Source organism: Marinimicrobium hydrolyticum (assembly GCF_030848505.1).
Lineage (GTDB): Bacteria > Pseudomonadota > Gammaproteobacteria > Pseudomonadales > Cellvibrionaceae > JAVDDU01.
In genome coordinates this window covers 115,344-173,014 of the sequence record NZ_JAVDDU010000002.1, presented here as the reverse complement: position 1 = coordinate 173,014, position 57,671 = coordinate 115,344, and the positions used below count along the sequence as shown (strand labels likewise).

The window sequence follows — 57,671 nt, the reverse complement described above, 5'->3', positions numbered from 1 at the left end:
AACGCTCAGGGGCTCAGAGTGCTCACCACTTTGGAGTACTACCAGTACGAAGAGGGCATGCGCCTGACCTACGCCACTTTGGCGGCCGCCATCAAATACCCCTGGTGTTCTACGCCAAGCATTCAAGGGCAGCGCCCTAAGAACAACAAATACGGTGTGTTTCAAACCGAATTGCCGTACTTCCACGAAATTGCTCGTCACAACGGTTTATTGCCTCAGGGTGATAACTGGTACTGCCGTCATCCGTTGGTGTATTTGATGGAGGCGGCGGATGACTTCTGTTATTGCATTCTGGATTTGGAAGACGGCCTGGAAATGGGCATTCTCAATTGGCCGGAAATCTACGACATACTGCGTGCGGTTATTGACCCAGCGCAGATTCGTGACCTGGAAAAAAGCCTGGCGCGCGTTGACGACGGGCGCAAGCCGGCCATTTTACGTGGCAAGGTCATTGACGCTTTGATTGATGCTGGAACCCAGGCCTTTGTTGATCATCAAAAACAATTCCTGGCCGGAGAAGTGCCGGGGGATTTGATTTCTCTGTGCGACCCGCCGGTGATGGAAGCGGTGCAAGCGGCCAAGGATTTGGCGCGAGAGAAGATATTCAACCACGCCAAGCGCGTGGAGCTGGAGATCGGCGCTTACAATACCATAGGCACTTTATTGGGCACTCTGTGCGGCGCTGTGGATGCTTTGTTGGGCAATCCCGGTGAAGCGACTTACAAAGATCACCGAGTGCTGGCGCTGATCGGTGATAACAATTTTCACCCCTCAGTGTTCGAGAAGCGCGGCAGCTACAAGTACCAGGCGTTGATGGCCGTTATTGATTACATCAGCGGCATGACCGATAACTACGCCACCAATTTGGCGAAGCAATTTAATGGTATGGGAAACAGCAGCTAGCAGACCGTTGAAAATCTGCCTTAGCGCTGGCTTCCCGCTTCGCGGGTGCGCCTATCTCCCGCCTTCGGGTGGTCGTGTGTTGCCAACGTTTTTTACTAGAGCGCCTACTTGGGCGAACTACGGAACCTTTATGAAGACGTTATTCTACGTGAACAGGTTGTACCGTCACGCTTTATTGGTGTTGCCGATGCTGTGCTTGAGCCCTCTGGCGTCGGCCGACTTCTGGGACCCTTTCGCGTCTCCTGACCAGCGCCGTTATGTACAGGCGGAATTGGGTAGCGTGCCGGTGGAGCCGGTACACCCAACCGGTACGGAACCAGCCGCTACCGCATCCGCATCGGTCCGCACTTTTGGTTTGGTGCTGCAACGTGCGGAACAGTCGGGACAGTTCCAGTATGGCCTGGAAGGTGGAATTCGTGCGGGTTACGGCAGTAATCGCGAAATGTTTGTGCGTCTGGCCGGAACCGGAAGCAGTGTTAAAGTCAGGAGCGATTTGTGGATGGGTGATCTCACGTTTGGCGGATTTTTTAGTATCCGCGCGGCGGAGCGTTTGCGTTTCTATGTTTCTTCTGGTCCTGCACTCTATTGGGGACGAGCGAGCGGTGGTGACCGGGATACCTCGGTGGCACAGGCCAACGGACCCGCCGTAGTTATCGATCTTACCGAGAACGGTGATGACCTGGGTGTGGCCTGGTACGCCCGAGCGGGGGTAGAGTGGATGTTTTCCCCGCGCACTCATATTGGCGTTAGTGTGCGAAAAATGGATGCGCGCATGGACTTTGGCAGCCGCGGTCGCGTGCATATGGACGAGCCTTCCTATCTTGTGACGCTGGGGTACGTGTATTGATGCAACCCCAGGAGAATTCCAATGCCGGGCAGTCATGGTGGGCCTGGCTGTGGTACCAGCGCCGCGTGTGGTTACTTCTGCCCTTACTGGTGGCGTTTCCATTATTTTTTATCGGTGGCCCCGAGTGGGTAGCGCCACGCTTTTATCGTGAACTGTGGAGTCAGGGGCACATGGTGTTTTTTGCCGTGTTGTCGCTTTGGCTGGCCAGCGTGGTGTCAATGCATAGCCCACGTCGCTGGTTGATATTAAGTGTGGCGGTTCTGGTTGTCGGTGTCATTATTGAAGGGATTCAATCGCAAATCGGTCGTACCGCCAGCTGGGAAGATGTGGTGCGCAACCTGATCGGCACCTGGTTGGGCCTCTTTTGGAGTTTACCGGCCGACCGGCGTGTTTGGGTTGGCCGTTTGCTGGCGAGCGTGCTTCTGTTGTGGCAACTGTCGGGATTGGCCTCCCATGCTGTGACTCATTACCATCGCATCCAACAATTTCCGGTTCTTTCCAACTTTGAAAGTGGGCACGACGTGAAAGCGTGGAGTGGGCAAGTTGAACGAGTGACAGACCCGGTGCGGGAGGGCAGCTACAGCTTGGCGGTGCATTTGAGCACCAAACGTTTTTCCGGCATTGGGAGTTATACGTTGCACCGTGACTGGCGTGGCTATGATGAATTGGTGTTCGATCTCTACAACCCAGGTGACGAGACACTGCCAATCAACTTGCGCATCAATGACCGTCAGCACGAAAAGGACCGACCCCGTTACGCGGATCGATACAACCGCCGCTTGGACGTACAGCCTGGCTGGAATGAGTATCGCATTTCTCTTGAGGACGTGCGGAGCGCGCCGGAAAGCCGAGACATGAATATGGCGGAAATTCAGCAGTTTCAGCTCTTTGTTCACAATCTGGAGCAGCCGCGCACCGTGTATCTGGACCATCTCCGTCTGGAGTAAAAATAATTGTTGGTCCCGAAGTCGAAAAGGCACCTGAATTGTGACCCATGATCAGATAACCATTCTCGCCATCCTGGCCGCGACGCTGGGGATGTTTCTATGGGGCCGCTGGCGCCACGATATGGTAGCTCTAGCAGCCCTGCTGGCGTGCGTTGTGGCGGGACTGATCCCCGATGAGCAAGCCTTTGAAGGTTTTGGTCACGGCGCCGTCATCACCGTTGCCAGTGTGTTGGTGATTAGTCGAGGCCTACAAATGACCGGCGCCATTGATGTTATGGCCCAGCGCCTGATACCTCAAAACTCAGGGTTGGGCTTGAGCATTGTCGCTTTAACAGGTCTCGGCGCAGCGTTGTCCGCGTTCATGAATAATGTGGGCGCGCTTGCACTGTTGATGCCCATCGCTATTCAGTTGTCTGGCAAACAGGGGGTACCGGCGGGTCGCCTATTAATGCCTTTGGCCTTCGGCACAATTTTGGGAGGTATGACTACCCTTATCGGTACGCCTCCGAACCTGATCGTGTCCGGGTTCCGTGCCGAGCAAGGGGCGGGCGCCTTCAATATGTTTGACTTCACGCCTGTGGGTGGCCTGGTGGCCCTAGTGGGTGTGGTGTTTATTGCTCTGCTGGGGTGGCGCTTAGTACCTAAGCGAGTAGCGGCCAGTGTCGAGAGTTTTGAAACCGCCACTTACGTTACTGAAGTGCGCGTGACCGAAAAAAACAAAGTGGTCGGTAAAACGCTTGGCGAAGTGGAGCAACTGCTCGACGAAGGTGATGCCCAAATCATCGGGATGGTGCGCCATGAAATGCGAGTCTTGGCCCCACGCTCGGGCCGACTTGTACAGGCCGGGGATATTCTGGTTCTGGAAGCGGAACCCGAGTCTTTGTCTTCGGTTTTATCCAGCCTCGGTTTAAGCTTGGAAGAAGCGGTTGAAGGCCCGCAAGACAATGCCACCGAAAGGGCGCAGCAGACTGAGCGGGACAACAGCGAAGACAGAAAAGACAGTACAGACGGCAACAAAGAAGACACTGAGCGATCTTCACTGGAAGACAGCGACATCGCCATACAGGAATTGGTCACGAAAACCGATTCAACGCTCATTGGCCGCAGTGCCAGCGACATTAACCTGCGTGCGCGTTACGGCGTGAACCTTTTGGCTTTGTCTCGCCAAGGGCGCCGCTCCGTTAAACGCTTGCGAACCACCCCAATCGAAGCCGGGGATGTGTTGCTGATGCAAGGCCCGGCGGACTCTCTCGGCGCCTTTGCTCGCGAGTACGGTTGTATACCCTTGGCCGCGCGCTCCGTCGACATTCCCAATAAGAGCAAGGCAATCATCGCCGTGGGCATTTTGATGGCGGCCGTGCTGCTGGCAACGTTGGGCTGGCTTACGGCCGCGGTGGCGTTCGCCGGTGCGATGCTGGCTTACATGGCGTTGCGTATCATCCCTTTGCGCTCAGTGTATGAATCCGTCGACTGGCCGGTTATCGTTCTGTTGGCGGCCATGATGCCGGTGGCGGGTGTGATGGCCAACACCGGTGCGGCGGACCTGGTGGCTGTCTGGTTGCTGGAGCTGTTTTCGTTTGGCGGCGCTGTTATGGCTCTGGTGATTATTATGGTGGTCACCATTGTGCTTTCCAGTTTCATGAACAACGCGGCCACTGCGGCGGTTATGTGCCAGATCGCGATCAGCAGTGCAGATCAGTTGCAGGTAAATGCCGACACGTTTCTCATGGCGGTCGCCATTGGAGCCTCTTGTGCTTTCCTGACGCCTATTGCTCACCAGAATAACACTCTGATTTTGGGTCCCGGCGGTTTTCGGTTTGGCGACTACTGGCGTCTGGGGTTGCCCATGGAGATCATCGTAGTCGCTCTGGGCACCCCGCTGCTGCTCTGGATCTGGCCCCTGCATTGAAAATGTTACCATTTGTGCTTGGAATGACTTCCTAATAACTTATTACATTTGTCACAAGCATTTAATGATAGGGTCCACTTGGCGGCACCCTTAATGTTCCCTATTCTGAATGACAATAAACGTCACTTTTTTAATGCGCCCATACGTACTTTGCTATACGTCTGAAACGGTGCTTCAATAGCCAGCGGCAGTATGGTGCGCGGACAAATTAACCAGGAAGTCCCCATGAAGAATAAGACCGAACTCATGTCCCAACTGCGTATTGATCGGGACGACGAACCGCAATCCCCGCACAAGTGGCCAGGCATCCTCGCCGCCACCCTGGCTGTGTTTTCAGTGATCGGTTTGATTTGGCTGTTTTCCTCTCCCGAAACCCACGCCGTAAAAACTCAAACGGCACGTGTGGCCAGCAGCAATGCTGCGGGCTCCAGCGTGCTGGACGCCACCGGTTATGTCACTCCCCGCCGCTACGCCACGGTCTCCTCGAAAGTCACGGCTAAGGTGCTGGAAGTTCTTGTAGAAGAAGGCATGACGGTGGAGGAAGGCCAAGTGGTCGCCCGCCTGGACGATTCAAATCATCGCCGCTATCTGGCGGTGGAAGAAGCCGGTTTGGCGCTGGCGCATGCGCAGCTCGAGGAGACCCGGGCGCGCCTCAGTGAGGCTGAACGTGCTCACGAACGTGTTTCTGTCATGTTCCAGCGTCAACTGGTGAGCGAATCGGATCTGGATGCCGCCAGCAGCAACGCGGAGTCCCAGCGCGCCCAATTGTCGGCCCGTCAGGCGCAAGTACTCAGTGCGCAACGCCGGGTGGAACTGCAGCAGCAGGAGCTGGACGATCTGGTGCTGCGCGCGCCATTTCGTGGTGTCGTGATTTCCAAAGATGCCCAGCCCGGTGAAATGATTTCCCCGGTATCCGCTGGTGGCGGCTTCACCCGTACCGGCATTTGCAGCATCGTGGATATGGATTCGCTGGAAATTGAAGTGGATGTTAACGAGAGCTACATCCACAGAGTGAAAGCGGGTCAGCCTGTCACCGCGACTTTGGAAGCCTACCCCAATTGGCAAATTCCCGCCCGAGTGATCGCCATTGTGCCCACGGCCGACCGGCAAAAGGCCACCGTGCGTGTGCGTGTGGGCTTTGAAGAACTGGACCCAAGAATTTTGCCGCAAATGGGCGTGCGCGTCGCCTTTTTGGAGCGCGATGCCGAGCAAGAGGTCGAGGCGCGCACGGATATCATCGTGCCAGCGAATGCGCTTTTGGATCTTAGCGGTACTCCCCACGTGTACGTTGTGGCCGATGGCCAAGCGCACCGGCGGGACGTCACTGTGGAGCGGCGCAATGAGCGCGAGTTTTGGGTCAACGCCGGCCTGTCGCCGGGTGAGTCTTACATCATCACGCCGCCTTCGAGTCTAACCGACGGAGCCTTGGTGACCGTTCAATAACAGCACTATAGATTTTTCTTCTACTTCGATCGAAATAACAACAGGGGAGTACACTTTATGTCACAGGCAACTTCAGCGGCAGCGCCGCAGCCGGCTCCGGATCAAGATGAGATCTTGGTGGAGCTTAAAGACATCAGTAAGAGCTATCGCAAAGGCAAGGAAGAAGTCCCAGTCTTGACCGGCTTGAACCTGGATATTCGTCTGGGTGATTTTCTCGCCTTGATGGGGCCATCAGGCTCGGGCAAAACGACCTTGTTGAATTTACTGGGCGGCCTCGATAGCCCCACCGGCGGAATGCTTAAAATTGCCGGGGAGCGCATCGATCAGTTCAGCGCCGGGCAACTGACCCGCTGGCGTGCTCGACACGTGGGCTTCATCTTTCAGTTTTATAACCTGATGCCCGTACTCACCGCTGAACGCAATGTCGAGTTGCCCTTGCTGCTCACCAAATTGTCCGCCAAACAGCGCAAGAAGCACGTCGCGGCGGCATTGGAGTTGGTGGGTTTAAAGGATCGCGCCAAACACACGCCCAGTGAGCTGTCTGGTGGGCAGGAGCAGCGCGTGGCCATCGCCCGGGCGATCGTGTCCGATCCCGATTTGCTGCTGTGTGACGAACCCACGGGTGATTTGGATCGAACCACAGCCGATGAAATTCTTCAGTTGTTGCAGAGCCTCAACCGCGAGCAAGGTAAAACCATTGTTATGGTAACTCACGACCCTCGCGCCGCTGAGCACGCGCAGAGGACCCTGCATATGGACAAGGGCGCGCTGATTACGGGGCAATAAACATGAAATATCTCTATTTCATTTGGAAAAACCTCGTGCGCAAAAAATTGCGTACGACACTTACTGTGCTGTCCATCGTAGTCGCCTTTGTATTGTTCGGTGCCTTGGGCTCCATCAATGCCGCCTTTACCCAAGGCGCGGAAATTGCCGGCGCCGACCGGCTGATTACGATTCATCGCGTTTCATTGATTCAGAGTTTGCCGTACAGCTATGTACAACGTGTACGCGGCGTGGACGGTGTAGCCAGAGTCAGTCACGCCAACTGGTTCGGCGGCTATTACCAGGAACCGCGCAATCAGTTCGCTCAGCTTGCGGTGGATGCGGAGAGCTACTTCGATATTTATTCAGATGTAATCAGTCTTCCGGAAGAGCAGATGCAAGCTTGGCGGCGAAACCGCATGGGGGCTGTTATTGGCACCAGTTTGGCGGAGCGCTTCGGCTGGGAGGTGGGCGACCGGGTACCCCTAATGTCCATGTTCACTCGTGAAGGAGGGCAGCGGAACTGGGAGTTTGTCATTGAAGGGATTTTTACCGCGGAATCGTCCGGGGCGGACAGCGGAAGTATGTTGTTTCACTATCAGTACTTCGATGAAGCGCGGGAGTGGGATAAGGGCACCGTTGGTTGGCTGATGATCGAGGTGGAAGATCCCGACCAAGCGGCGCGCGTGGCCGAAGAAGTTGATGCTCTGTTTGCCAATTCACCCGCTGAAACTCGCACCAGTACTGAGAAGGCGTTTGTGGAGGCTTTTCTGAGGCAGTTTGGCGATATTGGCACGATTACCACCCTTATTCTTGGGGCGGTATTTTTTACCATGTTGTTGGTGGCCGCCAATACCATGTCCCAGGCGGTGCGTGAGCGAATCCCGGAAATGGCCATACTCAAGACATTGGGGTTCACCAATCACTCGGTGTTGCTGATGATTCTGGCCGAGTCGCTGCTCATGGTATTGATTGGTGGGGGCCTAGGTTTGTTGCTGGCGGGCGTGTTGGTGCAGGGCGCGGCGGGCGAAATGGCCGCCTTTCTGCCGGGCTTTCATATGCCCAGCTCGGTCTGGCGGGACGGTCTGATCGCCATGGCCATCATGGGGCTACTGGCTGGTATGGCACCGGCCGTGAAGGGCATGCGCCTGAACATTGTCACCGCCTTGGGGAGACGTTAAACATGAACGGACTGACGCAAATTATAACCGTGTGCGCCATGAACATTCGCAACCTACCGGCGCGCTTAGGTTCATCGGCAGTGGCGGTGTTTGGTGTTGCCTGTGTGGTGGGGGTGTTTGTGGGTGTTTTATCCATGGCCTCTGGATTTCAGCGCACCATGACCCTAGCCGGTTCTGACGATGTGGCCATTATCATGCGCTCCGGCGCAACTTCTGAGATGAGCAGCGGCCTGGGGTATGACGAAGTTCAGTTGCTTGAAAACGTGCCGGGCGTGTTGCGCCAGGATGGCCGACCGGTGACCTCGGCGGAGTTGTACGTGGTGGTCGATATGCCCATGCGCGCCACGAATACCAGCGCCAATGTACCTTTGCGCGGCGTTCAGCAGGGTGCTTTCGAGGTGCGTGACAACATCGAGTTCATAGAGGGCCGAAACTTTGAAACGGGTCGCAATGAACTGATCGCCGGCCGTGGTGCGCATCACCAGTTCGCCAATTTGAACTTGGGTTCGACGGTTCGACTGGGACAAAGCGAGTGGACTGTGGTGGGCATCTTCGCCGCCGGTAACGGAGCAGCGGAATCCGAGCTTTGGGCCGATGCCAGTACAGTTCAGTCCGCCTATAGGCGTGGGAACAGTTTTCAGAGTATGCGCCTAAAGTTGGATTCGGAGCAGGCGTTTGAAAGTCTAGTGGCCGCTGTGGCCAGCGACCCGCGTTTAGACGTGGATGTGCAGCGGGAGTCGACTTATATGGCAGATCAGGCCGAACCCTTGAGTGTGTTTATTCGCGGTGTCGGTTATCCCCTGGCGATACTCATGTCACTAGGCGCCATCTTTGGCGCGATCAACACCATGTACGCGTCGGTGTCGGCGCGGACCCGGGAAATCGCCACCTTGCGTGCGCTTGGGTTCGGCGCCTTCCCGGTAGCGTTTTCCACGCTGGTTGAGTCGATCCTTTTGGCATTGGTAGGCGGCGTTATCGGCGCTTTGGTGGTGTTTCTGGTCTTCAACGGTTACACAGTCTCCACCATTAACGGTGCCAGCTTTAGCCAGGTGGTGTTTGATTTTGCCGTAACGGGTGACCTTTTGTACCAAGGGATGGTGGCCGCTGTGGTGATTGGTTTCATCGGCGGCCTGTTTCCCGCCCTGCGCGCCGCTCGTCTGCCTGTGGCTACCGCACTGCGTGAGACCTGATGCATCCCGCTTGACCCGGCGAGTGGCCGGGTCAAGCCTTCGGTGCTGTAAATTTCAAACTCACTGATCCCTTTCCCATTCCATTGAATTCTTGCCGTCGTTCGTAAACAAATATTCGTACACCCCTCGTTTCATGCCTGGCTGCAGAATATATGTCTTGGCCAAACGAAATTCTCCCAGAGCTTTTAGTAGACTCGCCGTCGTAAATGGAAATTCGGTGACCGACGCTTTCTTGTTGGCGGTAATCGACACGCGTTGGTTATCGACGATGCGAAATTGCTGTGGGCTATGCGGCCTATCAGCGCCCGAGTAAGTGATGGCGAACAGAAGGCTATTGGGTTTCAGGTGCGGCCGAAGGCGTTCGCGGATGGTGAGAATTTGCTGTTGGCTGCAAAAATTGAAAATGTCCCAGGCCAGGATGACATCAAACTTCAAGTCTGCCTCGAACTTTAATGCGTGGTTCATGAGGCCAGCAGAGTCCTCGCCAGTATCGGGTAGGAGCGACGGCACCAAATCGTCTCGGTAAACCCGCTCCGCGTACTGAAGTAAAAAGTCCCCGTTGCGGCCGCTTTTTCCTCCCAAGTCCAACACCGTGGAGTTTGGGTTTTGGCGGAGTACCTGGCAAATGTGCGCCAAGCCATGGGAGTGATGTAAGGCTCCGCCCTGGCTTGCAGTGTAAGGCGCCGCACTTAACTCGGCACAAGCCAATTGGCGATTTCCGGCACGCTGGGTGGGCCGGTAGCGAAGTACGTGTTCGCTCACACCGAGCGCCATGCCATGGTGGTTGACGTAGGACCCGTCCAGGGAATGGTCTGGCATGCAGCGCAGCGTGTCGGTGGTGTTCAAAGGCTGATACTTGCGCGGCCCGACAGGTCGGTCAGAGTGCAAGGCGACGCGATACTGATCGATAATTTGGCAGTGCCTCGGCTTGGCGGGAATGCGCTGGCTAGTGTAGCGCAAGAAATGCACCAACGTGTTGGCGTGGCAGTGCTGACTCAAGCGTTTCATAAGCCAGGCGATGGTGTCCGTATCCAGATAGTTAAACAGATCCCAGGCCAATATAACGTCGAAGTGTTTTTCTGGATCGAGTCGGGATAGCTCGGGCTCCAGTTGTTGCTGACAGGTGGCGGACTCGCCAGCCGATTCGGTGAGAAGCAGATCAATGCCCTCAAAGTGGATGCTGCAACCGAGCTGGGAGAAAAATTTGAAGCTGCCAGCCGAAGGTGATCCGAGGTCCAGGATACGGTTTCGCAAGGAAGTTTTAAGTTCGTTGTAGACGGCCGTAAGGCCAGGTGAGCGGTGCAGCTGAACCTGGCAGGCTGTGGGTGGGCTTTGTGCGCAAGTGGGATCCGGGACTGAGTTCATGGCACTCGCGTGAATCGCCTCAGTAACGGGGCGCCTTCAGTGGCACCACCGGGTGGGTGATTTCGGATTAGCGACAGCGTCGCCAATCCGATCCTGGCTACGATTGTTTTTCAGCTTGCGGCGGTAGCGCCTCGGCCTTGTCCTGCTTCGGAACGGCCAAAGACGTTTTGGGTTTTTCCGCCACAGGCTCCGGTTCCATATCCATATCAATGGAACCGCGGAACTTGGCTCCATCTTCCAGGGTCACGCGCTCAGCTTTCACGTTGCCGCGCACATTGCTTGAGGTTTTGATGGCAATGCGTTCCTGAGCAAAAATGTCCCCTTCAATGGTACCTTCGATGGTAATCGTCTTGGCGGTAACGTTGGCTTTAATGGATCCTTGGGGGCCGATGGTCAAGTGGTTGCCCTTGAGGTCAATGGTGCCCTCGACTCGACCCTGAATCAGTAAATCCTCCTCGCCCATAAGCTCACCCTTAAAGGTGATCTTCGAGCCAATGACGGCCGCGGGTGACGATGCCGGCGCCTCAGCTCGCTCGGCGTTGCGCGCGGCGGACGCGCTTCCGGAGTTTACATTTCTCGCATAGCCGATGACCGGCTCGTTGGCAAAGTCATCCTGGTCTACTTCTGAATCATTTTTGTTTAGACGCATCGGGTTACTCCTGTCGTTTTCTTGAGAGGCGTTGTCGCTAGGGGAACGGTTCGGTCCGTTCCGGGCAAAGGGGAGGCGGGAAAATATGCCATCCATCCGGTCACACCTTATTGAGAAGGGTTAAGGGGTCGCGCATTCATTGAGCTGGGGCTGAGCTCACAGCAAAGCACCAAGTTTGACTGGCGTTATGGCTGAGCCCATTAGTAATTCATAGCTGCTGGAAGAGGGGTTCGCTGCCAAAAAGTACCGTTTTTTCACAAAGTGATAACTGGTCAGCAAATTTGAATGAAGGGCAGGGCGGTAGGCACGGGAAGTGCAGCACTTACAAGGCAATCCCTTGCCTTGGGACCAGCATCGTATGGCTAGACTTCCTGGTCAGACCATACGGCGTACTCATTGCCACTGGGATCGCTGAAGTGAAATCGCCGCCCGCCGGGAAAGGCAAAGATAGGTTTAACAATGGACCCGCCGGCGTTGTCAACCGCACTCAGACAAGCATCCAGATCCTTGCTATAGACTACGACCAAGGCACTACCGTTGTTGGTGTTCATCACCAGGTTGGAGCGAAAAAAACCACCGTCCAAGCCTGCGCCTGACAGCGCCGTATAATCCGGCCCGTAATCAACAAATGACCAGCCAAAGGCCTTGGTGAAAAACGCTTTGGTAGCCTCAATGTCCCGGCAAGGCATTTCCACGTAATCAATATTTCCCTTTGTGCTCATGATCTCTCACCTGATTGTGTTAACGGTCAATGGATTGGAAGCGCTAGGGATTGCTGGGGGTAACCCGTAGCACTTTTCCTTGCTCACTGTCAGTGAGCAAATAGATCGCGCCCTCGGGGCCGGTGCGTACATCCCGAATACGGGCCTCCAGCTCAGCAAATAACGGCTCGTGTTCTTCAGCTGTTTGATCACCGAGTGTTACCCGGTGCACTTGTCTTGACGCCAGACCGCCAATGAGAAAACTGTTCTGCCACTGGGGAAATAAATCCCCGTCATACAGTGTCATTCCGGATGGCGCCACGGCCGGCGTCCAGTGCAGCAGCGGTGAAACCATGCCCACTCGTTCGGTAAACGGCGTAACGCGTGCGCCCGTATAATCCAATCCGTGGGTCACCACTGGCCAACCGTAGTTTTTTCCCGCTTCAATAATATTAATTTCATCTCCACCTCTGGGGCCATGCTCGTGGCTGATCAGGCGTTCGTTTTCTGCGTCGTAAACGAGTCCTTGAACGTTGCGATGGCCATAACTATAAATCTCTGGTCGCGCGTTCACCAATTCCAGAAAAGGGTTGTCCTCCGGCGCGGAGCCATCCGGGTTTAAACGCACAATGCTGCCTAAATGATTGTTGATGTACTGCGCCTGCTCTCGGTAATCAAAGCCGTCGCCTAGAGTTAAAACCAGGGTGTTGTCTGGCAGCCACACCATGCGGCCACCATAGTGAGCATTGCCCATTTTCGGTGGGTGGGCGCGAAAAATTTCTTCCGCATCCTCCAGCCCATTGTCCGTCAAGCGAACTCTGGAGACGCAGGTATGATTGGCTTTGCGCGTGCCGCAGGCATAGCTGAGGTATAAGAGCTGACTGTGTTCAAAGTCGGGAGCCAGAAGAATATCTTTTAAGCCTGCCTGCGCGGAAGCGAATACTGCCGGCACACCGGGAAGCGGTTCGCGCTGGAGGCTGCCATCGGCATTTAATACGCGCACCCTCCCCACGCGTTCGGTGACCAGGGCGCGACCATCTGGAAGAAAGGCAATGGACCAGGGGTGCTCCAGGTTTTCAGCCAGTACCTCAATTTGGTAATCCACCGGCTCATTGCCAGTAGCCCAGGCGGGGCTATCGGGAATAAACCCTACACACGCAATCAGTAGCGCCAAAACTGGTGTGTAATGGCGTGCTTCCCGGTCAAACACCAATTTGTTCGTCAAGTATCCGAACAAGGCGCCAGCCAAAGCCGCACTGGCCAAAAGCGTCAAGGTGCCGGTTGTGCCTCGGGTGGCCGCAATCAATGTGGGCATGGGTGCCACGGCGTCCAAGCCGCGGATGGCCGCCCAAAGGCCAAAGGCGGCGGCCAAGGCGCATAATGGCGTGCGCCAGAAACGACCCGCCCATTGCCCCAGAAATAGCGCAGCGGGTAGGGAAACAACAAAACTGGCGCCGAGGATAAGCGCGTAGGTTGGCCCAAAATTCACCAGGTCCTGGAGGCTGGTGCGCAGACGCACCTCGGCGCTAATGCCTACTCCAAGCGACTGCAAGGCCGCCAGATTAAATTGCGTTTGAATCAGGCTGCCGAGAAGCGTGCCTACGAAAAGCACGATGACATAACACAGCAACAACTTTGGCCAGGGTTTGCTCATGTGGGTTCAGGTTCCTTTAGGTGGAGCGCATGGTGCGTAGAATACACCATACTATTGTTCCGTCGGTTTTGTAATGTTTGCTCAGGCGGCGCGGTTCGCTCTTTTGGGTCGGCTTGGATACACTGGCTGCCAATGCAGAGGAAATGAAATTATGTGGCTCAGTAAGCGTTCGCTGTTGATTTATGTGGCCCTCTTTCTGGTGGCGGTGGTGGCCGCCAACGTCATTCTGTTTAATGCCTTGCCAAAACCCCCTCGCGTCGAGCAGCCACTATCGCTTGCTTACACAACAGCGGATCCGCCGTTCGAGCGGTCCTTGAATGCCTTGCTCATGCAGCCGGTTGTGGGTGGAAATCAATTGGAATTTCTCCGCGACGGCGAGGAAATTTACCCCGCCATGATTGATGCGATTAATTCAGCGCAACACTCAATAACCTTCGAAACCTACGAATTTTGGGGGGAGAACTCCGCTCGCCCGCTGGTTGAAGCACTTGCCCGGGCTGCGGAGCGCGGAGTGCAAGTGCATGCGGTGATGGATTACATCGGTTCCACCCAGGCCGATCAGGAAAAGTTTGAGCGCATGGATGAAGCCGGTGTCGATTGGGTGCGTTGGCGTGAGCCCCGTTGGTACCTCTTGGCCCGCTTTAATCATAGAACCCATCGAAAACTTTTGGTTGTAGACGGTCAGATTGGTTTTATTGGTGGCGCCAACATCGCCGATGCCTGGTTGCCCGTGGACGGACGCACGGCTTATCGAGATTACCATTTTCGCGTTGAAGGGCCGGTAGTGGCGCAACTGCAAGCGGCGTTTGCAGAGACTTGGCTAGACGCGGTTGGCGTTTATTTGGAAGGCGACGCCTATTTTCCCGAGTTGCCCGCGGTCGGTGAAACGTCTGCGCAAGTGGTCAACAGTGCCCCGAGAGAAGGCCGGCACCGCATTCGAAAACTATTCTTGTACGCACTGGCGGCCGCCGAGGAGCAGGTGACCGCCAGTACGGCCTACTTCTATCCGGATGCGGATTTTCTGGACGCCATCACGGCCGCTGCGGAGCGGGGCGTAAAAGTGAGAATACTGGTGCCTGGTGAGAGCATTGACCAGGGCTATTTACGGCATGCGTCTGTTAACCGTTGGGGCCCAATGTTGGAGGCCGGTGTCGAAATATACGAGTATCAACCGTCCATGTTTCACGCCAAGCTAATTAGTATTGATGATCGCTGGGCCAGCATCGGTTCCGCTAATCTCGACAACCGGTCGTTTCGCATTAACGATGAAGCCAACCTGAATGTGTACGATAGCGACTTCGCTATAGAGCTTAGGATGGTGATTGAGGAGGAGTTGGAACAGGCGAAACTTTATGATGTTGAACGCTGGGAAAATCGGTCCTGGTACCGAAAAGTGTACGGATGGGTGGGAATGATTATTGGGGCGTATTTGTAAGCGCTTTTGGCGTGCAACACGTCTGGTGAGATTTTCCAAAGCGGTGGTACCATTAGCGTGTAGCTCAGACAATTCGTACACAGTTTGTACGCGACAAGAGGAGACAAAACCACCCACGGTACAAATGGTATTTGTGCGTTTCAGTTTTAGCCAAGCGCAGGTATAGCAGGGTTTCCATAACCCCGTTCAGCGCTTTAGCCGGAAGGAGAAATGCCATGACTAGCGACCGCATAATGACCTTAGCCGCCACCGCTCTAGGTAGCGCGGCACTCATCCTGGGTTTTCAGTTTTCTTTTGCTCAAGGTGCCGTTCCGCACGAAGGCGATCAGCCTCCGATGGCACATCAAGATATCGGCACGGTGGACTTTCAGGTTTCCTGTGACCCGGAGGTAGTCGAAGACTTTGACTACGCCCTGGGAATGATGCACCACATGATGTACGAGCAGGCACGCTCGGAGTTCGAAAAAATTGCCCGTGCGGACGAGTCGTGTGCCATGGCCTACTGGGGCATTGCCACGACCATGTTTCAACCCTTGTGGGACACTCGGCCCAGTGCCGTCGATCTGGAACGGGGTTGGCGAATGATACAAACCGCCGAGCGATTGGGGCCGCCTACCGAAAGGGAGCAGTCACTGGTGGACGCCACTGGCGCTTTCTTCTGGGAGCCCGGAGAGGCGGAATACCGGCAGCGCCTTGAGCGCTGGGCCAACGGTATGGCAGCGGCCTATCGGGCCCATCCAGACGACTTGGACATTGCCGCACTGTACAGTTTATCCCGGTTGGCTTTGGGGCAAATCGCCGAAGATCGAGACCCCTTGCACGATGAAGCGGAAAAAATTCTGCGCAACGTATGGGAACAGGAGCCCGAACACCCCGGCGCTTTACATTATTCCCTGCACGCCACTGATGTAGATGGTCGCGCTGATAACGCCCTCGATATGGTGGAAGCCTATGGCGAGCTGGCGCCGGAAGTACCCCATGCCCTGCACATGCCTTCGCACATTTATGTGCGTAAAGGTGACTGGCCTGAAGTAATCGAATGGAATCGGCGCTCCGCCAATGTTGCTTTAGGTCATCACGTTAACCAACGTCTATCCCATCATTACATTCACGCCCTGGACTACATCGTTTACGCTCATTTGCAGCAGGGCAACGACGAACAGGCGCACGAGGTGTACCAGGAATCAACCGCCGGTGACCGCCATCAGGATACCTTTGTGGGCAGCTTTCACTCGGCCGCTATGCCCGCTCGCCTGGCTGTGGAAAGCCGGAATTGGGAGGCCGCACGGCAGTTGGAGCCGAGGAGTCCAGACTATTTCTCCTGGGATGACCATCCATGGTCCGAAGGCATCGGCTGGTTCGCCTTAGGCTTGGGAGCCGTGAAAAGCCTGGACCTGCCCACCGCACGCAAGTCTGTGGAGCAACTGGCGGCGCTGCAAGCGCTCGCGCTTGAGCGAGGCGACGAGCATATCGCGACCTTTATCGACGTCGACCGGCACATACTCGCAGGTTGGGTCGCCTATGCCGAAAGTGATGGAGATGAAGCCATTCGCTTGATGCGCGCGGCCGCCGAGCTGGAGGAGAGCGTGGAGAAGCACCCTGTGACACCCGGAGCGCTCATGCCGCCCTATGAGGCCCTAGGTGAGTTGCTTATGGAGCTGGGCGCGCCAGAGGACGCTTTGGAGGCCTTCCAGAGAGCCGACGATATTTGGCCCAATCGGTACCATACGTTGCTTGGCGCCGCTCGTGCCGCGCGAGAAGCTGAGGACGAGGAAGTGGCCGGCGAGTTTTACCAAAAACTTTTGGATATGGTCGAGAATTCCCAGCGCGAAGGCGTGCAGGAAGCTTCAGAGTTCCTTAACGACTGACAAGGGCTGGCGCGGGCTGTGGACGGCTTTCACCGCTCGCGCCATGCCGTACCTGGAAGTCGAGAGCGTCGAGAGTGGGATAAAACGCTGGTTATTTGTTACCATGAAGCATTCCAGGAGTCGAAGGCGCGAGTGATTCTGCGCCTTGCAAACACATTTATGGCTCGTTTTTATGCAGGATGCGGCTCTTGGGAGGGCGTAAACACCGACACCATCGACCCGTCGGATACTGTCGCGAGCCGTCAGTAGAGCGCATCATTCTCAAAACACCTGGCAACAGGATATTCGACACTGGCAGCTGTGCTGCCGCCTCTGGTTACCCAAATGGGTGACTTTTTTCTAAGCGGGCCGAGCACCTTCGGCCGACGCTGTCGCTGTTGCCAACCACAGGAGACGCAAGTGTGAGCAATCAGGAATTACAGGCTTTAAAAGAGCGCTATGTCGCGGCTGGCGCCGCCAGCCCCAACGAACAATTTGCAGACCACGCGGAAAACGCCGAGATTTGGGATGCCGATGGTAAGCGCATGATCGACTTCGCCGGCGGTATCGGTGTGCTGAACATCGGCCACCGTCATCCCAAAGTGGTGGCGGCGATCAAGGCGCAACTCGATAAGCTCATGCACACTTGCCAAACGGTCATGCCCTACGAAGGGTACGTAAAAGTTGCGCAAAAGCTGGCAGAGATTACCCCAGTACGTGGTAACGCCAAAGTGATGTTGGCCAACTCCGGTGCGGAAGCGTTGGAAAACGCCGTTAAGATTGCTCGTGCTGCAACAGGCCGGACTAACGTTATCTGCTTTGACGGCGGCTACCACGGGCGCACCTTTATGACCATGGCCATGAACGGTAAAGTCTATCCTTACCAGGGTGACTTTGGCCCCATGCCCGGTATGGTGTTTCGCGCTCCCTTTCCTGTCCCTTATCACGGCGTGAGTGAAGAGGAAGCCCTGCGCGGACTGCGCATGACGCTGAAAACCGACTCCGGTCCTCAGCACACAGCAGCGATTGTGATTGAGCCCATTATTGGTGAAGGTGGCTTCTATGAAGCGCCGCCCACGTTCCTCAAAGCCATTCGCGAACTGTGTGATGAGCACGGAATTTTAATGGTTGTCGATGAAGTGCAGAGCGGTTTTGGGCGGACCGGTAAAATGTTCGCCATTGAACACAGTGGTGTTGAGCCAGACATCATGACCGTGGCCAAAAGTATGGCCGACGGCATGCCCATCTCCGGCATCGTGGGCACGGATACAATCATGGACAGCTCTGGTCCCAACTCCCTCGGTGGCACCTACACGGGCAACCCCCTGGCGTGCGCCGCTGCGCTCGCGGTAATGGAAGTGTTCGAAGAAGAGGACATCTTGGGGCGGGGCCAGCGTTTGGGCGAGAAACTGGCACAGCGCATGGAGCGTTGGCAGGAACAGTTTCCCAACGTGGACAATGCCCGGCATTTGGGGCCCATGGCGGCGTTCGAGCTGGTGGATAGCAAGCAAAGCCGTAAATCCCGCCCGGACCTGGCGGCTGCGGTGACCAAAAAAGCTAAGGAAAAAGGTTTGATTTTGTTGAGCTGCGGCATGTACGGCAACTCGATTCGCTTCCTGATGCCGGTCACGATTGAGGACGAGGTATTGGAAGAGGGTTTGAACATCGTCGAAGAAGTGCTCAAAGAGCTGACCTGATAGCGTCGTGCCCGCCGCCTTGCGCGGCGGGCATTGCTAGCTCACTTCCCGCCTATAACTTCTTCGACCACACCTCATACAAGCTGCCAAAAGCATCTGGGTGCTTGAGCTCAAACTTGTGCCAGGAAATCAGGCTCCCCCAGTGTTCGGGATCCGGGTAGCGGGTCCAGTATTGGGAGGACAAAATCCCGGGCTTTTCCAAACCTCTGAATTCCAAATTCAGCTCGCTGAGCATTTCACCAATTTGGGGTATCGTGAAGCGATGTTCCAGTGGATGGAAGAGTAAGTCCTTACAACGATTCAAATCAAAAAAATCCCAACGTAAGGACAAACGCTCGTCGATGGCTTTTGGGTCTTTAAGCATCATGTGGTGTCGGTAGGAGCGGATCTCGTCATTGGTCACGTTGGGGTTGAGGTTATACTCCTTGCGAAACTTGACGATTTGTCGACGCGCCAGCTCGCTGTACAGGGAGATATGTACTATGCCGCCGGGGCGAACACGACTGGCAATTGCTCGGCCGCCTTCGGTGGGGTCTTGCAGATGATGTAAAACGCCAGTGCATTCCACAACATCGAAGGTTTCATTCAGTTGGTCCAGATCCAACAAATCCATTTGTATGAATTCAATGTTCGTGACGTGGTATTTGCGGGCCATTCGAATTGCATAGGCTAAACTGGCGGTGCTGAGATCGATGGCGACTATTCGGGCATCCTTCCCGTAGCTGAGAGCGTACTCTATGGCTTTGCTGCCGGTTCCGCATCCTGCCACCAGCACGGCGGGCGCATCATCGAGAAACGCCAGTTCTGCCTCGTTAAAAAATTGCGACATGCGTGCGCGGCGTGGGGCCGGTTTTGGGTTATCCAGGTACAGCCAGCGGGGGTATGGGTATTCTTCGTAATTTTTCGCAATGAGCTTAGAGGTGCCGTCCTCAATACTGCCCAAACGGCGGATGGAGCGCCGAATAATTTGCTCTTCTTCATAGTCCGACAAATAGCTACGCAGCATGCTTTCCAGCCAAGCGGGCATGGCTTCAATAGAAGCCAATAACGTTGCCATATTTTTGCCGGGCCCGCATAACACATTGGGGCGCAGGTAGAGAATGGTTAGGGCGGCGATCGTCCAGTCAACCGGTTCGTCAGCGTGGGCTTGATGCAGAGTCTGTTTCAGGTCCGCTACGCGTTCTTGCTCAACGGGCGAAACAAACCAGACATACTCATTGTTAATGGCCTGCCAAATCAGGCTGGCCAGCGCTTCCTGAACGTAGCTGTCTTTGAGCTTGTCCGGATCGGTAAAAAGCAGGCGTCTGCGCAGGGCTGTGAGCAGCAACTCTGTGTCGATGTCGACATTGATGGAGCGACGAAGTTGACGGTGCAAATCGGGATTGGCGAGGGTATCGCGTGCTTCGAACGACAGCAGCCAGCGTGCGCCTTCTTCCCAGCCGGCCTTTCGCCCGCGCTCCAGCGCAGGAGTGAGAGGGGTGCGCCTAAACAGTTTTCTCAACGCGGGCGCCAGTGGCGAGCGGCGCACCGCTAATTTGACAAAATTATTGACCTGACTCTGAATCATGGGGTGCTCCTTCGCGGGGAAATCCGTATTTGATGTTTGCGAGGAATCCGATGATTGCCGGGTGATGCTGGGAAACGGCAAGCGAAACGCGGCCTAGCAAAGGCGTAGCGTTGAAGGCCGAGTATAGATGTGCGGCGTCTTTAGTCGCAAGGGATTGGTGGCACTAATTGGCGTCGGTTTTCTTGACACTGGTGCCCCCAATTAATGGGGAGAGTTATTCTGGCAGGAAACGGATGGTCCCGTACCAGCCTTCAATTTGGGTGTCTTGGTCATCGCAGTCGGTCATCAGAGCGATGCCGTCAATAGTTTCAGGCCGGGTGCCGTGAGTGGCTTCGAAATCGTCCGCCAGATTGCGGCGCTCGGTGACCCATTCGCCCGCCTGCTCCTCTCCGGAACGGACGGCAATCATTTTGGCTTGCCGCGCATAGGCGTTGTCCCAGGTTTCGCCTTCGCTCATAGCGCTGGCCCAGACGTAGTTAACCACTTCTGTGCGCCACCGACGCCAGCCCCCGTCAATCACAGCGTAGACACGCACGGCGTAATCATCCCCGGATTTTTGTCGCTCGTCGATAGTGGGTTCAAAAGTTTCATTGATGCGCCATTGCCATTCGATCACAGGCGTTTCTTCAAGGTTGATTTCGCGCTCCAGATAGAGCGCGGAGGCGCTGCGATCGCAGCGCGCGTGCAACGCTTCCCGACCATCGACTTCGGTCAGTCGATAGTGGGTTTCGCCTTCGAATTCACGCGTGTCCCATTCGATCATTTCGGCGGGCGTAAATGTCAACTCTTCCGCGTTGGCAACCAGAGCGGGGGTTAGGCCGAAAGTTAGGCCGAAAGTCAGGGCACCGGCCATACGGTTGAAATTGTTCATTCGTCGCTCTCCTTTCGATTTTTCCTTTGCTCTAGCGAGCGCCAATTTCCTCCAAACGGTCTTGAATCTCCCGCTCTGAGAACCATTGACCGCGAACCATGACTCCAGCTCGTTGGCGCACTAAGCCAATGTCATCCAGCGGGTTGGCCTCCAACAAAATCAGGTCTGCCCGATAGCCCGGTTCCACGCGGCCAAATTCGCCTTCGGCATCGAAGTAATGAGCCACGTTTCGGGTGCCGGTGACCAGCACCTCATAGGGGGTCATTCCGGCAGCTACCATCATGGCCATTTCATGGTGAATGGAAAAACCGGGGACATTGAAAAACTGTGGTGCGTCCGAGCCCAGTGCAATGGGCGCGCCCCCGTCGTGGAGCGCCATGAGAATGTCCTGGCGAATCTGTACTAAACGCCGAGCGGCTTCGGGTTGAAAATACTCGCGCTCCTGGAAGTTGCGCTTCGCTTCAACCCAGTTGTCGATTACGTCACGGGGCAAGTACCGCATTTCTGGCCACTCGGCCATGCTCTCGGCAGGCTCCTCTGAAGCCAAGTGCTCCACTAAACTCAGTGTTGGCACATTCCAGGTGCCCGCTTCTACGGTGAGTTCTACCGCTTCCTGCAGTCGATCCATATCGACATGGTCAACCAGCGCGCTGCCGAAGAATCCGGTTTCCGTTTCGGTCAAATCGACGTTTTCCGCCGCGAGAAACTCGACGTAGCGGTCCAGGTGATCAATGGAGGCCTGGCCGGCATCCAGGGCTTGCTCTAAAGGCACTCGAGAGGGGATGTGGCCGCCAAAGGGAATACCGACGCGCTGGGCTTCCTCCACCATCGGAGGGTATTGCTCTGCGGGCAGGTTGCCTACTTTCAGAAGATCAAAGCCTATTTGATGATGTTCGCGTACGGTGTTTCGTACTTGCTCCTCAGAGCCGGCGTTGTGCGGGCCGAGCCAGGGGCCAGCCGCGTACAGTGTGGGCCCGTCCAGCTCGCCGGAGGCCAGTTTCTCCCGTAGCTCAACATGGTAGGGGTTGCCGGCCATACCGCGGACAAGGGTCACGCCATTGGAGATGTACAGAAACAGAACGTCTTCTGTGTATTGGGGGTTTTCGTCGCCGGGTACATGACCGTGCATTTCCGCTAATCCCGGCATCAGATAGCGGTTGCTTCCTTCAATGACGGTGGCCCCTTCGGGGTGATCTAATCCGACGGGCTGTATGGTTTGGATGCGCCCGTCGCGCACGATAACCGATTGATTGCGTAACACTCGCTCCCGGTCCATCGGGATAACATTCACGTTTTCAAAGACGTAAAGCCCCGGCTCAACTCTTTGGGCCGAGTTACAAGCGATGAGCAGCAAGCTGCTGACAGCAACAGCGAGTATTTTTATGAGCTTGAATGATTGGATTTTGGGCATAAAGCGCACCTCTGGAAAGGGGGCATAACCAGGCGATACATCTGCCGACGTAACGCAAAGCTTACACCCCTAAACGGTACGCCCTCAAGCGTCGGCTTAAGTGTTGTCTCCAGTGCAAACGGTATTTCGGCCTGCATCCTTGGCTTTGTAAAGTGCCTGGTCTGTTCTATTGAACAGAGCTTCCAGAGTTTCACCAGGTTGGATTTGAGCCACCCCAAAGCTTACTGTGATGTCCAAGCCGTCGGCAAAAGTGCTTTCCGAAATAATCCGGCGCAGCTTTTCCGCCATATCTGTCGCCTGAGTGAGCTCGGTATCGCCGCAGACGATGATGAATTCTTCACCTCCCCAGCGGGCAAAACGATCGGTGCCGCGAATATTGCTGAGTATGACCGAAGTCAGTTCGCGAAGTACGCGATCACCCACGGTGTGGCCATGGGTATCATTGACGGCCTTGAAGTGGTCGACATCAAATAGCAGCAGTGACAGCGGCTTATTTTTATAACGCCAGTTCTTGAACGACTCGGCCAGGGACTCCTCAATGCCGGCGCGGTTGTAGGCGCCTGTGAGTGGGTCGAGTTTACTGCGCCGTTCGAGGATTCGGCGACGCTGCTCCAATAATTGGTTGATCTCTCTCAGCTCGGCTTGCTTTTCATTGCCGGATTTTACCGCCAAAGAGAGGAGTCGAATGCGAGACGTCAGGTAGATTAAGATGGCGAAAATCCAGGCGACGATGATCCCCAGGTAGAGAGTTTCGGTTTTGATCCGCACGCCGACCAGCTCCAGCTCATGAAGTTGGAACTGGTGTGATCCACCGGTGAGACCGGTACCGGTCTGAATCTCGATCAAACCGACGTTGGAAAACTCCAGCTGCGTTTGGCGCACGCTCAGGTCGTACAGTTGAATCCACCAATCCGCGACCCGGAAATAGGAAAGCCGTATGTCTTCGTAAAAAGGTCCCTTGCGTGTATCGAGTTCGACCGCGTTGAACTTGGTGGATCGAATTTCGTCGGGGCGCGTGTACTCAGGGTTGCTGTTGCGCAAAAATATACGCACGCTCTGGGCAGACCCTGCATAATCCAAATGAAAGTTCATGTGGGTGTATCGGGTCAGGTCAATGCCGTCCAGGTAGCTGTCTGAGAAGTACACCTGCATCCCGCAGAAAGGGTGTGGCCAGGCTTGGCCCAGCTGGCACCGCCAGCGCAGTTCATCTTTCTCGATCCACTCGACGACTGTATCGCCGCCATCCTGTACGTCTGAGTCCAGCTCAAAGCGAAAAGTGTCGTCCCCAGGGGTAATGACAAGCCGCGTTTCCAGCAGGGGGCCGTGAAACAACAGAACGCCGATGGTTAGAACCACCAGCAAGAGCAGGAATTGTTCAGGAGCAAAGCGTTTAGCTCTCAAAATAGGGGATACTCGCATCCGGACTGTAGTTCATTGAGGATAGCCCATAAAACGCGAAAGTACGAGGATTTTGGCGCCATGAAGCGAGGCGGGAGCCGGGTCTCCGTGGTAGCGCTATCAAGTGTGATAAAAGCAAGAATGGGGCGGCGCAGTGTTGTCACTGCACCGCCGCCGGTTAGAAGTGGAAGTTAACGCCAACGGTAAAGTTATGGTTGTCCAGCGATTGGTCGAGGGGACCAATGTCGGCTTCGGTGTACAGCCATTCTCCGGTTAGGCTCCATTGAGGGCCCAACAAGAACTCAACGCCCAGGCCAGCGTGAAGACCTTCCCCGCTGGTATCAGCATCGTCCCTGGCTTCCAGTCGGGCTGCGCCGAGTTTGCCATAATACATCGCCGGACCGGCAACAAAGCCCAGTTTGCCGCTCAAGCCATAGGCGTGGGTGCCCACCCTGAAGTCGTCACCATTGATAGCGTCGTCGATAAAATCCGGGGTGTGGTCCTCTGACGCGTTGTAGTCATAGAAAACGTTCGCCCCGACGATCCAGCCGTGCATGAAGGCCCAGTTGTGGCCAAGTTCCAAGCCGACAGTCCAGGAGTCGGTGCTGTCGGCGTCGTCAATGGAAGTCCGGCTCAAGCCAGTTTTGGCGCCGGCGTACCAGCCTTCAAAATCTTGCACGGTTATGGGTTGCTGTTGTTGCGCGCTAACAGCACCCGATAGCGCCAGCAAGCTGGCTGCAGTGGTGCCTAAAAGAAAGTTTTTCATGAGTCACCTCCTACAAAAGTAGTCCAGATTAATCCGCCCTTTCAGGCCCGTCCGTAGTGATTCTTTCTCGCCTTTTGAGCCGTCGGTAGACGGCCAGAAAACGAGAATCAAACTCATACGATGGACGTTAGTGGAGGTGCTTGTGGCCCGTCAACGGGTACGCCATGGGAAGTGCAACGCTTCCTCACAAAAGCTGAAATGCGCACACTTTATCCCAAAAAAAGATGGCCAAGAGTCCGGTGGGTTGCGGAGAACTGACGTTAGATTACACAGTGGAGACGCATTAGGGCGAAAGAGCTTTAATGCTTTACGATATCCCGATAATGAGAACAAATCAGCGAGCAGTAGTAACACCAGTACTCGTGCTGCGCGATGCGCCAATGACCTTGGCCGGGGCTGCCAGTTATGTCGCGCGTAACCTCTTGGCGCAGAGCTTCAGATTCGGCCTCCAGGCGCGCCAGCACTTCCTCCAGCGCGCTTAAAAGCGTTCCGCCATCCAAGTTCAAACTGTCGATCCAGCTAATGCAGTCGGCGAGCGGTGAGTCAGTTCCCAGTTGAAACTGTTGGCAAATTCGTGACGTCAGTATTTCTATGAGGGACATGGTGACGCTCCGCTACTGTAAAGCCCACGACTTTTGATGAGAGATGTTGTTGGACAGAGGTGTGTGAGCTTTTCTAAACGTGCCATGGTTTGAACCCGGTAAATGTAAGAATTCAATGTATTCTAAGTAAACGTTGCGTGTGCGCGAAAAAGTGTTCATTGTGAGGCATTTGCGTGCGCCTATTTTGCACGTAAGGGCCAAAAGTAGGACTTCATGAAGAAAGAGGCTGTAGTGACCGTAAGATTGGACCAGGACACTGATCGCCTGATTCGCGGGTTAGCTGCCAAGGACGATAGAACGGTTGGCTGGATCGTCCGAAAACTTATCGAAGAGGCCTTGGATCATCGGAAGAAGCTTAAGCTTAAAAGCCAGAGCTGAGATGGCAGCCGCTCTTCAGGTGACGGCGCCCGCATCTCTACTATTGGCGCCAATCCCGCCCGTTAATCTCCTTTGTATCTCACTCATATATCTGTGCGCGCAGCCTACGCTATACCGGTTCGAAGAAAAAGGGTATACGCGTCAGCCTGTCGGCATCACTGCCCGGCGAAAACACCCTCAGCAGCCCTTGCCAATTTCTTCATGCCCGGCTCATTGATTCGAATGTGGCGCAGTTCCTCGAACACGCGCGCGCCTAACACGTGGCGGAGCACTTTTTCATTTTCAATTTCTATGGGTACGGTGCTGTCGACTCGGGTGCAGCCTGTTTCAATGGCGACCTTGCAGAGCGCCCCAGCAAGTGCCTTACCAATACCCTGTTCGCGATAGTCAGGATAAACGTATAGGTCATCCACCCAAATACCACGTCTACCAAGAAATGTGGAATAGCTAAAATAATAGGTAACCAAGCCTACGATCTCCCCGCCCAAATCGGCAAGTAAAGCGTAGGCTGCCGGCGTTTCGGAAAAAAACGCCGCTTTGATGTCTGAGCTCCTTGACTGCAAGGCATCCGCACAAGCGTCAAGCCGTGCTTTTGCCTGAATTAGAGAGAGCATGGCGTTGAGGTCAGCTTCTCTGGCTTTTCGAATGATAAAAATCGTCGTTCTCCTGCTTTTAACGCCCAGCGGTGAAGATTAATCTCGGAGGGGTTGTTCCCGCGGCGGCTAGCACTGTCGTTACAGGGGCTCGTCAAAATCCCGGCATTGAATAAGAGGTGGTCGGCGATGGGCTCTCCCGTGGGTCGATGGAGCCACTAAAGACTACGGGGTTTGCGCTCATGGGACATTCGACGGATCACGGCCAGTCGGCCAGCGCACTCGGGGTGTTTAAGGAGCGTTCGGTAATAGGCTCGAATCTGCTCGCAGTAAAAGCACCAGTACTCCTGTTGCACCAGATGCAAAACGCTTTTGGATTGCCCGTGGCGCCTCAGCGCTTCCGCTTCCAGATCCAGAATCGTTTGTAGCTCATCCAATCTCTTTAGTAGCTCTGATTTATCCAGCTCCTGCTCATTGGCCCAGTCGACAAAATCACCCAGGGGGTAGTTGGGGCTCATTCGAAACTGACAAATACGGGCTCTAAGTGTATGCCGTAGAGGCATAATGCCTACTCCTTAGCTGGGGGCTTACGGCCCCGAATCCTGAATCTTCGTTTGGTCCCTAATTCTGCCCAATACTAGGCAACCGTGACGCCAAGTCAAGCGGCGCCGAGTATCCTAAACGCGGCTGATTTATGGCCCGAGTCCGCACTCGTCGTACAACGCCCTGTAGGAATTACCGAATTGGCAGGGATTGTCGTGCATCTTCGCGAATTGCCCTTTTTTAGGGCAGATTGGTGCTTCCCTTTCGGCCGTCAACCAATAGTTGAAAGTGTGATGTGAGTCACAGGGAGGCAACCTTAACTTAACGTTTTTGCTCTGACAACATGAAGCCCATCCTTCCTGCGCCTTCAATGCACTTGAGGGGCTGCAGTCCCACAATCCTGATGCCCATATACCCGCAATGTTAAGCAATAAACGAACCAGAACAGTAAGTCTTCACAAATCAATCCCTTAGTCGATTCATGTGCCTCAAACGCTGAAGAGGCGTAAAAAAATTCGACGCTCTTGAAGTTCGAAAACGGTCCCGACGTCGAATTTGTAAAATTTGCAACGCATCTGCGTGAATCTTACAAGTCGCGATTTCATCGATGTGCGCATGAGTTGAACGATGTGTCGCACACATTGAAAGACGCGCCCAAAGTGGCGTGAATCGTCACGCTTGAACGGCCATGGCGTCGGCTTACTCACAGTTCAAGGCTTTTTTTGCGCGGCAGGGTTCTTGCAGCTTCAATATCAGTTCCCGATTTTTCTACACCGTGCTGTCCTTTAAGGGACGGCATTCATGCCAATAGATGTAACGCCTTACAAGCTCAGGAAGACGGGAAGGCTGTCCGACTATTGGGCGGAGGTAATCCTCGACGATGGCGATCTTCACTGAGTGCGTCACGCTTCTTGTACGTTCGATGAGGAAGCGAGTGGGCGTTGCGCATGAGGAGGCTCCACTATGCCAGGCTCGTACACTGAAGATTCCTTGGGTCGAAAAAAGCAGGGCAATGGCTCACACGCGCCCCCTGTGAAAAAATCAAAAACGGCCACAAAGAAGAAAGTTGGCGCTAAAGCGACGCGAGCACCCGCGCAGGAGAGCGGTACAAGTGCGAGCGCGACGCTTAGCGTCGAAGAGGCAATTGCGCAGCCTAGGGTGCTGATTGACCGGATTACGCCCAGCGTGGATGAAGGCCGTTATCCTGCTAAAGGTGTAGTAGGGCAGACCTTAATTGTTAACGCGAGAATATTCACTGACGGGCACAACCGCCTCGCGGCTCGGGTGTTGTGGAAAGAAACTGAGGCTAATCAGTGGCACAGCCGCCCCATGTCGCTGCTGGGTAATGACCATTGGTCGTCCCAATTCACTCCCGCCAAAACCGGCCTCCACGAATTTGTGATCGAAGCGTGGTTGGATCGATGGCAAAACTATCACCATGAACTGCATCAAAAGTTTTACGCCGGCATTCCTGTAAGCCTGGAAGTGGAGGAAGGCCAGATTCTTCTGAATGACATCCGCGATTATGCAAAAGCGCAGGACAAGCTGCCGGAAAGTAAGCGAGAAGAGCCGCCGGGCCGAATAATCTCGCACAGAGTCATGTCTCGTGAGCATGCTGAACTTTATCTGCGCGATTGCTTAGAGCAGTTGGAACAGGAAGAGCGCACCGAACAAAAAGCCCAGCTTTTGCTGGACCCCTCGCTGGCTGAAGCGGTGGAAGTTTTGGAGCCGCACCACTTTGCCTCTCGCTCCCGTCCGTTGTTGGTGGATGTGGAGCGCACCGCCGCGGGTTACAGCGCTTGGTACGAGCTATTCCCGCGCTCCATCACCGATTCGGTGAACAATCACGGTACCTTTGACGACGTTATTTCGCGCCTGCCCGCCATTCAAGCCATGGGTTTTGATGTGCTGTATTTTCCGCCCATCCACCCGATTGGAGAGCGCAACCGCAAGGGCCGCAACAATACCCTAGAGGCCAAAACGGGCGACCCAGGCAGCCCTTATGCCATTGGCAGTCCGGAGGGTGGGCATGATGCGGTCTATTCCGAGCTCGGTGGTATTGAAAGTTTTCGTCGGCTACGTGATGCAGCGCGTGAGTACGGATTAGAGCTGGCACTGGATTTTGCCATTCAATGCGCGCCGGACCACCCGTGGTTGAAAGAGCACCCGGAATGGTTTTCATGGCGACCGGACGGATCCATTCGCTATGCGGAGAATCCGCCCAAAAAATACCAGGATATTGTGAACGTAGATTTTTACGCGGAGAAGGCCAAGCCTGACATGTGGCTGGCTTGGCGCGATATCGTGCTCTATTGGATCTCTGAGGGCGTGAAGATCTTTCGCGTCGATAACCCTCACACCAAGCCGCTGGCCTTTTGGGAGTGGCTGATTGCCGATGTGCGCAGCCGACACCCTGAGGCCATTTTTCTGTCGGAGGCGTTCACTCGGCCAGCGATGATGTACAGCCTCGCCAAAATTGGTTTTTCCCAAAGTTATACCTATTTTATCTGGCGTAACTCCAAAAAGGAGCTGACCGAATACTTGACGGAACTCAGTACCACGGAGGTGAAAGACTACTACCGGCCTAACTTCTTCGTGAATACCCCGGATATCAATCCCTTCTTCCTACAGACGGCCGGGCGTCCGGGATTTTTGATACGGGCCGCCCTGGCGTCCACCCTGTCGGGCTTGTGGGGTGTTTACAGCGGCTTCGAATATTGCGAATCCGCACCATTGCCGGGCAAGGAGGAGTATCTGAACTCCGAAAAATACGAGATACGCCCCAGAGATTTCGACGCTCCCGGCAACATCGTGCAGGAGATCAGCCGCCTTAATGCCATTCGCAAGGAGAATCCGGCACTGCACTCGCACCTGCATGTGCAATTTTACGAAAGCTCGAACGATCAGGTTTTGTACTTTGGCAAATCAACTCCCGATCGACGCAATTTTATACTGGTGGCTATCAGTCTAGACCCCCATCACGGACAGGAAGTCGATCTTGAGCTGCCCGTGGAGCAATTTGATCTGCATGGGGATATTCGTTTCGACGTGACTGAGCTAATGCGGGATCAGCATTTTCAGTGGCACGGTCACCGGCAGCATTGGTACTTCAATCCCCAGGAAATTCCTTTTGCCATTTGGAGACTTCAGCCTCGGAGGGCGTAACTTGTGCTGAACACAGAGCGGACCACAGAAACTCGAGGATCAAACGTCAACTTTGCTTCCCAAGCCGTGCTATCGCAGGAGGCGACTTGGTACAAGGACGCTATCATCTATCAGTTGCACGTTAAGTCCTTTTTCGACTCCAACAATGACGGTATTGGCGACTTTCCCGGCGTCATTGAGAAGCTCGACTACATTGCGTCATTGGGCGTGAACACGATTTGGCTGCTGCCTTTTTACCCGAGCCCTTTGCGCGACGATGGCTACGATATTGCGGACTACTACGGCGTGCACCCGGACTACGGCACGATTGATGATGTTAAGCGCTTTATTGATGAGGCGCACCAGCGTGGGTTGCGTATTATTACTGAGTTGGTGATCAACCATACCTCCGATCAGCACCCGTGGTTTCAGCGCGCGCGCAAGGCACCGCCGGGTTCTCCCGAGCGGGATTTCTATGTCTGGTCAGACGATGATGATAAGTATGAGGGCACGCGCATCATTTTTCTGGATACAGAGAACTCCAACTGGACCTGGGACCCAGAGGCAAAAGCGTACTTTTGGCATCGATTCTATTCGCATCAGCCGGATTTGAATTTTGACAACCCGGAAGTTCTTAAGGCGGTCATTGATGCGATGAATTATTGGCTCGATATGGGGGTGGATGGCTTACGCCTGGACGCCGTTCCCTATTTGGTGGAGCGAGAAGGTACTAACAATGAAAACTTGCCGGAAACCCACGACATATTAAAAATCATTCGCGCCGAGGTGGACGAGAAGTTCCCGGGCCGGCTGCTGTTGGCAGAGGCCAATCAATGGCCGGAGGACACGCAGGAATACTTTGGCGAAGGCGACGAATGTCACATGGCGTTTCACTTCCCCTTGATGCCACGAATGTATATGGCACTGGCTCAGGAAGACCGATTTCCAATCACCGATATTCTTCGTCAAACACCGGTGATACCAGAGAACTGCCAGTGGGCGATTTTTTTACGCAATCACGATGAGCTGACACTGGAGATGGTCACCGACCGGGAGCGGGACTATTTGTGGGACCAGTATGCCTCCGAAGGTCGTGCACGCCTGAACCTGGGTATCCGGCGCAGGCTGGCTCCTTTGATGCAGCGCGATCGTCGGCGCATCGAACTGCTGAATTCCTTGTTGTTTTCCATGCCCGGTACGCCGGTGATTTATTACGGCGATGAGTTGAGCATGGGTGACAATATCTATCTGGGGGATCGCGACGGCGTGCGTACACCGATGCAATGGTCTCCGGATCGTAACGGAGGCTTTTCCAAGGCCGATCCCTCTCGCTTAATGCTGCCGGCGGTCATGGACCCGTTATACGGTTATAGCGCCGTCAACGTGGAGGCTCAAGCGAGAGATTCCCACTCCATTCTAAATTGGATGCGCTTGATGCTGGATGTGCGTAAGCAGCACCCGTCGTTTGGGCGCGGCAGTTTCAAAATGCTCTACCCAGCCAACCGACGCATACTGGCGTACATCCGCGAGTATCAGCATCCGGACGGTGGGGAGACGGAAACAATTTTGTGTCTCGCCAATATGTCCCGTACAGCCCAGGCGGTAGAGCTGGACTTATCGGCTTACGCTGGACTGGTGCCGTTGGAAATGACCGGTGGCAGTACTTTTCCGCCCATCGGTGAGCTGAATTACCTGCTGACCTTGGCGCCCTACGGTTTTTACTGGTTTTTGTTGGCCCATGAAACCAAATACCCCGAATGGTACACGCCGCCCCCGGAGCCCTTGCCGGACTACCTCACACTGGTACTGCGCTCGGGCGTGATGGATGTACTGGAACCACCGCTGAAAGACAGTCTTGAGCAGGATATTCTCCCCGCATACTTGGCCAAGCGACGTTGGTTTGGGGCCAAGGGTGAAGTCATTAAGGGGGATCGCTTAATACATCAGGCCTCGCTGCCGCACTCCGCAAACAATGGTAGCGGCGCAGAGTTAGAGAATATATTGTTAACGGAAATCGAAGTCGATGTGGGGCAGCATAAACAGTCCTATCAAATTCCAATGGCGATTTTTTTTGAAGATGGGCACGTGTCGGCGCTCGCTCATCAACTAACGCTGGCGCGAGTGCGGCGTAGACAGCGAGTCGGTGTATTGACCGATGCCGTGGTGTCGGATGAACTGACCAAGAGCATTGTAGAGTTGCTCTACAAAGGTTTGGATAAACCGAACGGCATCAGGCTTTCGGACGTGGCGCGCGTTCCGAAAGGTCATGACGACTTGATATTTCGGCCCACCGACGAGCTGAGAAAACTCGAACTGAATGCCCCGGGGCTGGAAATACGCACTCTGTCTGTAGAGCAGTCCAATAGCTCAGTCATTGTTGGCGAGCAAGCGGTATTGAAACTGTTGCGGCGCACCTTCCCCGGTGCCCATCCGGAAGTGGATATGAGCGGTGCGCTTACCGAGGGCGGCTTCGCCAATACCGCACCCTTGCTGGGGTATGTCTGCCGCAACGATGAACAAGGTGAGCCCACGGTGCTGGCCGTTTTACAAGGCTACATACCCAACCAGGGTAACGGCTGGGAGTGGATGCTTGAGCACTTGGATCGGCTCAATGAAGATCGAGCGTCCATTAAGTCCCCAGAGTTATCTGAGGAAGTGATCGACGCCGAGATCAGTTCTCGGGAACAGGAAGCCCTGGCGGAACTGGAGCGCTTGGCCAGTGCGATAGGGAAACGCCTCGGGGAAATGCATTGCGTATTGGCTAAGGCAGGCCCCTCGCCTGCTTTCAGTGCGGAAAAGACCGACCAGTCTATGTGCGACCAATGGGTCACCACGGTTCAAAGCCAGATTGATTTGGCTTTTTCCTCTTTGCAGCGTTTGGACCCTGGTGTACTGGGGCGCCAGGACGTGGAGCTGGTTGAATCCTTACTAAAACATCGAGATGAACTGCGCCTAGTGGTACGCAATCTAGCAGAGATGGGTAAAGGTTCACTTCTGTTCCGTATTCACGGTGACCTGCATTTGGGGCAGATTTTGGTGGCTCAGGACGATGCTTTCTTTATCGACTTTGAAGGCGAACCCACGCGTCCGGTAATCGAACGGGTCGGTAAGTCTAGTCCCTTCCGGGATGTGGCAGGGGTGTTGCGCTCCCTGGATTATGCCGCAGCAACGGCGTCCGAGCACACCAGTGTGGTGGACAATGAAATGGCCTTTGAAAAGCACCAGGAATTTCTGAAGCGGTTCCGGGAATGTACTATGGCTGCATTCGTGGGTGCATACCAAGAGGCTGCGAATGAGGTTTCGCATGCTTGGGATAGCACGGCGGGTCGACAGGCGCTCATTAGTCTGTTCACTCTGGAAAAAGCCGCCTACGAAATCGACTACGAGGTGACGAACCGTCCAGACTGGGTTCATATTCCATTGCGTGGTCTCGCCGAGATCGCGCGGCGCATGGATGTTCGGATTGATCAAACGACCACACATTGATATTCGCCTCGCCTTGAAAAGGCGAGCCAACTGAAGGGACAAAGTTATGGTTGAATCCGCAATGGGACAAGAAGCACATGTACCGGAGTGGGGAGCCCGTGCTTTGGAAGCGGGCACTTTGGGCGATCCATTCGGGCTGCTGGGTCCGCACAAACATAACCAGCAATTGGAAATCCGCACCTTCCAGCCTAACGCCAACCGGGTTGAGGCGATAGCGCCCGACAGTGGCGAAGTGCTGGCTGAATTGCAGCCGAGTCAGGAGTCCTCCAACGTGTTTGTCGGTGCGCTTCCCGAGGAGCGGGATTACAAACTGCGCATTGACTGGGGCGATCAGGTTCAGGAAACCGAAGATCCCTACTCGTTTGGCTTACTGTTGGGCGATATGGATCTGCACCTGATTGGCGAGGGACGCCACTACGAGGTGAACCACGCGTTGGGGGCACACGTGACCACCATAAATGGTGTTCACGGTACACGCTTTGCTGTGTGGGCGCCCAACGCGCAACGGGTTTCTGTGGTGGGAGATTTTAATCAGTGGGATGGTCGGCGACACCTGATGCGCTCGCGCGGGGAATCCGGCGTGTGGGAAATTTTTATCCCTCGCGTGCAACAAGGTAGCCACTACAAATATGAAATTCTTGGCCGTGACGGTGTGCTGCCGTTGAAGGCGGACCCAGTCGGGTGGCAGGCAGAGGCCATCCCCGGCAACGCCTCCATCGTGCCCGACCCCGAGCCGTTCCAATGGAGTGACGATCATTGGATGTGGCACAGAAAAGACCGCCACTCTCACCATGCTCCCATTTCCGTGTACGAAGTTCACGTACAGTCCTGGCGCCGGCGGCAAGATGACTACCACCGGCCGCTCAGCTGGGATGAGCTGGGTGATGAGCTAATACCTTATGTGCAACGAATGGGTTTTACTCATATCGAGCTGCTGCCCATTACTGCGCATCCGTTCACCGGTTCTTGGGGTTATCAACCCATTGGTCTGTTTGCGCCCATTGCTGAATGCGGCAGCCCACGCCAGTTCGCCCGTTTTGTGGATCGGTGCCACCAGGCCGGCATAGGTGTGATTACGGATTGGGTGCCCGCGCATTTTCCGACCGACGCCCACGGCCTAATGCGTTTCGATGGTACGGCACTTTATGAACACGAAGATCTGCGCGAAGGTTTCCACCAAGACTGGAATACGTTTATTTACAATTTGGGGCGTAATGAAGTGCGCGGCTTTCTACTCGCCAATGCGCTGCATTGGCTGGAAACTTACCACATCGATGGTTTGCGGGTGGATGCAGTGGCCTCCATGTTGTATAGGGACTACTCACGCAAGGAGGGCGAGTGGGTGCCAAACGTCTACGGTGGTCGGGAGAACTTGGAAACCATCGACTTTCTCCGCCATCTCAACTGCATTGTCGCTGAGCGTGTGCCTGGCGCCATGATGATCGCTGAAGAGTCTACCGCTTGGCCGGGGGTGACCCACGCCATCGACGAAGGCGGCCTCGGTTTTTCCTTTAAATGGAATATGGGCTGGATGCACGATACGTTGCAGTATTTCAGTACCGATCCCATCTACCGCTCGCATGATCACGATCGTATGACATTCGGCTTGCTGTACGCGTTTTCTGAAAACTATCTATTGCCTCTGTCTCACGATGAGGTAGTTCACGGTAAAGCTTCCCTGCTGGGGAAAATGCCGGGAGATCGCTGGCAGCAATTCGCTAACCTGCGCAGCTACTACGGTTTTATGTGGGGCCACCCCGGCAAAAAACTGGTGTTTATGGGTGATGAGATTGCTCAGCCCAGTGAGTGGGATCACAACAGCGAAGTAGCTTGGGATGCGCTGGGCGATCACTTGCACCGGGGTGTACAACAGTTGGTGACCGACTTGAACCACCTGTATCGTGATCAGCCCGCACTGCACAGCGCGGATTGCGACAGTACGGGTTTTTCCTGGCTGGTGGGGGATGATCGTAACAACAGCGTGTTTGCTTTTTATCGCAGTGGGGTGGAGGAGGGCATGCCGCCCGTGTTGGTGGTGTGTAACTTAACCCCGGTGCCCCGCGAACACTACCGGATAGGTGTGCCGCGTATAGGTCATTGGCAGGAGGTCATCAACAGCGATGCCGATTGCTACGGTGGTTCAAATATGGGCAATGGCGGAGGCGTGGTGGCTCAACAAGAGCCCTTCCATGGTCAGCCGTTTTCTGTAGAACTGACATTGCCGCCGTTGGCTACTGTCATTTTCGTCTATGACGAACACACCACGGAGCCTTTGCATTGATTGAGGGCGCCAGCTCACGTGAAGCAAGCATCGAGTTAACGCGTGGGCTGGCGCTGGAACAGGGTTTCCAGTCCATTCAGTTTAATTTCGTACATCAGGGCCAACTGGCGGCCAAGATTATTGTCGGGAAAACCCTGCCGGTGAAACCACACTAGGTAAGGTTCAGGCAGCTCTAGTAATTTCCGCCCTTTGTATTTTCCGAAAGGCATGACTTGTTCGATGGCCTCTGCCAGATCATTCTGTTCCACAGCTAGCGTACTCGTCTTAGTCGGTACTGTTTGTGTAGCTCGTCCGTGGCAGCGCCCTGAATGTGTTCCTGCCACTCGCCTTCAAGCTCGTGTTCCGATAGGGCGCGCATACGGCGCGAATGCATGTAGCGGTCGTGCTCAGGATCAAAGCCCGAGCCGCCACTGAGAGAAAACTCCAGCTGGTTAGGTTCGATAGAGAGCATCTGTGGCTGGTTGCCAAGGGAACAATAATGGGTAAGGGCAATTTGATCCTGGTCTCGGTGGAACACCGTCACCATTTCATAGGGTTTACCGACAAAAATGCTTTCAATGACCGCGCTGCGATTGGATGTCACCCGATAAGTCACTGCAACTTCGTCTTTCATGCCGAGCGTGCCGTCCACGTCAATCCAGTCTCCTTCGAATGACAGCAATTGTTCAAACGCATGCATGTGTAGCGGGTGCGTTTCACGGAGGCCGGTCTCAGTGGCCGCTAAGGGGGAGCTAAGGATAGCGAGACTCAGGTACAAAACAGCGCGAATACTCATTTTGATTCTCCTTTCAGAGTCAGAATTATTTTTTTTCTAGGCCTGGCCTTAAAGTTGAGCTACTTCTTCTCTTCCATACGCTGTAAGCGGTCGCTGATGTCCCGTATCAGCAGTAGCATTTCTTCCCGCTCTTTGTGTGCTCGTTCCTCCCGGGCTGCTAACCGCTGGGACTCCTCGTCGTAATGTTTTTCCTGCATGGTACTGACAATAATACCGATAAAAAGGTTGAGGACGACGAAAGCGGTAATCAGAATGAAGGTGACAAAGTACAGCCAGGCGTAAGGGTATACCGCCATCACTGGCCGGGAGATTTCCTGAGACCAGCTCTCCAGGGTCATAATCTGAAAGAGTGAATAGAGAGTACGGCCCAAGTGGCCAAACTGATCGGGGAACGAGGCCGCGAAAAGTTGGGTTCCCATAACCGCAAAAATATAGAAAACCATCAACAGCAAGAACACGATCCAACCGATACTGGGAATGGCTTTCAGTAGGGATTCAATAATGTGCCGCAGGCGCTCAATCTTGGTTAACAAGCGCAGCACCCGAAGAATGCGCAAGGCGCGGAGTATCGCGAAAGGCCCGGAGGCGGGTACCAGGGCAATGCCGACAATGACGAAATCGAAGATATTCCAACTGCTGCGGAAAAAGCGCGGTCCAAAGGCAATCAGTTTAATGGCGATTTCCACCACAAAAATGGCTAGCACTGCCTGTTCAATCCGTATCAGCAAGCCGCCGATGTGAGCCGTCACAGTCTGTGAGGTTTCTAACCCCAAGGTGATGGCGTTCAGGACAATGACCGCAATGATGGCGTTCTGTAAGGCTTGACTCTCTATCCAGTCCGCCAGCCGTTGGCGAAAGGTCAGGGTGGCTGTGGCTTGCATGGAAAACTCTGGTTGCGGGCTAAGGCGGGGAGCATAAACCAGCTTGCCGCCCGGCTCAACCGATAATAGGCGGCTTGAAAAGTAGCGCAATCCGCACCTGGCAGGGCGACTGTTGGGAGGGGTAGGGCGGGCATTGCCCCGGCTCAGACCGCGCGCTAAGCTCGATGCTGTGGAGTCAATCAGTGGAGGAGGGTTGCTCAGTGCAAAACTACGGTCAATTCTGCCCCTTGGCCCTGGCCTCGGAAATCATTGGCGAGCGCTGGACGCCTTTGATTCTCAGGGAGGTGGTGCTAGGTGCGCGGCGCTTCAATCATATTCACCGAGGCGTCCCGCGCATATCGCCAGCACTGCTTTCAAAACGCCTAAGTACCTTACAGGCGGCCGGTATTGTTGAGCGCCAAGGCGAAGGAGGACATGGCGAATACCAGCTCACCGAAGCGGGCTTGGAATTGGCTCCGGTCATCGAGAACCTGGCCCGTTGGGGTAAACGCTGGCTACCGGCCACTTTGAGCGAAAATCGAGCGGACCCGGATCTGATTGTCTGGGATATGCGCCGGCGTATGAAGCTGGAAAAATTACCGCGCGAGCGCACGGTGGTCGAGTTCTTGTTTATCGATCAAGTGGCCGCTAAACAGCGTCGCTGGTTGGTGGGTAATAGACTGGGCATGGAGCTGTGTATTACCGATCCCGGGTTCGACGTTGATCTAGTGGTTAAGACCGACAGTCGAACCATTACTTGGGTCTGGTTCGGTGACCTGCCCCTACTCCAAGCTATTGGCGAGCGCAAACTTCTCCTTCAGGGGGCTCCCCATTTGTGTGACGCATTTCCCAGCTGGCTGCAACTCAGTCCGACGGCCGATATCACCCGAAAGAAAACAGTACCTTTACTATAGATTTTGTAGTTGTTGGCCGCGCTCGTGAAGCTTAATCTAAAGTTGAGAGCGATAGTGAGCACGGCTTCTGTCGCTGACCTACTCGTCAACATTGCGAGGCAGCCATGGACACAGAAATTGATGTAATCATTATCGGTGGCGGTCAATGCGGCCTGTCCTTAAGTTATTACCTCCAGGGCATCGGCGTGGAACACCGGGTACTTGAGCGGGGACAGCGCGTTGCCGAGTCTTGGCATCGGCGCTGGGATCATATGAATATGATCACACCCAATTGGATCACCTTCTCCCTACCTGGTATGGAAGACTGCCGCGACCCCCACGGATTTGTCACCCGGAAAGACAACATCCGTTACCACGAAGCGTTTGTGGAGGCACACAGCACACCGCTGCAATTGGGCGTCACTGTAGAACGGGTCGGGCGGCGTGCGGACGGTCGTTTTGACGTAAGCACTGATCAAGGTCACTGGATCGCCCGTCAAGTGGTGGTCTCCGCGGGGCCTTTTCAAACAGCCAATATTCCCCATTGCTCGACAGAACTGGACGCGGGAATACACCAGCTCAGTTCCGGCCAATACCGCAACCCGGAGCAGTTTTCTGCCGGTGCAAATATTTTGGTAGTGGGCTCGGGTAACTCTGGCGTGCAAATTGCCGATGATCTTGCCAAGCGCCACACCGTCACCTTGGCTAAAGGCAGCAACCCCCGGCTACCCAGGCGTTTGACGGGGGAAAAGTTTTTGGAGATTTACAAGAACTTAAATGGTCCAGACGTGACCCTTTCGGAAACCGAGCGCCACCTAGAAGCGGATCTCATGTGGTGGCTCAAACGGTTGGGTGTATGGGATATGCCCGTGGGTACGCCCATGGCCAATAAAATGGCCGCAAAAGATGGCGACGCCTCCTGTGGACCGCCCTTGGAGGAGTTCGCTGCTGAGCGCGGTTTTGTTTTGGCCGAACGAGTGTCCGCCGCGGAGAAAACCGCAGTGACTTTGGCCGACGAGAAACGCCTATCACCCGACATCATTATTTGGGCCACCGGCTGGCGACGGGATTTCAGTTGGATCGACGTGCCCATTTTTGATCAGCGGTGGCAGCCTCAACATATTCGAGGCGTTACGCCCATACCGGGTTTGTATTTTTTGGGACTGCGTTTTCTGCACAGTTTCAGTTCCGGAATTATTTTGGGTGCGCCAAGAGATGCCAAATATATCGCGGGTGAAGTTGCCGCCTACCAGGCGGCTAGCTGATGAGGGGGCTGGGGTCAATCATGATACCAATAGGTTTAAACTTCGCCTGTGGCAATGGCTTGCGTCTTTCGTGGAGGCACTCCATTCAATGGATCAAGAAGGGTGGAGCCGTGACGTGATTAAATTTGAGTCTAAATAGCCTGTTTCCCAAAAGCTGAACTGAAGTAATATCTTCTTTGATCTAGCGAGCCCATAGCGCCTAACCCCGGGTGGCGAGTTAAATGTGAGAGGGTTGATTCTATGGCTGAAACGACGCTCCATAACAGTGACCAGCACTCGCTGTTTTTATCGATTTTTCTGCACCTATTCCCCGGAGCGGTATTGCTGGCGGCACTTCTTTTGCTTGGCCCTTACTTTGTCGCTCAGGGCCTTCCGGTTCTCCTTGCGGTAGTCGTTATAGACGCCATTATCGTTGTGCCTATCATGCTTGGCATTCTTTGGTATGCAAAGCGAAGCTCGGTGACCGATAAGTCTCGTCCTGTTGTGGACTTTCGAGAGAAAATAAAATGGCAGTGGTTTCTGTGTTTCTCCTTATTAACTCTACTTTGGGCCGTATTGGCATTTGTCACCTTAGCTCCTTTGGCTGAACTACTAAGAGCTCAGGTGTTTGCTTGGGTGCCATCGTGGTTTGATTTGGGCAATTACGCTCTGAACCCGGATGAGTACCGTCCCGGTTCTGTCGTCGCAACCTGGTTTTTGGCCTTTGCGATTACCTCAATCACAGTGCCGGTTGTTGAGGAGCTTTATTTTAGGGGTTACCTTCTGCCGCGAATTGATAGGTACGGTGCCTGGGCTCCGTTTATGAATGTGGTGCTATTTTCGATCTATCACTTGTGGTCGTTGTGGTTGGTTCCTACCCGTATCATTGCGTTGTTGCCTTTGGTTTATGTGGTTTGGCTAAAGCGGAGTATCTACATTGCCATATTTGTGCACGTGGCTTTGAACGTGGTGGGCGATTCATTGTTGACTATCCCCCTAGTGTTCGGGTGAACTGAAGGCCAAGCTGGTAATGATCAGGATGACGCGAAGGCAAGTACGGATGACAATCTACGTTATTCTTGCCGGAGTACTGACGGCGTTTTACTTACGCGGCAGCGCAGTGCTGGACGGGAATGAGGAGATGGATGGCGGAGTTAGCGAGACGATTAAGCTCGACATTAACGGCGCGGAACAATTTCTCATTATTCGCGGGCGGGATATTACCAAGCCGGTTATGCTATTCCTGCACGGCGGCCCCGGTACGCCGGAAGCTCCCTTTATTCATCGTTGGAACCCGGATATCGATCACCATGTTGTGCTTGTGTTGTGGGAGCAACGAGGGGCGGGCAAGTCGTTCTCTTCGGGCATTGACCCTGCCACCATGACGGTAGATCAGTTTATTGAAGATGCGCACCAGGTTACGCAGTACCTTAAGTCCCGCTTCGGGCGGGACAAAGTACTCCTCGCTGGCCATTCCTGGGGAACCTACCTCGGCATCCGCTTGATCGAACAATTTCCAGCCGATTACTCGGCGTACATTGGTATTTCTCAGACAGTCCACGCGACGCGTGAGGCACGAATTATATACAGCTGGGTGCAACGGCGTGCAACAGAGGCCGGAAGCCGCAAGGCACTCCAAGCTTTGGAAGACATCCATCTATCTGAAGAAGGGGTTCCTTTGTCGGACCTTTCAATTTTGTTGAAATGGGTCAACCGTTATGGAGGTGCCGCATTCTACGGCCGGTCTGACAGCTATCGACGGCTTGTGTGGGCCGTACTCACCTATGGTGATTACTCTCTGCGCGATAAAATCAATTACCCGCGGGGTGAAAGTTTCACCTTGAAATACTTGTACGAGGAGATCGCGAATATTGACCTGATTGATGAAGTAAAGACAGTCGATGTGCCGGTGTTCTTTGCGCACGGACGACACGACTACCAGGTGCCCATGGCTGTAGCGCAGGATTACTTTGCGGCTTTACATGCACCCTATAAAGAGTTTCATATCTTTGATAATTCCGCACACGGCGTCTTGATAGAAGAACCGGAAAAATTTAACAGTTTGTTAGCTCAAATAGTTCGAAAGGTGGAGGGCGGCGAGTTAACCCAGTAACTGCGGATTGAGCTGCCATACAGCGTAATTCAGTGCGGCTGCAAAGCCGGCCCACAACAAGTAGGGCACAAGTAATAAACCGGCAAGTTTGTGCACACGCCAGAAGGCTAACAGCGTGGCGAAAATGAACGCCAACAGCAGGAGGACGTCACCTAAGGCCCATGCTCCTAGATGCCAAGCGAAAAACAACCAGCTCCACAGCGCATTTAGCATAAGCTGCGCGAAATACAGACTCAGGGGTAGCCGGTTGGCAGCAAACCCACCCCGACGCCAGACAAGCCAGGCGGCGACACCCATCAGTGCGTACAAAATAGTCCAGACAGGACCAAAGACCGCTCCGGGGGGTGCCCAACCAGGTCGTTCTAGTTGGGCGTAAAAGTCGCCGGCATCAACCGACGCCACAGCACCAACTAGTGAAGCGACAAAGCTGAGCGCGAGCCACCCGACCAGCCCGAGAATCTGTTTCTGTTTTGATAACTGAGGCATGGCAACACAATCACTTTTCCTGAGGTTTCATGATTGTACATAGGAAGCGCGTACAATCGATAGCATTCACTCGGAAACAGTCGGCAATCTAAGGGGCATCGTATTCTTGCGTAAACATCAACAGTCGCTGATGTCGCCCAGCTTGTTCGTCTACATCCCAGCCAGAAATTTTAGGATTAAGTATATCCATGCGGAAGGCGCCGGTAATAATATCCAGTCGGCCATTGCCGGTCATATCCACCAGTTCGATAGGGACCAACCCCTTGATATTTCCACTGATTGGCCGGGGTTGAAAGTTCTGCTTGCCGTCGTTTTCAAACCAGATCAGAGATTGCCGTTTTGGATCGTCCCAGTAGTTCACCCAACTGCTGGCCACGACATCCAGGTGCCCGTTGCCGCTCACATCGCCGATGGCCAGGTTGGCAGCGCCGTAAAAGCGGCCGATATCATGATAGGCAAATTGTAGGTCGCCCAAGTTTTCGAGCCATTGCACGCCGTGATACGGTTTTGGATCATTCTGGGTGTCGAAGGCATCGCCGTTAGTAAAGATAAGATCGGGTCGGCCGTTTTGATTCAGGTCCGCCACCTTCATGCTGGTCATGCCAAAAATTGGGTGGCCGGCATTGGCAATGCTCATCTGCTCGAACGTACCATCACCCTGGTTGATAAAGGCGATAATTTCTTCATACTCCTGGGCGATCAGCGTAACCAAGTCCATCTTGCCGTTGCCATTGAGATCGGCGGGGATGAGGTTCAAGGCGCCGCTTAGCCGCAAAAGGGTATTCTTTTTGTAACTGCCATCACCCAGGTTTTCCAGCCAGAAGACTTCACCCACCTGGCCGCCGCCGAAAACCGCAACCGCCAGGTCCAGTCGGCCATTGTTATTGATATCCACAGCGCGGGCGTCACTGACTCGACCTAGACCGTCGATAATTAAACGCTGAGTAAACTGCCCTGATTCCTCCTGTTCCAGAACAAAAACCTTACCGGCCAGAGCTTCAACCGGCGGTAGGACTCCCAGATCAGCCACCAAAACATCCAAACGCCCGTTGCCATTAAAATCCATGGCCTGGGTGGAGACCGGAAAGGTGAGCTTGGCCAGCGGGGTTTCTTGCCACTTCGGTACTTGGTCATTGTTCCCTTTCTGGGCCTCCAGCAGTGTTACTTTACCCGTCTCTCCATCGCTAACCAAAAAGCTTCGACCGCCTCTACCGAAGTCCACCGGTTGGATATGCGCCACCTGGGGTAGCTCGGAAGGAGCTCCAATAGGTGTTGCGGTGAAGCTGATACTGGGATGCTCATTGTCCACATAGGGTAGCCTCGGAAGCGCCGTGGGGCTGCTGCCGTAGTACAAGGCCTTGATGTGAGGTACATGCTCTGGCGGTATGAATTCAGTTCCAGTTTGGTTGCGGGCCAGCTCCACCATGGCGTCGATCACGTGCGGCCAGCTGTGTTTGGGAAGAAGGGCCGGCGATGGCACGGCGTGACAGCTTCCACAGTACTGCTGAACCAGCCCCATAATCTCTTCGGTATCCATGGGTTTCGGTTGATTGTCCGCGGCGACGCTTGCTGAGAGAAAAATCAGGAGACTGCCAAAAGCGGTACGTATTCTAATTCTCATAGCCCTTACTGATCTCTATTAGTATGTAGCACTGATTCTGTCGGAACCCGGCTTCGAAATCAATGTTTCCAGAAAGGCTGGAGGTGGAGATATAACCACTTTGTAGCGTGCTCAAGTTTCAAAAAGATACAAAAGGTGAGAGAGGCAAAGAATCGGTATTCGGCCCAGAGTGGGGTAGTTGTTCGCTACCACCTATAACATATAGACACAATGACTCTATTTCACAGACCATCCCTAGCGACATCAAGGGGATGTTAAGTGCTGTTGAGCCGTTCACCCTGATTACCTGGCTCGACAATACCGCAAGGGATAAAAAGCACTGAGAATTAAAAATAATTACGCGGAGGAGTCATGCAAAATAAACCAAATCTCAAAAAGAAAGTGTTGCCGGCTGTCATTGCCGCTTTTTCACTTTCCGGTATCAGTACCGCTGTACACGCTCAAGAGCTGGAAGAAATTGTGGTCACTGGTATTCGCGCTTCTTTGGAGCGATCCATGGATATCAAGCGTGAATCCGCTGGCGTTGTTGACGCCATTACAGCGGAAGACATGGGTAAGTTTCCTGATGCTAACTTGGCCGAGTCCCTGCAGAGAATTACTGGGGTCTCCGTTGATCGAGTGAACGGTGAAGGTTCACAAGTCACTGTGCGCGGTTTTGGCGCTGCGGATAATATGGTCACGCTTAACGGTAGAACCATGCCCGCTGGCTACACTTACGGCGGCGGTAGCGGTGCGGGTGGTACCTCCGGTGGTGCGACCAGGGCTTTTGATTTTTCCAATCTCGCCTCGGAGAGCGTCAGTGGCGTAGAGGTTTATAAAACCGGCCGCGCTAGCGTGCCCACCGGTGGCATCGGTGCCAGTATTAATATTAAGACCTTGCGTCCGCTTGAAAGCCCAAGCAATCAGGCAGCCATCAGCGTCAAGGCCATGCACGATACCACTAACAGAGAAGGCAGTGATGTTACGCCAGAGGTATCCGGACTCCTAAGTTGGGCCAACGACAGCGCAACATTCGGTGTGAGTTTGACCGCGAGTCACTCCGAGCGGGATTCAAGCATTGCCGGTGCACATGCCAACAACTGGAATATCGCCCGCTGGGATGCTGATGCCCACGCCCAGGGTCAAGATGCCAATATGTATTCCTGGACCCGAGACGGTGACGGCGACATTTCCGCGATCATTGAAAATCCACCCAATGACGGTCAGCTGTTCGCCCGCCCCAATGATTTCCGTTGGAGCTACTCAGATCGGCACAGAGAGCGAACCAACGCACAGCTCACCGCCCAGTTCGCACCCGCCGACAATGTAACCCTGACGGCCGACTACACCTTCGCCGAAGTTTATACCCGCGAGCACCGCGGTGAGTGGACTCTGTGGTTCGCCAATGACTCCACGGCTGAGCACGTCGTGTTTGACAATAGCCCTGTGGCGACTCCGGTGTTCTACAGCGAACGCCTTACCGGTAAGGATATGGGTTACGAGCAGCAGCTGCGTGAACAAACCAACACCTTGCAGTCCATTGGCTTTAACGTTGACTGGCAAGTCAACGATAGCCTAACGCTGAACTTTGATGTTCACGATTCCAGCATGGAAAACCTACCCACTGGACCCGGAGACAGTGGTGAAATTGCCATCAGTATGGGGGCACCGATTGGCACACGGCAGTGGGTAGATTTCAGTGGCGACTTGCCCGTGGGTAACTATGAATGGGCCGACGATGGCACTCGCGGTACACGCGGCAATGCCAATGGACTGTTCGATCCAGGTGACTTTGGTACCCAACAGGGCCGGGTGTTTTACGCGGCCCAATTGATGGACATCACTCAATTCAGAATGGATGGTACCCAGGAGTTCGACCGATCCCAGATCAACTTTGGTTTGGAACATAGAGCCATGGAAATGACTCAGCAATCCTCCACACGGCAGGTCAGTTTGGGTACCTGGGGCGTAAACAATCCCGGCGAGATCAGCGATTACATTACCAATTTCAATATGGCGGATCCGTTCACGGATTTCGACATGAGCGGATCCTTCCAGGATGGTATGCGCGCTATTGATGTGCTCGCCCTATGTGAGCGGACAGTGGAATTGTACCCATCAGGTCAAGAGCAAGAGTGGCGTTGTGCGGCTGATAAAAACTTCACTTCCGATAACCGCGTGGATGAGGACATCACCGCCGTCTACGTAGAGTACGCTCACAATTTCGATCTGGGCGGCATGGAGAGCAATATATTGTTGGGGCTTCGCCACGAAGAAACCAATGTAACTTCCACTACGCAAATGCGTATTCCTTCCTACCGGCCTTGGCAGGACAGCAACGATTTCCAGATCACCATTTACGAAACCGATGACGTCATGCCCTACAGTGTTGAAACCAGCTACTCGAATACTCTGCCCAGCTTGGATTTCGACATACGTTTACGTGAAGACCTGGTTGGTCGTGCATCCGTCAGTCAGACCATTTCGCGGGCTAACTACGGAAGCCTCTACGCCAACGTCGGAAACTTCTGGCAAGGGGATCCAACCTACCTGGGCGCAGTACCGACGGCTTCCCGAGGTAACCCAGCGCTGGAGCCTCTGGAATCAACCAATCTGGACTTGTCTCTGGAATGGTACTTCGGTGATGCCAGCTACGCTTCTGTCGGCTTGTTTAATAAGGACGTGAAGAACTTCATCGGTACGGCCCAAGCGTATGAAACGCACTTCGGCCTGCGTGACCCCAGCAATGGCCCGCGCGTTCACGCCGCTGCTGAAGCATTGGAAGACATGGGTGTAGTGGTCAACAACCGGTCACTGTTTGTGATGACCGCTATCCTGTCCAATCCTGAGGACTTCCCCGGAGGCGCGGGTGATTTCCAAGTAGACCCCGACAACAGTAATCTGGTGGATTACAATTTCGCGGTTCAGGTGGCTACTGATTACAACATAGTGCCTACCGATGAAGATCCGCTGGTTGACTGGTTTACCAGTCTTCCCAACAATCAACGCAAAGCGTCCATCCGCGGTGCCGAGTTTGCCGTGCAGCACTTCTTTGGTGATACCGGCTTCGGCATCCAGGCGAACTACACCATTGTGGATGGGGACGTGGGCTTTGATGATCTTGCTGACCCCAGCGAATCCCAGTTCGCGCTTTTGGGCTTGAGTGACACCGCCAACGTTGTGTTTATGTACGAGAACTACGGCGTACAAGCTCGGTTGGCGTACAACTGGCGCGACAAGTTCTTGCGTGAAACCAACCAGGGCTCTTCACGCAACCCGATTTACGTTGACGCTTACCAGCAGTGGGATCTCAGCGTTTCCTACGATGTTAACGACAACCTCAGCGTCTTCTTTGAAGGCCTAAACCTCACGGAAGAAAACGTGCGTTGGCATACGCGTTCGGATCGCATGACTCAATACTTGGAACAGCTGGGCGCTCGGTACCAGTTGGGCTTTAGGTATTCGTTCTAACCCCTTTGGACATAGTCACGCGAACTTGGGCCGGCTCTTGCCGGCCCTTTTTTTTGGGGTTACTCGAATTACCCCCGCAAACTCTGCACAAATGCCAATAGAATCAATACCGGACAAATCACCCGGACGTAAAACGGCCAAACTTTCCAGAACACACTGTGTTCTATGTCTTTATGACCTGCTTTCAGCTCTTCCAGTACGTGGTTCCTATGCATGATCCAGCCTACGAATATACACAAGGCGATGCCCAGTAACGGTTGGCTGTATTCTGTGGTCAGGGAAATGATAAAGCCGAACAGCGTTTCCATGTTGAAGATGATCAGTACGCTCACGACAAAGATGGCCGCGCCTATGGCGAGCGCTGCGCCAGGGCGTTGCAGCTGGGTTCGCTCTACGGTGACGGACACGGGCGCCTCCAGCATGGAGATGGAGGAGGTGAGCGCGGCAATGCTCATCAGCGCAAAGAACGCGATGCTTAAGCCCACGCCAGCGGTGCCCATGGTGTCGAACAAGCTGGGCAGTACTTGGAATATCAGGCCCGGTCCGGCTAGCAATTCGCCACCTTCTCCATAGATAGGCACGCCGTGATGTTGCGCCACGTACATGGCGGGAATGATCAACAAGCCTGCGGTAAATGCGATGCCCGTATCCATCAGGGTTACGGCGGCGCCCAGGCGGGGCAGGCTGTCCTGTTTTCTAAGGTAGGAGCCGTAAATCAGCATGGTGCCGACGCCTAGCGATAGGGAAAAGAAAGCCTGACCCATGGCACTCAGCAACAGAGCGGGATCGGTGAGCTGGCGAAAATCCGGTACCAGATAGGTGCGTAGCCCTTGAGTGGCGCCGGGCTGGAACAGCACATACACGATCAATCCCAACAGGATGACAAACAGCACCGGCATGAGTCGGGTGGACCAGGCTTCAATGCCCGCTTCCACGCCTCGGGCCACAATCCAAATGGTCAAAGCCATAAATACCAATGCGACGATCAAGTTTCGAAGGATGCTCTCCTGGGCGAGCCATTGGGCTGCACTGTGCCAACCTATCAATTGCGTTAACGGTTGCCCGAACTCCGCGAGCATCCAGCCCGCGACGATGGCGTAGAAGCTGAGAATAAGGCTGGCGATCAAGACACCGTAATAACCGACAGCTTTGCCCAAAAGGCGAGTGTGTGGCTGCTTTCCCAAATCTCCCAGCGCCGTAACGATATTGGCGCGCGCGTAGCGCCCAATCACCAATTCAGCCATCAGCGCCGGGTAGGCGAGCAGAAACGCCAGCAGCAAGTACGCCAGCACAAAAGCCCCGCCACCGTTGCTGGCCGCTTGCGTGGGAAAACCCCAGATATTGCCGAGCCCCACGGCCGAACCCACGGCGGCGAGTAGAAAGCCGATTTTGGAAGAAAACTGTCCGCGTTTATCCATCATAGAAGCACTCATTCATTATTGTTTTTGGGTCACTGATTCGATCGCGGTCACCACCTGATCAAAAAACTGGCTCTCTCCCAGCGCCTTGCCACCCATAAAGGCGCCTTGCAGAAGCGCAAACACTTGTGCAGCTTGGCATTTTGATTGCCCGGTGGCGTTGATCAACCAGTGAATGTTTAGCTCGTAGAATGCCCGCAACTCCTGACGCAACTCTTCGGGCAGCAGTTGCCGTTCGGCGGTCAGCATGCAGCACAAAGGCATATGATCGCCAGTGACGAGTTCCTGCCGGTACATCTGCACCAAGGCCTGCAATCGCTCACCAGCGGTTCGGTGCTGTCGCTCAATGTCTTCCAGCGCCTCACTGTAGCGATGATGGTAGTGCTTAGCCACCGCTAAGCCCAAGTCAGCCTTGGTGGGGAAATGGTAGTGAACACTTGCACTCTTTATACCCAGCTGCATTGCCAGCTCACGGAAACTGAACGACGCGTAGCCTTTGGTGCACATGGCTTTCTCGGCTAAGGCGAGAATTTTATCGGCGGTATGGGTGGCCATGATGATGTCCTATTCCGGTGGCAGATCAGCTATCTAGTGGTAGGTAGTTTATTGACTTTCAAAGGGTGCGTCATTACTCTAATAGCCTACCTATCACTAGATAGGTATGAGGCCGAAGCTGCAAAAGGCACGAGCGACGTCAGGGCTGGAAGAAGATGGTGTGAAATAGGCTGGCGTATAAAAAGCCCACAAGTGAAAGCTCGGCGACAATGAGATTAAAGGAGAAAGCCATGGGGCAAACGATCAAAACACAAGTGCTGGTGTTGGGGGGCGGGGTTGGTGGTTATTCGGCGGCTTATCGGGCGGCGGATTTGGGTAAGGAGGTCACCCTGGTGGAGCGCTACCCTACCTTAGGGGGTGTTTGCCTCAACGTGGGTTGTATCCCCTCCAAAGCTCTGTTGCACGTGGCTCAGGTAATAAACGACGCCGCTGGTGCAGGTCACGTCGGTTTGGCATTCGCATCGCCGAAAATTGAGCTGGATAAAGTCCGTGCCTTTAAAGAACAGGTAGTGGGCAAATTGACCAACGGCGTGAGTGGTATGGCCAAGGCCCGCAACGTCCAAGTAGTGCAGGGTCGGGGCGAATTTGTGGATCAGCACCAAGTGCGGGTGATGCATGACGGTAATGAAACACTGGTTCAATTTGAACAGGCGATAATCGCGGCTGGTTCACGTAGCGTGGAGTTGCCATTTATTCCCCATGACGACCCAAGAGTTTGGGACTCTACCCGCGCGTTGGAATTGCCCGAAGTGCCCAAACGTTTACTGGTGATCGGGGGCGGCATCATCGTTTTGGAAATGGCCACGGTATACAAAGCGCTGGGTAGCGAGATTACCGTGGTGGAGTTCGCCGATCAGCTGATTCCCGCCGCTGACAAAGACCTGATGGCGGTGTACAGCAAGTACAACCGCGAGCGCTTTGAAGTGCTCTTGTCTACCAAGGTGACCGAGGTCCAGGCCCACGAGCACGCACTTACCGTGGCGTTTGAGGGCGAGAATGCCCCTAAAGGCACACGCGACTTTGATGCCGTATTGGTAGCCGTGGGGCGACGGCCCAATGGTAAAAGCATCGGCGCAGAAAAAGCGGGCGTGCATGTAAACGAGCAGGGCTTTGTCCCGGTTAACGAAAAAATGCAGACCAACGTTGAACATATATTGGCGGTGGGCGACGTCGTCGGCCAGCCCATGCTGGCTCACAAAGCCAGTCACGAAGGTCATGTGGCCGCAGAGGTGGCCGCGGGCCACAAAGCCGTGTTCGCGCCCCGGGGCATTCCCTCCATTGCATATACCGATCCCGAGATCGCCTGGGTAGGATTGACAGAGAAAGAGGCGCGGGCGGATGGCGTTGAGTACCGCACGGCGGTGTTTCCCTGGAGTGCCAGTGGCCGAGCTTTAGGTGCTGGGCGCGGCGAGGGCAAAACTAAGCTGATCTATCGAAAGGATAACGATCAATTGCTGGGCGCCGGTATTGTTGGGCTAAACGCGGGAGAATTGTTGGGGGAGTTGAGCCTGGCGCTGGAGTTCGGAGCCTCCATCGAAGACTTGGCGCTAACGATTCATGCTCACCCAACGTTGCACGAAACCGTTGGTCTGGCCGGGGAGTTGGGGGCAGGCACGATTACTGATCTACCAAATCCTCTGGCTCAGACTGTGCGATAGGCGGAGACTGAGACTAGTGATTACCTGCAAATATGGATCCCCACTTGCACTCACTACTGTCCGGAATAAATAATTGGATTAGCAGCTTCGTAAGTGATCCCTCGGGTCGTGCAGGGTGAGTGTTCAGCAAACGTCGTGGACCTCGTCCCTACGCGCTCCCGGCGCTTCGGGACACTCCTCACGTCCCTGTGAGTCGTCCGTGGGGGCTCTCCCACCGGGGCGCCGGCCGCAAGATCCCTCTTGCGAGAGTTTCGAAAAGCCTTCTGCGAATCGTCTACCTAGCCGAAAGTAACTCATTCTTACCTTGGATTCCCGTCTTCGCGCACTGCTGTCCGGAATAATTTGAGGAAAATAAGTGCAGCGCCACAATTTGCGCGGTCTCAAATAGTACTCTGACTGCCAGAGACTCGAAAAACGCAGTTTCAGGTGATGTGCTTCGTAAGGTAATCCAAGGCGCTTCGCAGGAGGCATTTCGAAAACGCCGTAAACCCTTCCCTGGGGGCTCTCCCAAAAGATCCCTCTTTTGAGAGTTTCGAAATGCCTCCTGCAAATCACCTTTGCAGCCCCAACTAAGGCATTCTTACGCCCCCAAACTCCTGTTATGAGGGCGGCTTACGGAAAAGAACTCGGTAGTTGGGGCTGCCAGGGCCGTGCAGGGTGAGTGTTCAGCAAGCCTCAAAAGAGGGACCTTTCGGCCGGCGCTCCGGTGAGGCAGTCCCCAGGGAGGGGTTTACGACGTTTGCTGAATACTCACCCTGCGCGGCCCTTGGGCTTGCTTACGAAGCTATTCCGGCTTAATCCTTAAATGCACTGATGGTTTGAATGGTGCCGTCGGTGTTGTGCACTAATTCAGTCATCTTGATGCTGCGCAGATGGGTAACGCCTTCGGACAATTCGCAGTCGTGATAGAAGAGGTACCATTTTCCGTCCGCTTTTGCCACCGAGTGGTGGTTGGTCCAACCCAGTACCGGCTCTAACAGTGTGCCTCGGTAAGTGAAAGGTCCGTAGGGGTTGTCGCCGGTTGCGTAAGCAATGCAGTGAGTGTCACCTGTGGAATAGGAGAAGTAGTAGGTACCTTCGTGCTTGTGTACCCAGGGGCCTTCGAAATAGCGACGTTTGTTGTCTCCGGTTTTTAATGGTTCGCCATTCTCGTCCAGAATGACTACGTCAACTGGCGCTTCTGCGAATTCCAGCATGTCCTCGCGCAGCTTGCCGACTTTAGCGCACAAGGCCGGCTCGTCGTCGGCGGGATATCGATCTTCGTTTTCATAGATGCCTTTGGTCCAGCGTTGAAGCTGTCCACCCCAGATACCACCAAAATACAGGTAGTGGCTGCCGTCATCGTCTTCATACACGGCAGGGTCAATACTGAAGCTGCCTTTGATGGGTTCCGGCTGAGGCTCGAAAGGGCCCGCGGGAGAGTCGCCTACAGCGACGCCAATATAAAACACATCGTTTTTGTCTTTGGCGGGAAAATAAAAATAGTATTTACCATTTTTGTGAGCACAATCGGGCGCCCACATTTGCCGTGCCGCCCAGGGGACGTCCTTCACCGATAGCGCGAGGCCGTGATCGGTCACTTCGCCAAAAGGCTCCGCCATGGAAAATACGTGGTAATCCTCCATGCAAAAATGATCGCCATTGTCGTTGAACGCGACACCGCCTTCCACATCGTGGGAGGGATAAATATAAATGCGATCTTCAAACACGTGCGCTGAAGGGTCGGCCGTGTACATGTGGGTTACCAGTGGCTGGTCGGCGAAGCTCTGCTTGGGTTTAGAGTTACTGTCGGTCACGTATCAATCTCGCTTTGTGATGGTCAATAGAAATAGTGTGTTCTTTGTGGCGCTTACCAGTGCCAAAGGGTTCCGTCTTCCAGTCGGTTGACGGGTAGGCTCGCCGGTTTATAGGGGTATTGGGCAGCCAATTTTTCATCGATGTCTACACCGTGCCCTGGGGCCTCGCCCGGCGTAAAGTAGCCATCATCGAATTCGTAGGCGCGGGTAAATACCGATTCCATTTGCTCGCTGTGGGCCATATGTTCCTGAATGCCAAAGTTTGGCACCCAGTAGTCAAAATGCAAGGCGGCACCCATGCACACGGGTGACAAGTCAGTTGCACCGTGGAAACCCGTACGCACAGAATAGAGGCTGGCAAAGTCGGCTAAACGCCGCACATGGGTAATACCACCGCCATGGACTATGGTGGTGCGGATGTAGTCGATCAATTGGTTTTGAATCAATTCTCGGCAATCGTGAATGCTGTTAAACACTTCGCCCACGGCCAGGGGCGTAGTGGTGTGCTGACGAACCAGCTTAAACAGTTCTTGATTTTCCGCCGGTACGCAGTCTTCCATCCAGAACAGTCGATACGGTTCCAACTCTTTGCCTAAGCGAGCTGCCTCGATGGGGGTGAGCCGGTGGTGTACATCGTGCAATAGATGCAAATCGTCACCAAAGGCACGGCGTACTTCCGCAAACACTTCGGGAATATAATTTAGATACTTGTGGGTGGACCAGGATTCCTCGGACGGCAAGGCTGAATCGGCGGGCTCGTAGTTGGCATCACCTTTGGCCACGCCGTAGGTTTTGGCAATACCGGGAATACCACATTGAACGCGAATGGCTTTGTAGCCCTGCTCTTTGGCTTTGGCTACGGCTTCCAGGGTGGAATCCAGGTCTTTGCCGTTGGCATGGGTGTAAGCCATGATTTTGTCGCGGCTGCGACCACCCAGTAGTTGATACAGGGGCATGTTGGCCGCCTTGGCTTTGATGTCCCACAGCGCTACGTCCACGCCGGCCAGTGCGGTCATTCCCACTGGACCGCGACGCCAATAGGCGCCGCGATAAATGAAATGCCAGATGTCTTCAATGCGCTGGGCATCTCGTCCAATCAGGGCAGGTAAAATGTGATCTTCCAAATAGGAGACCACCGACTTTTCCCGGCCATTAAGGGTGGCATCACCGATCCCGTAGAGTCCGTCTTCGGTGATGATTTTCACCGTTACGAAATTTCGGCCCGGGCAGGTCACAATAACCTTGGCGTCGATAATTTTCATATGTCCTTTGCTCACTTATGGCAAGACGCCGCCTAGCGGCGCTCACTTTGTGGTGGTCCCAAATAACTCGGTTTCAAATTGCCGGTATCGATAACAATTTTTTGCAGCGTCGCGCCCGGATCTACTCGGTAAAAGCGCAGGCGATGCAGACCTGGCTTTTTGATCGTGTGCTTACTCGTGGCGGTGCGGATGTTATCCAGTACGGAAATTTCCCAGGCGCGGTCGCTCAGGTCTTCCAGGAAGTCCACAGTCTGAGGCGATTCGCCTTCAAAGCCAATACCATAGCGAATGCCGCGGCCGGGTACAAAGTTCAAACTGGGCGCAAAATGGCTGTGGATCGTGAATTCGCCAGTGTTAAAGAAATATACGTCATACTCAACGTAGGGCGCTTCAGCCAGATTGGTGGTGCTTTCATCGGCAATGGGATAAGCGCTGATGGACGATTCAGTGCGACCGTGATTGGTGATCACGTCAAACCGGTAGCCGCCTTTTTGCACCTGACGGTCGAAGTTGCCCGCTTCAATGCTCACGTAACCGTCGGCTTCCAAAAAGCCTTTGGCGCGGCGCATTAAGCGGCGCTCGGGCTTGTCCGTGTGCACCATGACTTGTGCCCCACCCCAGCCGGTGCCCTGAATAAATACCGAACCCTCCGCTTTGCCTGTGGGTGCCTTATCCCAGTCGATGCTGACTTCCAGCACTTCATCGCGTTCGATCGTGCCTTCGGTGGTGTTCACCTGAATCCAGGGGTCACTGGCTTCAGCGGTAAAATCAAAAGGTGCTGTGCCGCGGTTGTATACGGTGATGCGCCGCTCCTTCTGACCGAAGGGGGTGAAGCGTTGCAGCGCCAGCGGGCCCGGTACCGGCCAGGCGCGCTCCATGCCTTCCACGGCTACACCCATATCCGGTTCAGCGTGGGGTTCATAGTCATAAATCACCGGGCGCACATTGGCCACCGGACGGTTCCAGTGGTTATAGCCGATGCGGGTTTCCGACATCATATGCTCCCACTTGCCGTCGTTCAGTTGGTGATAATGCTCTTCCAATTCGGCATCCAGTTGGAATGCAGCGCGTACTTTTTCGCCATACTCGTTGGCGTAGCGGCGCCCTTGTTCTGCGTACAGGTGGTTGCGCGCTTGATCCACGTACATCTTGGTGATGTTGGCGGTAGCGCGAACTTTGTGACGTACCAACTGTTCGTAAGCGTCCCGATAGTCTTCGGGAATACGCTCAAAAAGATTTTCGGCACGCTCAACCATATCCTGCATTTCCGCATAGATGCGCTCAGCTTCGCGATAGTTGTGCAAGCTGTAGGTATTTTTGTCCTGCGCTTCGGGCTTGCGGCGACCGTTGTGGCGCGTGTAGTCCGTAATTAGGTCATAAATTTCTTGTGCGTACTCGGGGCCGAAGTTGCGTGCCGCCCAGCGCTTGCCAAACTCCTGAGTGTTTTCCAGGTTCCAGTAGTCGGGGTTCCAAGCCATGCGCAGGAAGTAATCGATGGGGTACTCCATGGGTTTAAGATCACCCACGTTGACCAGCCAGATTTTATGCGCTTCGTGTTTGTGGGCCAGGTGCATCTGCTCCCACATTTTTTTCAGTGGCATGGTGTTGATCCAGCGATAGGAGCGCGGGCCACCCACGTAGTCGAAGTGGTAGTAAACGCCAGCCCCACCAGCGCGGCTGCGCTCTTCTGGTGTGGGTAGGCGGCGGTGGTTGCCAAAGTTGTCGTTGGCCCAGAGAAGGATTACGTCATCGGGTACGCGCATGCCAGCTTCGTAGAAGTACTGCACTTCTTTGTACAGAGCCCACACTTGAGGTACTTCTTCCAGGGGGCGATCGTCGAAAACGTCGGCGAGAATCTCCCGCTGGTCGTTTACGATACGCTCCAGCAATTCAATGTTTTGCCCCTCGGCCATGGGGGTGTCTTCCTGGCCGCGCATGCCAAGCGTATAGATACTGTCATAGCCTTTATGACGCTTCGGGCCTTCGCGCCAGAACTCGCGCAAATTTTCGGCGTTGGTGGAATACTCCCAGGGGCCTTCTCCGTACCAGTCCCACTCTTTATCCCAGCGCATCATGGGCTCGTGGTGTGAGGTGCTCACCACCACGCCGTATTCGTGGGCGAGGATCATGTTCATTTCGTCATCATCGGCGAAGGCGTTATTCCACATGGTTGGCCAGAGGAAGTTGCCTTTTAGGCGCACGAGTAAATCAAACACGTGCTCGTAAAACTCGTGGTGGTAACCGCCTTTTTTCTCGTGTACCCAAGTGGTAAGTGCGGGCCATTCGTTATTAAGAAAGATGCCCCGATACTTGACTGTGGGTACTTCTTGAATGTGCGTGTCGCCATTGACGTACAAAAACTCGCTCGTTTTAACGGGCACGTCGGCCCACCAGTGCCAAGGGGAAACGCCAATGTGTTCAATAAGATCGTAGGCCCCGTAGGCGGCACCGCGCCGGTTGCTGCCCGCGATAATCAGGGCGCGTTCTACGCCCGGCAGTGGCTTGTCCACCACCTCCATATGAAAACCGTCCCACTCGCCGACAATGGCGCCGGGGTCGAAGATGCCTTCTGAGACCAAGCGGTCAATTAACCGGCTTTGCCCGAGTGTGCCCATGATGATGCCGTGCTCACCCAGACTTTCGGCGCTGCGCACGATTTGGGGTTGTTTGCCGGTGACCCGCTGGATGTCTGAGCGTAGCGCACGTGCCGCATGTTGCACGGCGGTATCGTCCTCGGCGTCCACATAGATGTTGGCCATGTGCTCACGGCCGACCAGACTAAAGCTGCCACTTTGCGGGCTGGTTTCCACGTAGCTGGGCTTATCCAGTGCCTGGGCGGTCATTGCACTTGCCCAAATGAAAATCAAAGCGCAAATGCGCCTTCCGTTCAAAACCCGGGCGCAAGCGCCCAATCCGTAGCGGGTCCACAATCTCATAGACATCTCTCTTATTTCATCTCGACAAGTGATTGTATGGGCTCCTTGCGAGCGTGCTTGCCCAAAGAGTGACCCGCGCAGACGCAGGCCACGAAGGTTTGGTTATATTCAACCAGGTTAAATCTTCCAAGACCTGTCAACCAGGCATTCGACCGCAGGGCGGCGAGGGCAGTAAGCATGAGGCTGCCTGGGTGCATGGTGTTCTCCTAGAGGCCCGGGATGGTCGCTGAAGATTTTCAGGGAAAGGGGGTTGAAACCCGTAACAGGGGGCGTCCGATTCTTCTAGTCAATAAAACAATAAGGCTACCCAAACGGGCGTCGGATTACAAGGGGGCGGGGTGCTGTAGCGCCTATTCAGAACCCGGTATGACGGCCGGATTTTGGGTGTGAGTCAGGGAGTCGGGCGGTCAGAATTCGAAGGAAAAGCCTTTTTGCGTCAGGCGTTCGTAGGCTTTTGAATCGAATCGATAAAGGTTAGCGGCCCGGTGCGGCACGCCGGTTTGTTTTTCGTTGCACGGTGCGAGCAGATTCATCTTCATCATCTTGCGACGGAAGTTGGGCTTGTCCAGTTTGGTGTCCAGGATCGACTCATAAAGCTCTTGCAGCTGCAGCAAGGTAAACTTTTCCGGAAGGAGGTTGAATCCGATGGGCTTGTGGCACACTTGGTGGCGCAAAAACTGCACACCGTATTGGACTATGTCTGAGTGGTCATAGATGAGTGGGGGCAACTCATTGACGTTGAACCACTTAGCTTCCTCGGCATTAGTGCCGGCGACTAGCGGGTAATCTTCCGCGCTTACCAGCGCGTAATAGGCGATGGTGACCACCCGCTCTTCGGGAAACCGGTCGATCCGGCCGAAGGCTTTGAGTTGCTCCAGGTACAGATCGCGCACCCCAGTGAGGTTTTGCAGCAACCGGGCGGCGGCGTCGCGCAGGTTCTCTTGGCGGCCAATAAAGCCACCGGGTAAGGCCCAGCCGCCCTTGCCAGGGCCGATATCGTGCTTGACCAGCATAATATCCAGCTGCCCATG

The 57,671-nt window shown here is 54.6% G+C and carries 44 protein-coding genes (2 of these 44 cut by a window edge); 21 read left to right on the top strand and 23 right to left on the bottom strand.

The genetic code is table 11. From position 1 onward, the window contains the following. The 8 genes from RBH33_RS04085 to RBH33_RS04050 all read left to right on the top strand — a co-directional run. Positions 1–903 carry the 3' portion of a deoxyguanosinetriphosphate triphosphohydrolase gene (locus tag RBH33_RS04085; protein ID WP_306730859.1) on the top strand. It extends 459 nt beyond the left edge of the window, so 903 of the gene's 1,362 nt are visible here — the last part of the coding sequence; its start codon lies beyond the left edge, outside the window; its stop codon occupies positions 901–903. Positions 904–1,033: 130 nt separating this feature from the next. Then, positions 1,034–1,750: a hypothetical protein gene (locus tag RBH33_RS04080; protein ID WP_306730858.1), complete on the top strand. Its 717-nt coding sequence runs from the start codon at positions 1,034–1,036 to the stop codon at positions 1,748–1,750. Continuing rightward, a complete protein-coding gene (locus RBH33_RS04075; protein ID WP_306730857.1) occupies positions 1,747–2,697 on the top strand; it encodes a VanZ family protein in 951 nt (316 codons plus the stop codon). The genes RBH33_RS04080 and RBH33_RS04075 overlap by 4 nt, the downstream gene beginning before the upstream one ends. A 40-nt stretch (positions 2,698–2,737) precedes the next feature. Then, positions 2,738–4,606, top strand: a complete 1,869-nt coding sequence (locus tag RBH33_RS04070) for an SLC13 family permease (protein WP_306730856.1) — start codon at positions 2,738–2,740, stop codon at positions 4,604–4,606. Positions 4,607–4,831: 225 nt separating this feature from the next. Continuing rightward, positions 4,832–6,049, top strand: coding sequence for an efflux RND transporter periplasmic adaptor subunit (locus RBH33_RS04065; protein WP_306730855.1), 1,218 nt, complete (start codon positions 4,832–4,834; stop codon positions 6,047–6,049). A gap of 57 nt (positions 6,050–6,106) precedes the next feature. Then, a complete protein-coding gene (locus RBH33_RS04060) occupies positions 6,107–6,835 on the top strand; it encodes an ABC transporter ATP-binding protein (RefSeq protein WP_306730854.1) in 729 nt (242 codons plus the stop codon). A gap of 35 nt (positions 6,836–6,870) precedes the next feature. Continuing rightward, entirely contained in the window at positions 6,871–7,995 is a 1,125-nt protein-coding gene (locus RBH33_RS04055; RefSeq protein ID WP_306730853.1) for an ABC transporter permease, read from the top strand. A gap of 2 nt (positions 7,996–7,997) precedes the next feature. After that, positions 7,998–9,185, top strand: a complete 1,188-nt coding sequence (locus tag RBH33_RS04050; RefSeq protein ID WP_306730852.1) for an ABC transporter permease — start codon at positions 7,998–8,000, stop codon at positions 9,183–9,185. Positions 9,186–9,245: 60 nt separating this feature from the next. Here the strand turns inward: RBH33_RS04050 and RBH33_RS04045 are convergent, their stop codons facing one another. The 4 genes from RBH33_RS04045 to RBH33_RS04030 form a co-directional block, all read right to left on the bottom strand. Further along, positions 9,246–10,550, bottom strand: coding sequence for a class I SAM-dependent methyltransferase (locus tag RBH33_RS04045; protein ID WP_306730851.1), 1,305 nt, complete (start codon positions 10,548–10,550; stop codon positions 9,246–9,248). Positions 10,551–10,647: 97 nt separating this feature from the next. Beyond that, positions 10,648–11,199: a bactofilin family protein gene (locus tag RBH33_RS04040; RefSeq protein ID WP_306730850.1), complete on the bottom strand. Its 552-nt coding sequence runs from the start codon at positions 11,197–11,199 to the stop codon at positions 10,648–10,650. Between the two features lie 362 nt (positions 11,200–11,561). Next, the gene (locus RBH33_RS04035) at positions 11,562–11,921 is read right to left on the bottom strand and encodes a VOC family protein (protein WP_306730849.1); all 360 of its coding nucleotides are present in this window, start codon (positions 11,919–11,921) and stop codon (positions 11,562–11,564) included. Between the two features lie 43 nt (positions 11,922–11,964). Further along, positions 11,965–13,554, bottom strand: a complete 1,590-nt coding sequence (locus RBH33_RS04030; RefSeq protein WP_306730848.1) for a PQQ-dependent sugar dehydrogenase — start codon at positions 13,552–13,554, stop codon at positions 11,965–11,967. A gap of 151 nt (positions 13,555–13,705) precedes the next feature. Here RBH33_RS04030 and RBH33_RS04025 point away from each other — a divergent pair, with 151 nt between their 5' ends. The 3 genes from RBH33_RS04025 to gabT all read left to right on the top strand — a co-directional run bounded on the left by RBH33_RS04025 (position 13,706) and on the right by gabT (position 18,533). Beyond that, the gene (locus RBH33_RS04025; RefSeq protein ID WP_306730847.1) at positions 13,706–14,989 is read left to right on the top strand and encodes a phospholipase D-like domain-containing protein; all 1,284 of its coding nucleotides are present in this window, start codon (positions 13,706–13,708) and stop codon (positions 14,987–14,989) included. 215 nt (positions 14,990–15,204) lie between these two features. Further along, positions 15,205–16,857, top strand: coding sequence for a tetratricopeptide repeat protein (locus tag RBH33_RS04020; RefSeq protein ID WP_306730846.1), 1,653 nt, complete (start codon positions 15,205–15,207; stop codon positions 16,855–16,857). A 401-nt stretch (positions 16,858–17,258) separates the two neighbouring features. Beyond that, complete coding sequence (gene gabT / locus RBH33_RS04015) at positions 17,259–18,533, top strand: 4-aminobutyrate--2-oxoglutarate transaminase (protein ID WP_306730845.1); 1,275 nt, start codon at positions 17,259–17,261, stop codon at positions 18,531–18,533. Between the two features lie 52 nt (positions 18,534–18,585). Here gabT and RBH33_RS04010 read toward each other — a convergent pair whose 3' ends face one another. The 6 genes from RBH33_RS04010 to RBH33_RS03985 all read right to left on the bottom strand — a co-directional run bounded on the left by RBH33_RS04010 (position 18,586) and on the right by RBH33_RS03985 (position 25,148). Then, complete coding sequence (locus tag RBH33_RS04010; protein ID WP_306730844.1) at positions 18,586–20,100, bottom strand: class I SAM-dependent methyltransferase; 1,515 nt, start codon at positions 20,098–20,100, stop codon at positions 18,586–18,588. Positions 20,101–20,314: 214 nt separating this feature from the next. Further along, positions 20,315–20,971 carry a DUF3047 domain-containing protein gene (locus RBH33_RS04005; protein WP_306730843.1) on the bottom strand — a complete coding sequence of 219 codons (657 nt, stop codon included), beginning with the start codon at positions 20,969–20,971 and terminating at the stop codon, positions 20,315–20,317. Between the two features lie 31 nt (positions 20,972–21,002). Next, positions 21,003–22,382 carry an amidohydrolase family protein gene (locus RBH33_RS04000; RefSeq protein WP_306730842.1) on the bottom strand — a complete coding sequence of 460 codons (1,380 nt, stop codon included), beginning with the start codon at positions 22,380–22,382 and terminating at the stop codon, positions 21,003–21,005. Between the two features lie 96 nt (positions 22,383–22,478). Beyond that, on the bottom strand, positions 22,479–23,801 hold the full coding sequence (locus RBH33_RS03995) for a GGDEF domain-containing protein (RefSeq protein ID WP_306730841.1): 1,323 nt from the start codon (positions 23,799–23,801) through the stop codon (positions 22,479–22,481). 157 nt (positions 23,802–23,958) lie between these two features. Then, positions 23,959–24,546, bottom strand: a complete 588-nt coding sequence (locus RBH33_RS03990) for a porin family protein (protein WP_306730840.1) — start codon at positions 24,544–24,546, stop codon at positions 23,959–23,961. Positions 24,547–24,845: 299 nt separating this feature from the next. Then, entirely contained in the window at positions 24,846–25,148 is a 303-nt protein-coding gene (locus tag RBH33_RS03985; protein WP_306730839.1) for a hypothetical protein, read from the bottom strand. Positions 25,149–25,379: 231 nt separating this feature from the next. Between RBH33_RS03985 and RBH33_RS03980 the strand changes: the two genes are divergently transcribed. Continuing rightward, positions 25,380–25,526 carry a ribbon-helix-helix protein, CopG family gene (locus RBH33_RS03980; RefSeq protein ID WP_306730838.1) on the top strand — a complete coding sequence of 49 codons (147 nt, stop codon included), beginning with the start codon at positions 25,380–25,382 and terminating at the stop codon, positions 25,524–25,526. A 155-nt stretch (positions 25,527–25,681) separates the two neighbouring features. Here the strand turns inward: RBH33_RS03980 and RBH33_RS03975 are convergent, their stop codons facing one another. Then, on the bottom strand, positions 25,682–26,140 hold the full coding sequence (locus tag RBH33_RS03975) for a GNAT family N-acetyltransferase (RefSeq protein ID WP_306730837.1): 459 nt from the start codon (positions 26,138–26,140) through the stop codon (positions 25,682–25,684). Positions 26,141–26,337: 197 nt separating this feature from the next. Beyond that, positions 26,338–26,682 (bottom strand): hypothetical protein, encoded by a 345-nt coding sequence (locus RBH33_RS03970; protein WP_306730836.1) that lies wholly within the window; start codon positions 26,680–26,682, stop codon positions 26,338–26,340. Positions 26,683–27,694: 1,012 nt separating this feature from the next. On the opposite strand from RBH33_RS03970, the gene RBH33_RS03965 reads away from it, so the two are divergent. From RBH33_RS03965 to glgB, 3 genes are read left to right on the top strand one after another with little or no spacing between them, the layout of a single operon-like run. Then, entirely contained in the window at positions 27,695–29,827 is a 2,133-nt protein-coding gene (locus tag RBH33_RS03965) for an alpha-1,4-glucan--maltose-1-phosphate maltosyltransferase (protein WP_306730835.1), read from the top strand. Between the two features lie 3 nt (positions 29,828–29,830). Then, positions 29,831–33,292, top strand: coding sequence for a maltose alpha-D-glucosyltransferase (gene treS, locus RBH33_RS03960; RefSeq protein WP_306730834.1), 3,462 nt, complete (start codon positions 29,831–29,833; stop codon positions 33,290–33,292). A gap of 46 nt (positions 33,293–33,338) precedes the next feature. Beyond that, positions 33,339–35,573 carry a 1,4-alpha-glucan branching protein GlgB gene (gene glgB / locus RBH33_RS03955; RefSeq protein WP_306730833.1) on the top strand — a complete coding sequence of 745 codons (2,235 nt, stop codon included), beginning with the start codon at positions 33,339–33,341 and terminating at the stop codon, positions 35,571–35,573. A gap of 35 nt (positions 35,574–35,608) precedes the next feature. Here glgB and RBH33_RS03950 read toward each other — a convergent pair whose 3' ends face one another. The 3 genes from RBH33_RS03950 to RBH33_RS03940 are packed head-to-tail and all read right to left on the bottom strand — an operon-like array spanning position 35,609 to position 37,229. Continuing rightward, complete coding sequence (locus RBH33_RS03950) at positions 35,609–35,821, bottom strand: DUF3820 family protein (protein ID WP_306730832.1); 213 nt, start codon at positions 35,819–35,821, stop codon at positions 35,609–35,611. A 2-nt stretch (positions 35,822–35,823) separates the two neighbouring features. After that, positions 35,824–36,348, bottom strand: coding sequence for a hypothetical protein (locus RBH33_RS03945; RefSeq protein ID WP_306730831.1), 525 nt, complete (start codon positions 36,346–36,348; stop codon positions 35,824–35,826). A gap of 59 nt (positions 36,349–36,407) precedes the next feature. After that, complete coding sequence (locus RBH33_RS03940; protein WP_306730830.1) at positions 36,408–37,229, bottom strand: ion transporter; 822 nt, start codon at positions 37,227–37,229, stop codon at positions 36,408–36,410. Between the two features lie 200 nt (positions 37,230–37,429). Here RBH33_RS03940 and RBH33_RS03935 point away from each other — a divergent pair, with 200 nt between their 5' ends. The 4 genes from RBH33_RS03935 to RBH33_RS03920 all read left to right on the top strand — a co-directional run bounded on the left by RBH33_RS03935 (position 37,430) and on the right by RBH33_RS03920 (position 41,458). Continuing rightward, positions 37,430–38,122, top strand: a complete 693-nt coding sequence (locus RBH33_RS03935; RefSeq protein WP_306730829.1) for a winged helix-turn-helix transcriptional regulator — start codon at positions 37,430–37,432, stop codon at positions 38,120–38,122. Positions 38,123–38,226: 104 nt separating this feature from the next. Next, on the top strand, positions 38,227–39,366 hold the full coding sequence (locus RBH33_RS03930) for an NAD(P)-binding domain-containing protein (protein ID WP_306730828.1): 1,140 nt from the start codon (positions 38,227–38,229) through the stop codon (positions 39,364–39,366). Between the two features lie 240 nt (positions 39,367–39,606). After that, complete coding sequence (locus tag RBH33_RS03925) at positions 39,607–40,356, top strand: CPBP family intramembrane glutamic endopeptidase (RefSeq protein ID WP_306730827.1); 750 nt, start codon at positions 39,607–39,609, stop codon at positions 40,354–40,356. Positions 40,357–40,405: 49 nt separating this feature from the next. Then, entirely contained in the window at positions 40,406–41,458 is a 1,053-nt protein-coding gene (locus RBH33_RS03920; RefSeq protein WP_306730826.1) for an alpha/beta fold hydrolase, read from the top strand. Here RBH33_RS03920 and RBH33_RS03915 read toward each other — a convergent pair. Both RBH33_RS03915 and RBH33_RS03910 read right to left on the bottom strand, forming a co-directional pair. Then, positions 41,447–41,944: a TspO/MBR family protein gene (locus RBH33_RS03915; RefSeq protein ID WP_306730825.1), complete on the bottom strand. Its 498-nt coding sequence runs from the start codon at positions 41,942–41,944 to the stop codon at positions 41,447–41,449. The two genes, RBH33_RS03920 and RBH33_RS03915, sit on opposite strands and share 12 nt — an antisense overlap. 88 nt (positions 41,945–42,032) lie before the next feature. Then, positions 42,033–43,565 (bottom strand): FG-GAP-like repeat-containing protein, encoded by a 1,533-nt coding sequence (locus RBH33_RS03910; protein ID WP_306730824.1) that lies wholly within the window; start codon positions 43,563–43,565, stop codon positions 42,033–42,035. Positions 43,566–43,916: 351 nt separating this feature from the next. Between RBH33_RS03910 and RBH33_RS03905 the strand changes: the two genes are divergently transcribed. Continuing rightward, positions 43,917–47,015 (top strand): TonB-dependent receptor, encoded by a 3,099-nt coding sequence (locus RBH33_RS03905; RefSeq protein WP_306730823.1) that lies wholly within the window; start codon positions 43,917–43,919, stop codon positions 47,013–47,015. A 68-nt stretch (positions 47,016–47,083) separates the two neighbouring features. Here RBH33_RS03905 and RBH33_RS03900 read toward each other — a convergent pair whose 3' ends face one another. Continuing rightward, positions 47,084–48,436, bottom strand: coding sequence for a sodium-dependent transporter (locus tag RBH33_RS03900; RefSeq protein ID WP_306730822.1), 1,353 nt, complete (start codon positions 48,434–48,436; stop codon positions 47,084–47,086). A gap of 15 nt (positions 48,437–48,451) precedes the next feature. Next, positions 48,452–48,988 carry a TetR/AcrR family transcriptional regulator gene (locus RBH33_RS03895; RefSeq protein ID WP_306730821.1) on the bottom strand — a complete coding sequence of 179 codons (537 nt, stop codon included), beginning with the start codon at positions 48,986–48,988 and terminating at the stop codon, positions 48,452–48,454. Positions 48,989–49,218: 230 nt separating this feature from the next. Between RBH33_RS03895 and lpdA the strand changes: the two genes are divergently transcribed. Further along, positions 49,219–50,646, top strand: a complete 1,428-nt coding sequence (lpdA, locus tag RBH33_RS03890; protein WP_306730820.1) for a dihydrolipoyl dehydrogenase — start codon at positions 49,219–49,221, stop codon at positions 50,644–50,646. 794 nt (positions 50,647–51,440) lie between these two features. Here lpdA and RBH33_RS03885 read toward each other — a convergent pair. From RBH33_RS03885 to RBH33_RS03870, 4 genes are all read right to left on the bottom strand, one after another. Then, positions 51,441–52,382, bottom strand: coding sequence for a glycoside hydrolase family 43 protein (locus RBH33_RS03885; RefSeq protein WP_306731269.1), 942 nt, complete (start codon positions 52,380–52,382; stop codon positions 51,441–51,443). A 113-nt stretch (positions 52,383–52,495) separates the two neighbouring features. Further along, positions 52,496–53,704 carry a D-mannonate dehydratase ManD gene (gene manD, locus RBH33_RS03880; protein WP_306730819.1) on the bottom strand — a complete coding sequence of 403 codons (1,209 nt, stop codon included), beginning with the start codon at positions 53,702–53,704 and terminating at the stop codon, positions 52,496–52,498. A 32-nt stretch (positions 53,705–53,736) separates the two neighbouring features. After that, on the bottom strand, positions 53,737–56,640 hold the full coding sequence (locus RBH33_RS03875; protein ID WP_306730818.1) for a glycosyl hydrolase 115 family protein: 2,904 nt from the start codon (positions 56,638–56,640) through the stop codon (positions 53,737–53,739). Between the two features lie 407 nt (positions 56,641–57,047). Continuing rightward, positions 57,048–57,671: the 3' portion of an NUDIX hydrolase gene (locus RBH33_RS03870; RefSeq protein WP_373568224.1), read on the bottom strand. The gene runs 117 nt beyond the window's last position; 624 of the gene's 741 nt are visible here — the last part of the coding sequence; the start codon falls outside the window, past its right edge; it ends in the stop codon at positions 57,048–57,050.

Coding starts and splice junctions, on each gene's coding strand:
- RBH33_RS03905 (WP_306730823.1), top strand. CDS start 43,917: ATGCAAAATAAACCAAATCTCAAAAAGAAAGTGTTGCCGGCTGTCATT.
- RBH33_RS03910 (WP_306730824.1), bottom strand. CDS start 43,565: ATGAGAATTAGAATACGTACCGCTTTTGGCAGTCTCCTGATTTTTCTC.
- RBH33_RS03925 (WP_306730827.1), top strand. CDS start 39,607: ATGGCTGAAACGACGCTCCATAACAGTGACCAGCACTCGCTGTTTTTA.
- RBH33_RS04030 (WP_306730848.1), bottom strand. CDS start 13,554: ATGAGCAAACCCTGGCCAAAGTTGTTGCTGTGTTATGTCATCGTGCTT.
- glgB (WP_306730833.1), top strand. CDS start 33,339: ATGGTTGAATCCGCAATGGGACAAGAAGCACATGTACCGGAGTGGGGA.
- RBH33_RS03995 (WP_306730841.1), bottom strand. CDS start 23,801: ATGCGAGTATCCCCTATTTTGAGAGCTAAACGCTTTGCTCCTGAACAA.
- RBH33_RS04040 (WP_306730850.1), bottom strand. CDS start 11,199: ATGCGTCTAAACAAAAATGATTCAGAAGTAGACCAGGATGACTTTGCC.
- RBH33_RS03915 (WP_306730825.1), bottom strand. CDS start 41,944: ATGCCTCAGTTATCAAAACAGAAACAGATTCTCGGGCTGGTCGGGTGG.
- RBH33_RS04035 (WP_306730849.1), bottom strand. CDS start 11,921: ATGAGCACAAAGGGAAATATTGATTACGTGGAAATGCCTTGCCGGGAC.
- RBH33_RS03900 (WP_306730822.1), bottom strand. CDS start 48,436: ATGATGGATAAACGCGGACAGTTTTCTTCCAAAATCGGCTTTCTACTC.
- RBH33_RS03920 (WP_306730826.1), top strand. CDS start 40,406: ATGACAATCTACGTTATTCTTGCCGGAGTACTGACGGCGTTTTACTTA.
- RBH33_RS03975 (WP_306730837.1), bottom strand. CDS start 26,140: ATGCTCTCTCTAATTCAGGCAAAAGCACGGCTTGACGCTTGTGCGGAT.
- RBH33_RS03940 (WP_306730830.1), bottom strand. CDS start 37,229: ATGCAAGCCACAGCCACCCTGACCTTTCGCCAACGGCTGGCGGACTGG.
- RBH33_RS03875 (WP_306730818.1), bottom strand. CDS start 56,640: ATGAGATTGTGGACCCGCTACGGATTGGGCGCTTGCGCCCGGGTTTTG.
- RBH33_RS04025 (WP_306730847.1), top strand. CDS start 13,706: ATGTGGCTCAGTAAGCGTTCGCTGTTGATTTATGTGGCCCTCTTTCTG.
- RBH33_RS04060 (WP_306730854.1), top strand. CDS start 6,107: ATGTCACAGGCAACTTCAGCGGCAGCGCCGCAGCCGGCTCCGGATCAA.
- RBH33_RS03930 (WP_306730828.1), top strand. CDS start 38,227: ATGGACACAGAAATTGATGTAATCATTATCGGTGGCGGTCAATGCGGC.
- RBH33_RS04005 (WP_306730843.1), bottom strand. CDS start 20,971: ATGAACAATTTCAACCGTATGGCCGGTGCCCTGACTTTCGGCCTAACT.
- RBH33_RS03985 (WP_306730839.1), bottom strand. CDS start 25,148: ATGTCCCTCATAGAAATACTGACGTCACGAATTTGCCAACAGTTTCAA.
- manD (WP_306730819.1), bottom strand. CDS start 53,704: ATGAAAATTATCGACGCCAAGGTTATTGTGACCTGCCCGGGCCGAAAT.
- lpdA (WP_306730820.1), top strand. CDS start 49,219: ATGGGGCAAACGATCAAAACACAAGTGCTGGTGTTGGGGGGCGGGGTT.
- RBH33_RS04045 (WP_306730851.1), bottom strand. CDS start 10,550: ATGAACTCAGTCCCGGATCCCACTTGCGCACAAAGCCCACCCACAGCC.
- RBH33_RS03895 (WP_306730821.1), bottom strand. CDS start 48,988: ATGGCCACCCATACCGCCGATAAAATTCTCGCCTTAGCCGAGAAAGCC.
- RBH33_RS03945 (WP_306730831.1), bottom strand. CDS start 36,348: ATGAGTATTCGCGCTGTTTTGTACCTGAGTCTCGCTATCCTTAGCTCC.
- RBH33_RS04010 (WP_306730844.1), bottom strand. CDS start 20,100: ATGATTCAGAGTCAGGTCAATAATTTTGTCAAATTAGCGGTGCGCCGC.
- RBH33_RS04065 (WP_306730855.1), top strand. CDS start 4,832: ATGAAGAATAAGACCGAACTCATGTCCCAACTGCGTATTGATCGGGAC.
- RBH33_RS03990 (WP_306730840.1), bottom strand. CDS start 24,546: ATGAAAAACTTTCTTTTAGGCACCACTGCAGCCAGCTTGCTGGCGCTA.
- RBH33_RS04000 (WP_306730842.1), bottom strand. CDS start 22,382: ATGCCCAAAATCCAATCATTCAAGCTCATAAAAATACTCGCTGTTGCT.
- RBH33_RS03885 (WP_306731269.1), bottom strand. CDS start 52,382: ATGTACACGGCCGACCCTTCAGCGCACGTGTTTGAAGATCGCATTTAT.
- RBH33_RS04050 (WP_306730852.1), top strand. CDS start 7,998: ATGAACGGACTGACGCAAATTATAACCGTGTGCGCCATGAACATTCGC.
- RBH33_RS04020 (WP_306730846.1), top strand. CDS start 15,205: ATGACTAGCGACCGCATAATGACCTTAGCCGCCACCGCTCTAGGTAGC.
- RBH33_RS03970 (WP_306730836.1), bottom strand. CDS start 26,682: ATGCCTCTACGGCATACACTTAGAGCCCGTATTTGTCAGTTTCGAATG.
- RBH33_RS04080 (WP_306730858.1), top strand. CDS start 1,034: ATGAAGACGTTATTCTACGTGAACAGGTTGTACCGTCACGCTTTATTG.